The following is a 46922-nucleotide window of genomic DNA, read 5'->3' on the forward strand; positions in this document are numbered from 1 at the left end:
CGACAGCGAAAGTAGCAAGCTACTTTCCTGTTTCCGCTCGACTTGCATGTGTTAGGCCTGCCGCCAGCGTTCAATCTGAGCCATGATCAAACTCTTCAATTAAAGTTTTTTTGTTCTACTCTGTTAGAAGTAAAACGGCTCAACGAATTATACTGTTTTTCATCAATCCGAAGATTAATGAAGTTTACATATTTCTATGGTCACTCAGCTTCTCTTATAAAAGAGATTCGTTGAGATAATTTTTGATTGCCTCAAAGAGGCAATTTCGAATAACTCAACACCTGTGAGTGTCCACACAGATTTCTTGTTTTGAATTGTTAAAGAGCTTCACACTATCGTGTGACCGTTGACGCTAGGTCGCTGGTTTTTTACTAACTTCCCAAGACATATCGTCTTGGCTAGGGAGGCGTATTCTACACTCTCCACTGTCGGCGTCAAGCGCTTATTTTATCAAGTTTTTCGAGTGGTGATTTCTTATACAGAAGTCAAACTCGAAGCTTGTAAAGCGTTTGTCACCTGAATCAAATCTCCGAAGAGTCTTAACCCCCTAACACTGCTGCAAGTCCCGTACTACCTAAGTAGTTGGCCTGCTGTGCCGTGTCAGTGGGAGCGAATTATAGGGAGTTTTAGAATCAGCGCAAGGGCTTTTATCGTTTATATCGGCTTTAGGGAACTGACTGCCTTTTTATCATTCGATATGGCTAATATAGCGACGTAATCTGAGCTCTAGACACAAAAAAAGGGCTTACGCCCCTTTCATTTACTAACACTGTTTATCCATTCTTACTGTTTACCAATAAAACCTTGGATAAGTTCTGTAGCTTGTTTGTCATCCCAATCTACAAAAGTTCGCACAAAAGCTATTAGCTCGCCGTCTCTATTCAAGATAAAGGTCGCAGGAATAGTATCAAGTGGGAACACTTCTCTGAGGTTTTGCGTTTCATCATAATAGGAATTGAAAGTGTCCATTCCTAACTCTTTAAGAAAAGGCTCTACTTTTGCCTTCCCTTCTAGATCAATTGAAATTGGCAGAACAACAAAATCTTGCTTATCAAACTTTTCAGATAGTCTTGAAACAGCTGGGAGTTCACGCACACATGGAGGACACCAAGTCGCCCACATGTTCACCATGATGATTTTACCCTTGTGCTGGCTAAAATCTACAGCTTCACCTTGCTCGTTTTTAAATGGAACGACGGCAATTGGAAAAGGTTGTGGTAATACGCTTATCAGTCCAACATTCGTCTGACTCTCACCTTCAGCTTGCTTCTGCATACCAGGATACGCAGAAACGGTACTGATAGATAAACAGGTCAGCATCAATAATGAAACTTTCAGCAAATTCGCCATTCGTTTCATTTACTGTCTCGTTTAAGTAGTGTGTCTAACTCGTTCTGTTCTTCTGCGCTGATCTCTTGATCATCGACTTCTGTTATGCGTTGTTTACGTATAAAGAAGAATCCAATCAATAAACCACACATTAATAAGAAAACAGGTCCTAACCATAATGCGTATGTCTTGGCTTCCATTCTTGGTTTATAAAGAACAAATTCACCATAGCGACTGGTCATAAACTCAATAACTTCATCATCGGCTTTACCGGCATCTACCATCTGGTATACCTCAAGACGAAGATCTTGAGCTACTGGAGAGTTTGAGTCTATTAAGTTCTGATTTTGACATTGAGGACAACGCAACGAATGCGCTAACTCTAATGCTCGTTTCTGATTATCCACCGACTTAAATTCATAAGTATCCACTGGCGTTGCAAATACACCAGAGATCATGGCAAGCGATAATAGTAGTGCACTCGAAAACTGAACCATAGACTTAATCATGAAGCACCATCCAATTTGGCCACAGCCTGAAGCTCTTTAATCATAGGTAATAAAGTCTCGTTCCAAACCGTTTGATCGATAGGACCTGCATAACGAAATCTGACGATCCCATTATGATCGATTAAGAAACTTTCCGGAGCACCATACACACCAAGATCTAAACCTAAACGACCATCATGATCGAAAATGTTCTTAGTATAAGGATCGCCTTCACGGCTTAACTCACGAATCGCCATCGAACGTTCATCACGGTAGTTAATACCATATATAGGTAGAATTCCTTGACGCGCAAACCGCATTAAGTAGGGATGCTCATATTTACACGACGGACACCATGTGGCCCATACGTTCAATAGAGATACCTTACCTTTTAAACTTTCGTTAGTAATTATTTCACTTCTGTCTTCTAGACGCTCAAGTTGGAAAGCCGGTACAGGCTTTCCTTGTAGAGCAGAGTCTAATTTTTGAGGATTAAGGAAGAGTCCCTTATAAAGGAACACTCCCATCACCAAAAATAGTACCAGTGGAATAAATAGTACTAGCCTCTTCTTCATACTTGCCCCAATTCAAGTTAAGCCGTAGCTAATTTTACTTTCTCGGCATCAGACTTTGATGCTTCTGTTACTTTCTTCGTGCGGTAACGTTTATCTGATGCGGCAAAGAACCCACCCACCATCATGAAGATGCTACCAAACCATAACCAGCGGACAAATGGTTTGTAGTTCAAGCGCACTGCAAACTCAGTTCGGCTAATCGGATCGCCCATGGTGACATAGAGATCTCGGAATAAGCCCCAGTCGATCCCCGCCTCTGTCATGTCCATAGTACGAACGTTATATTGGCGTCTATCTGGTCTAAGTAAGGTGATCAACTCCCCCTCTTTTGACACTTCTATCTGTCCTTGTTGAGCCGTGTAGTTCGGTCCAACAACATTCTTAGTTTCAATGTAATTAAAGGTATAACCAGCAAGTTCTTGTTGGATACCAGGTCCCATACGAACACTCTTTTCGATTGAGTAGTTCGACACCATTGTGCCACCGACGACTGAAACCGCGATGCCTAAGTGAGCGATGATCATACCAAGCTGGCTTCGGTTAATACGAACCAAACTTAATGAACCATCCTTCGCTTTCATCATGTCGTAACCAGCACGGAATGTAGCAAGCACAATCCATACTGCAGCAGTAATACCTAGCATGACCCAGATGTTAAACTTGCCATCGGCCATAAACGGTGCAGCGATACCAACTAAGGTAGCAATAACCGCAGGAACAACCAGCTTGGTTTTTAAAGCACCAGGCTTAGATTTCTTCCAGCGAATATTCGGGCCTACTCCCATAAATGCAAATAGCACTAAAATGATAGGGACAAACACAGCATTGAAGTATGGAGGACCTACAGAGATCTTACCCATGTTCAAGGCATCTATCAGCAAAGGATAAAGCGTACCAAGTAGCACAGTACCACAGGCAACAGTGAGTAGAATATTACACACTAAAAGCATGGTCTCACGAGACTTAAGCTCAAAACGTGCAGGACTCTTCATCTCGCTGGCGCGGAATGCAAATAAGGTGAGCGACCCACCCACTGCAATTCCCAAGAGTAATAGAATAAACATACCTCGACTTGGATCTGCTGCAAACGAGTGAACTGACGTCAGTACACCAGAACGAACAATAAAGGTACCTAATAAACTTAATGAGAATGCAAAGATAGAGAGCAACACGGTCCAGTTACGGAAAGCCGCACGTTTCTCGGTCACGATCACTGAGTGTAAAAGTGCAGTTCCTATCAACCAAGGCATAAACGAAGCGTTTTCTACCGGATCCCAGAACCACCAACCGCCCCAACCAAGTTCGTAATATGCCCACCAAGAACCTAGAGAGATACCACCAGTTAGAAATATCCATGCAGCCAATGTCCAAGGACGACTCCAACGTGCCCAGGCAGAATCAAGACGTCCACCCATCAAAGCTGAAATTGCAAAAGCAAAACTGACAGAGAAACCTACGTAACCCAAGTAAAGCATTGGTGGATGGAAGATTAGCCCAACGTCTTGCAACATAGGATTTAGATCGCGACCTTCCATTGGCATCGGTAATAGACGCTCAAACGGACTCGACGTTAAAATCATGAAGAGTGAGAAGCCGATAACAATAAAGGCTAATACTGACAATACCCTAGCAATAAAGACTTCTTCTATACCTTTACTGAAAAAGGCCACTGCGGCGGTCCAGCCTGATAAGGCAAATACCCAAAACAGTAACGATCCTTCATGTCCACCCCATACTGCGGCGATCTTAAAAAAGATAGGTAACTGTGAATTGGAATGGTGTGCTACATATGCAACCGAGAAGTCATCGACAGCAAAGCTATAACCTAAAACGATAACAGATAAGAAAATAAAGAAGAACATGCCATAGCTTAATGGCCAAGCATAACGTACTAAGTATTGGTCTTTACGTGCAACACCTATTAAGGGAACGCTAGCCAATAGAAAGGCAAATGCCAAACCTATTATCAGCGACAGGTATCCTAATTCAGGGATCATGGGGTTTCCTCGGTCCTATTGATGGATTAAATTAACAAACCGCTAATTCAACACATATGAGTTTGCAACTTACACTACTCAAGGTACAAATATTGAGTCATTTTAGTATTTGCTATTGTATCTGTCTGCTTCTTTCGCACAAATATGGGTGACTAGTCTCATTCTTCGTTAACAACAATCACAGATATCGTTATCAAAAGCAGCCGATTTTAAGCTGAGACCCTTACTTGAAACTTAAGTTTCAAGTGTTTTTCAGAAATAGAAACGAAGTGTGAACCAGTACCCAACTATCACTTTTTACGCAAGTTATGTCCCTATATTACTGTTCAATGAATAATCTTTACGTATAATCGCTTTCATATTCCTGCGGTATACCCGCTTTCTTTAACTAATGTGAAAAAGAAATAATGACCACTCTCTGGATTTTTATTGCGCTTTTCTTATTAGTCAGCCTAATGCTGATTTGGTTTCCTCACTTTCGACAGCAGAAAATGCTACAGACGGAAGAAGCAGGAGTGCGTAAACAAACAAACCTCGAATTATTTAACAATCGTCTTGCCACTTTAGAAAAAGAACTCGACGATGAGCAGATCGACCAAGTTGAATTCGACGCCCTAAAAAAAGAGCTAGAAATCAGCCTACTTCAAGATATGAAGCAAGGAAGTGATGACTCTTTAGTGACGAAGATAAAACCTAAAGGTTTGCTATGGCCAACAGTCATGTCTGTCGCAGTATTAGGGATTTCTGGATACTTTTATTCAAGTTTAGGTGCCTACGCTGACTTAAATAAAACAGAACAGGCAAGTCCTCATGCTGGTATGACTGCAGATCAAATTATGCAGCAACGACTACAGATGATGGAAGAGCAAGCTAAAGCAGAACCTGAAAATAGCCAACTACTGTTTAGTCTAGGTCATAGCTATATTTCAGCTAATCGTTATAACGATGCTATCAATACCTTTGATAAAGCCATGGTGTTAGTCGGTGTTCAAGCTGAGTTGCTTGGACCAAAAGCAACAGCCATGTACTACAAAGCAAATCAACAGATGACACCTGCTGTACAAGCTGTTGTTGATAAGTCTCTCTCACTTGATCCAGAAGACCCATCAACACTGTTATTGGTTGGCATGAATGCATTCTTTACTGCAGAGTATCAGACCGCCATCGACTCTTGGCAGACCATACTCGATAGTGAACGTAATGATGTTGACCGAAGCGCAATCATCAATGCTATCGACAGTGCCAAGATGAGAATGCAATCCGAAACGGGTGACATTCCAAATGATGTAGCACACGCTCAAGTTAATAATGTTGCCAAAACAGTTAATATAGAGGTGTCTGTATCTCCTGAGCTACTCGACCAAGTAGGTAGTTCAGATATGTTGTTCATCTTCGCTCGTAATACTGAGGGGCCTAAAGTGCCATTAGCCGCAGTAAAGCTTTCGGCCAATTCACTACCTACAACCATCACACTCGATGACAGTACCTCTATGGGTGGCGATGTAAAACTCAGTGGCGCAAACAAGGTTGAGATTATTGCAGTGCTATCTAAGCACGGTACAGTAAAACCTCAAGCTGGCGATCTAAAGGGTTATATTGCGACGGTTAATGTCGGTGATACAGCCCAGCTCGTGATTGATGAACAAGTTAACTAGTAGACTTGCTTGTGATTAATCAATTAAAGCCAGCGAAAGCTGGCTTTTTTGTATTCAGTAACTCAAATAGCAGGCATAAAAAAACCGGCTAAATGCCGGTTATTTAGCTCTAAAAGAGAGCGATAACAAAAATTACTTAGACATGTAGTCAATTGCATTCTTGTAATCTTCATCTGTACAATCAGTACACATGCCACCTGGTGGCATAGCGCCCTTACCAGTTTTTACAGTAGATACTAATGCATCTAATCCTAGAGCTAAACGTGGAGCCCAAGCAGCAGCGTCATGTGCTTTTGGAGCGCCAGCGACACCCATGCTGTGGCATACTTGACATGCCTTATCGTAGACAGCCTTACCTTCTTGTGCAGAAACGCTTGCAGACAAAGTCAGTGCAGCTACAGCAGTCATTGCTAACAGTTTTTTCATGTTCGATGTTCCTAATGCAAATTCGTACAAAGCTCAACGCTACCTTTTTCCTCAAAACAACGAGTAAGGCAGACTATTATTTTAGCTATTTAAGGATACAACAAACTTACAGCAATCGCACCTTTTATGACTTTAATCAAAGCACAGGGGCAAAAGTTTAGCAGAAATAAATGATTCGTTACTATATTAGTAAAATTTGAAAAAGTTCCATCTGTTTTGTTAAAAGGTTTCATTTTTTGGAAGCATATCAAATTGCTGACACTAAAAGTCAACCATTACTAAACCCTGAAAAGGGTTTGTGATAATATCATTTATGTTAACTTTCGGCTTGAAATAGAGGATTCAGTGGTAGAAAAAAACAGTTCTAAAACCCTGCTCTCAGCCAATCAATTGACTTGTATTCGTGAAGAACGAATTCTATTTGATGAGCTCAGTTTTGAGATAACCGCGGGGGAAATCGTACAAATTGAAGGCCCTAATGGCTCAGGTAAGACAAGCCTACTGCGTATCTTAGCTGGTTTATCACGCCCATACGCTGGCGATGTTCATTACCAAGGTATGAATATCATACGGGCCAGAGATGAATTTAATGATGATCTACTGTACCTAGGACACTTGGCTGGTGTTAAAAGTGAGTTAACGGCAGAAGAGAACCTTAACTTCAATTTAAGGATCAGCGGTTATGATAAGTTCGATACAAGAGATATTTTAGCCAAAGTTAACTTAGCAGGTTTCGAAGAAGCACTTGCTGGTCATCTTTCAGCTGGTCAACATAGACGTACAGCATTAGCAAGGCTGTGGCATACGAACTGTAAAATATGGCTGCTTGATGAACCTTTCACTGCTATCGACAAGAAAGGTGTTGAAGAGTTAGAACACCTATTTCTCGCCCACGCAAAACGTGGCGGCTGTGTTGTACTCACTACACATCAAGATATGGGAATTATCGGTGACGATATACTCCGCAAAATATGTCTTGAATATCGCTTTGTATAGGGTTGATAAATGAAAAAAGGCATTAGTTTCAGACAAGCATTTTTCACACTGTTAAAGCGTGACTTACAGATTGCGATACGTCATAAAGGCGATATTTTTAACCCGCTACTGTTTTTTATCTTAGTAGTAACCTTGTTCCCATTAGGTATCGGCCCAGAGCCACAAGTATTATCAAGAGTTGCACCCGGTGTTATCTGGGTTGCCGCTTTATTGGCCTCAATGCTGTCATTGGAGCGACTATTTAAAGCTGACTATACCGATGGCAGTCTAGAACAGATGCTATTAAGCCCCCAACCTTTACCGTTAATGGTACTGGCTAAGGTTTTGGCACATTGGATACTAACAGGCGTTCCACTCATTCTAGTGGCCCCTTTATTAGCTGTTCTGCTCCATTTAGAAGACAACAGCTACGGAGCATTAATTGCTACGTTAGCGCTAGGGACACCGGTATTGAGCCTGTTAGGGGCTATAGGTGTCGCATTAACGGTAGGATTACATAAAGGTGGTGTTTTATTAAGCCTACTAATCTTACCTTTGTACATTCCAGTACTGATATTTGCTACAACAGCAATCGATGCAGCTGGAATGAATTTACCTTATAGCGGTCATCTCGCAATTATTGGTGCGATGTTGGTCGGTTCATTAGTCTTAGCGCCCTTTGCAATAGGCGCATCATTAAGAGTGAGTACTAACTAAGATGTGGAAATGGCTACATAGTTACGCGGATCCAGAACGCGCATATAATCTCTCAGGCAAACTACTTCCATGGTTTGCCATGCTTGCCACAGCCCTAGTTGGTATAGGTTCTGTTTGGGGGTTAGCTTTTGCGCCAACAGATTACCAGCAAGGTGACAGTTACCGAATTATCTTTATCCATGTACCCGCGGCTTCTATGTCTATGGCAGCTTATATGGCCATGGCGAGCTCGGCATTTATTGGATTGGTCTGGCAGATAAAGTCTGCAGATTGGGCAGCTGCAGCAATTGCACCTATTGGAGCAGTGATTACCTTTATTGCACTAATTACAGGCGCAACCTGGGGTAAACCAATGTGGGGAACATGGTGGGTATGGGATGCACGACTCACCTCTGAACTGGTTCTTTTATTTCTTTATCTTGGTGTTATTGCCCTCTACGCTTCTTTTGAAGACAAAGTACTGGCAGCAAGAGCTGCTGGCATACTGGCGATTGTGGGTGTGATCAACATTCCAATCATTAAGTATTCTGTCGAGTGGTGGAGCTCACTACACCAACCTTCAACCATTAGAATTACCGAAAAATCAACCATGTCTACTGACATGCTATACCCTTTGCTAATCAACATTGCTGGTTTCGGGCTCATGATAGGCGCTATCACCCTGATACGTTTCCGCAGTGAGATACTGGCACGTAATGGCATGCGACCTTGGGTACGTGAACTTGCTATAGCCGAAGGAGTTAAATAATGCAATTCGATTCGTTAGCAGATTTTTTCAACATGGGTGGCTACGCTTTTTATGTGTGGCTAGCTTATGGTGTGACATTTTTTTCATTAGGTACATTAGTAATATCAAGCTTACGTCAAAAACGAAAAGTGTTGAACGATATCGCTAAGAAGATACAGCGTGAAGACCGTTTAAAAGCAAACCGGAGTAATTAATAGTGAACCCTAGACGTAAAAAAAGACTCGCTCTCGCAACGGCTTTAATTGGCGGAGTTGCCGCTATAGCATCACTTTTGCTATATGCACTAAATTCAAATCTAAACCTTTTTTATACGCCAACAGAAATAGTACAAGGTAAAAAAGATACCGGCGTTAAACCTGAACTCGGTCAACGTATTCGCGTTGGTGGCATGGTTACAGTCGGTTCTATGGTTCGTGACCCAAGCAGTCTGCATGTAGAATTTGCAGTTCATGATTCACTCGGTGGCGAAGTCATTGTGACTTATGATGATCTATTACCAGATCTTTTCCGTGAGGGCCAAGGTATCGTAGCTCAAGGTGTTTTAGTTGAAGGTGGTAAGCTTCAGGCAACTGAAGTTTTAGCAAAGCATGATGAAAACTACATGCCTCCTGAAGTCGCTGAAGCAATGGGACAGACCCATGAAAAGCTTGACTACAACGCTGAACAAAAAACCGGATATTAAATTATACCCTTAATGATAAGGCCTCTTAATGAGGCCTTTTTTATAGCTAACTTTCACAGCAAGTAAAAGCAAAGTATCCTGTCACCTCAACTGAAAATTAGCTACCTTGTCCTCCCCTACCACTCATTGGAGATCTAACTAGAATAATTATCGTATTTATTTTCGTCATCGATATTCCACAACAAATATGAGCCTGATGTGCACTCAATATTCAGAACCCATCTCTATATCGACTAAAGTTTGCCCTATTCATATTTAGAGCGTATTAAATGCCTCGCCCCTTCACTGTGTCCGCCCATCAAGCGCCTTTAGACGCTCTCTAAGCACCTAAAGCTAACGAAACACATCCTAATGGCTCATCTAATTGATCACCGCTTATAAGTAGCTTTGGAAAACTAAACAGTTTTACTCAAAATAGAGGAACTACGCTATAGAAACTTCGATTTAGATAGCGAGTAGGAAGCACGTCGGAGATTCAGTAAGCCGAAATAATCTCTTCTCTACAAATGCTCAGTAAATTTCTTTTGTGATGTAGCCAATTTATGTTCAACTAAACAAAGAGATTACTGTAGATCGAATAGAGCCTTAGATAATCTTTTAGGTGTAACTAACGTAATAAAGAAAATTGTCAGACAAGATATAGATATCGGTGGAGTTAGTATCAAGCAGTAAAACGAGAGTTCAGAAGAGTCATACCAATCAGTATAAGAAGTTGATCTACTCAGAGTGTTTTTTGGCAAACTAATTCAAGGCGAATGGATGACATAATGGTTATTCCCTTGTGAGTTCATTCAACGCAGAAATAGGCAGCCAAAAACACTCCTTACAGGCGAGTTTTAGCGGTTCTGATGCTGTGTTAACGAGCTTAACCGTAGAATAACTATGCTCTTCACTCGTTGCAAACCACATGGATGTGGTGAATGTCATTAATGCAGGAGCAATTAATGACCTTGCCTCAGTACCGCTAAACTCTCGCTGAGCGATCAAGTCTTTATACTGATTGGTATCAAAGGGGGATGCAAGTGATCCAAGAGAAGATAATGAGAACAATGGTTCCAAAATTCAGACATAAAAAAGCCGGGCTATTGCCCGGCTTTTTACAACGAAACCTTAATTACTCAGCAGAGTCATCAGCTTCAACAGCTTCAGCATCTTCTGGGCGACCTACTAGTTCAATATACGCCATAGGCGCTTTATCACCAGTACGTAGACCGCACTTAAGGATACGGGTATATCCACCAGGACGTTCCTGGTAGCGTGGACCCAATTCATTGAATAACTTACCTACGACTTCAGCGTCGCGTGTACGAGCAAATACCAAACGGCGATTTGCTACGCTATCACTTTTAGCAAGTGTTATTAGAGGTTCAACTACGCGACGCAATTCTTTCGCTTTAGCAACAGTAGTCTTGATCACTTCGTGACGAACTATTGAGCATGCCATGTTACGGAACATAGCTTGGCGATGACTGCTGTTACGGTTCAGTTGACGACCACTCTTACGATGGCGCATGACTAATCCTTATTACCTAATTCTGTACAGATCTGGACTTAAAGGTCGTCTGCTAAACTAGCTGGAGGCCAGTTTTCAAGACGCATACCTAACGACAGTCCGCGAGACGCTAAAACATCCTTAATTTCAGTAAGAGATTTCTTACCTAAGTTAGGAGTCTTAAGCAGCTCAACTTCAGTGCGTTGTACCAGATCACCGATATAATGAATCGCTTCAGCCTTCAAACAGTTAGCTGAACGTACAGTTAGCTCTAAATCGTCGACAGGACGTAGCAAAATCGGATCGAACTCCGGCTTCTCTTCTTTCTGCTCTGGCTCAGTAACATCACGAAGTTCAACAAACGCATCTAGCTGTTCAGCTAAAATAGTTGCAGAACGACGAATTGCTTCCTCAGGATCAATAGTACCGTTTGTGGTCATATCAATAACGAGTTTATCTAAGTCAGTACGCTGTTCAACACGTGCAGCTTCTACATTGTAGGCTATACGAGCGACAGGTGAGAAAGAAGCATCGACCAACAAGCGACCGATAGGGCGATCATCGTCTTCAGTTTGTGCACGGGCTGATGCCGGTACATAACCACGACCACGCTCTACGCGAATACGCATGCTGATATCATTATTACCTGTCAAATGACAAATAACATGATCAGGATTCATGATGGTAACATCACCATCATGCGTGATATCTGCTGCAGTAACAGGGCCTGCGCCTGACTTACTTAACGTAAGCATAGCTTCGTCTTTTCCTTCGACCACAACTGCTAAACCTTTAAGGTTTAGTAGGATCTCAAGAACATCCTCTTGCACGCCTTCCTTGCTACTGTATTCATGCAGTACACCATCGATCTCTACTTCGGTTACCGCGCAGCCTGGCATTGACGACAATAGGATACGACGCAACGCGTTGCCTAAAGTGTGACCGAAACCACGTTCAAGCGGCTCTAGTGTAACTCTGGCACGTGTTGGATTAACCTGCTCGATATCAACGAGACGCGGTCTAAGAAATTCTGTAACAGAACCCTGCATTGTGTCCTCTCTTTTGTATTAACTTTACTTAGAGTAAAGTTCGACGATGAGCTGTTCGTTAATTTCCGCAGATAAATCACTACGCTCAGGTAGACGCTTGAAAGCACCTTCCATCTTAGTGTTATCAACTTCAACCCATGTTGGCTTTTCGCGTTGAGAAGCAACTTCTAAAGCAGCAATAATACGCGCTTGCTTCTTAGACTTCTCACGAATGCTCACTACATCATTCGCAGACACTTTGAATGATGGAATGTTAACAACGCTGCCATTTACCATAATCGACTTGTGACTTACAAGCTGACGTGATTCAGCGCGAGTAGCACCAAAACCCATACGGTAAACAACGTTATCAAGACGGGTTTCTAAAAGAGTAAGTAGGTTTTCACCAGTGTTACCTTTAGCACGTGCAGCGTCTTTGTAGTAGTTACGGAATTGCTTTTCAAGCACACCATAAGTACGACGAACTTTTTGCTTCTCGCGTAGCTGAACACCATACTCAGACAAACGGGTCTTACGAGCGCCGTGTTGTCCAGGTGCAGTTTCAAGCTTACACTTCGAATCGATTGCTCTCACGCCGCTTTTTAGGAAAAGGTCTGTACCTTCTCTGCGGCTGAGCTTGAGCTTTGGACCCAAGTATCTTGCCATGTTCTTTCTCCAACTATCCTATTAAAAACGACGAGTTATACGCGACGTTTCTTAGGAGGACGACAACCATTATGAGGGATAGGCGTCACATCGGTAATATTGGTTATTTTATAACCAACCGAGTTTAGTGCACGAATCGCTGATTCGCGCCCTGGACCTGGACCCTTTACAAAAACTTCAAGGTTTTTAACACCGTAGTCCTGAGCAGCAGTACCTGCACGCTCAGCAGCAACCTGTGCAGCAAAAGGGGTAGATTTACGTGAACCACGGAAACCTGAACCACCTGAAGTTGCCCAAGATAGTGCATTACCTTGACGATCAGTAATGGTAATAATTGTGTTGTTGAAAGACGCGTGGATATGCGCCATACCATCAGCAACCTGTTTACGTACACGCTTACGCGGAGAACGTGACGGAACTTTAGCCATTTCGGTTTACCCCGTTACTTTCTGATTGGTTTACGTGGACCTTTACGCGTACGCGCATTGGTCTTAGTACGTTGCCCACGAAGAGGCAGGCTACGACGGTGACGTATTCCACGGTAACAACCAAGGTCCATAAGACGTTTGATGTTCATGGAAACTTCACGACGCAAATCACCTTCTACAGTGTATTCGGCAACTGCTTCGCGTAGTGTATCAATTTGAGCTTCGCTCAATTCCTTGATCTTAGCGTCTTCAGCAACAGAAGTAGCCGCGCAGATTGCTCTTGCGCGAGTACGGCCAATGCCGAAGATTCCAGTCAATGCGATGACTGTATGCTTATGATCAGGAATGTTAATGCCAGCGATACGGGCCACTATGCACTCCTAAATAGTTAATGGTTATCTGTGAAAAGCCCGGTAGGATACTCGACAGATAACAGTTTTGCAAATAAAATTTTGTTCAGCCCGAACAGGGCTGAACAAATGTTTTTAGCCTTGACGCTGTTTGTGTTTAGGTTCAACACAAATCACACGTACAACGCCACTACGTTTGACGATCTTGCAATTACGGCAGATCTTCTTCACGGAAGCTCGAACTTTCATTTCATCACTCCGAGAAAACTGACTTAGCGACCAAAGCGATCTAAGTTCGCTTTGTTAACTAGATTAGCTTTCTTCATTACAGATTCATACTGATGAGACATCATATGAGTCTGAACTTGAGCCATGAAGTCCATGATTACGACTACCATAATAAGTAGTGAAGTACCGCCAAAATAGAACTGTACTTTCCACGTAATTAACATGAACTCCGGAATTAAACAGATAAAGGTAATGTACAGTGCGCCTGCTAATGTCAAGCGAGTCATAACCTTATCAATGTAACGCGAAGTCTGTTCTCCAGGACGGATCCCGGGAATAAACGCACCACTCTTCTTCAAGTTATCTGCTGTTTCGCGTGGGTTAAACACCAACGCAGTATAGAAGAAACAGAAAAAGATGATTGCTGACGCATACAATAATGAGTAGAGCGGCTGTCCTGGTGACACAGCAAGTGAAAAATCACTTAACCATGATAAGGACTCATTCTGACCAAACCACTGTGCAAGTGTGCCTGGGAACAAAATGATGCTCGACGCAAAAATTGGTGGTATTACACCTGCCATGTTTATCTTAAGCGGTAGATGTGTGCTTTGCGCTGCGAAAACCTTGCGGCCCTGCTGACGCTTTGCATAGTTAACGACGATACGACGTTGACCACGTTCCACAAATACAACGAAATAAGTTACAGCAAATACAATGACCGCTATCAACAATAATACGAGTACGTTTATGTCGCCTTGACGCGCCTGCTCAGCCGTTTGGCCGATAGCAGATGGTAGGCCAGCAACAATACCTGCGAAAATTAATATCGAGATACCGTTTCCTATGCCTCGCTCGGTAATCTGTTCACCTAGCCACATTAGGAACATTGTTCCTGTCACTAAGCTCACAACTGCAACAAAGTAAAAACCAAATCCAAGATTTACAACTAAACCTGGAACTAAGTTAGGTAGACCTGTTGCGATACCGATTGCCTGGAATGTACCCAGGACCAATGTGCCGTATCGAGTATATTGACTGATCTTCTTACGTCCAGATTCACCTTCCTTTTTCAGTTCGGCGAGTGCTGGATGCACGACTGTCAACAACTGCATGATAATCGATGCCGAAATATACGGCATGATTCCCAATGCGAAGATAGAAGCACGTTCAAGGGCACCACCAGAGAACATGTTAAACATGCCTAGGATGGTCCCCTTCTGCTGATTGAACAGCTCTGCTAATACAGCAGCGTCAATACCAGGAATTGGTACAAACGAACCGGCTCTAAAGACGATAATCGCACCAATCACGAACAGGAGGCGAGTCTTCAGTTCAGAAAATCCACCTTTCGCGCTTTTTAAATCAAGTCCTGGTTTTGCCATCGACGTATTATTCCTCGATCTTTCCGCCGGCAGCTTCAATAGCTGCACGTGCACCTTTGGTTACCTTTAGACCTTTAACAGTCACAGGGCGCTCAATGGTACCTGAAAGAACGATTTTAGCAAACTGTATGTTGCGAGTAACAAGATTCGCATCTTTCAGTGTACTCAAATCGACAACATCACCGTTAACTTTTGCTAATTCGCTTATACGAATTTCGGCAGATACCAACGCTTTACGCGAGGTAAAACCAAACTTAGGCAAACGAATCTTAAGTGGCATTTGACCACCTTCGAAACCGACGCGAACGCCGCCGCCAGAACGAGACTTCTGACCTTTGTGACCGCGGCCACAAGTTTTACCAGTGCCTGAACCGATACCGCGACCTACACGCTTAGCTGCTGATTTAGCACCTGCAGCAGGTGATAGAGTATTTAGACGCATCTTATACTTCCTCCACCGAAACCATGTAGTAAACCTTATTAATCATACCGCGAACAGAAGGAGTATCTTCAACTTCGACAGTGTGATTAATGCGGCGTAGACCTAGACCTAAAAGAGACGCACGGTGCTTTGGTAAGCGGCCGATTGAACTTTTATTCTGAGTTACTTTAATTGTTTTAGTAGCCATGGTGCATTAACCTCGAATTTCATTAACATTCAGGCCACGCTTAGCTGCAATTTGTGATGGTGACTTCATGTGCACCAACGCATCTACAGTTGCGCGAACGATGTTAATCGGGTTAGTAGAACCGTATGCTTTTGACAGAACGTTATGAACGCCTGCTACTTCCAATACGGCACGCATTGCGCCACCGGCAATAATACCGGTACCGTCTGATGCTGGTTGCATGTAAACACGCGATCCAGTGTGACGGCCCTTTACAGGGTGGTGCAGAGTACCATTGTTCAATTCAACAGAAACGATGTTACGACGAGCTTTTTCCATCGCTTTCTGAATTGCTGCTGGTACTTCACGCGCTTTACCATAGCCAAAACCAACTTTACCATTACCATCACCGACTACAGTTAGTGCAGTGAAGCTAAAGATACGTCCGCCTTTAACTACTTTTGAAACACGATTCACTGCAACTAACTTCTCTTGCAGATCATCTTTTTGTTGTTGAGCTTCGAATTTAGCCATTTTCATCATTCCTTAGAACTTGAGGCCAGCTTCACGAGCGGCGTCTGCTAATGCAGCTACACGTCCATGATACTTGAAACCGGAACGATCGAATGCAACTACAGTAACGCCTTTTTCGATAGCGCGTTCAGCAACGGTTTTACCCACTACTTTAGCGGCATCAACGTTGCCAGTGTATTTTAGTTGCTCAGTTACCGATTTCTCAGCAGTCGAAGCTGACGCCAATACCTGTGAATCAGGACTAATTACCTGAGCATAGGTGTGACGTGGTGTACGATGTACAACCAGACGATTAACGCCCAGCTCTTGGATCTTCTTACGGGCGCGTAGTGCGCGGCGTAAGCGAGATGTTTTCTTATCCATATCGCGTTACCTACTTCTTCTTAGCCTCTTTACGACGTACTTGTTCGTCAGCATAGCGAACACCTTTACCTTTGTAAGGCTCTGGTGGACGGTAACCGCGAATCTCTGCTGCGACTTGTCCAACAAGCTGCTTATCAGTACCAGAAAGTACGATTTCAGTTTGTGATGGACAAACAGCTGTAACGCCGTCTGGGAGTTCATGTACTAGTGGGTGTGAAAAACCTAGAGTTAAATCAACGCCTTTACCAGCGATTTTCGCACGGTAACCGACACCAACTAACTGTAGCTTCTTTTCAAAACCAGCAGTAACACCAACAACCATATTGTTGATTAGAGCTCGAGCTGTACCCGCTTGAGCGGCAGTTTTCACGCCTTCAACTGGGTTACACTTGATTTCATTGTTTTCAACAACAATAGAAACTTCAGTGTTAATCACTCGAGTCAAACTACCTTTAGTACCTTTTACGGTGATAGTTTGTTCGTTTAAAGTCACTTCTACGCCTGCAGGAATAGCGACTGGTGCTTTTGCGACACGAGACATTGCTTGCTCCTTTATGCTACGTAGCAGATAACTTCCCCGCCCATGCCATTTTGGCGGGCAGTACGATCAGTCATCAAACCTTTAGAAGTGGATACAATTGCGACACCCAAACCGCCCATAACCTTTGGAAGTTCGTCTTTACCTTTGTAAATACGAAGACCAGGACGGCTAACGCGCTGGATAGTCTCAACGACTGGCTGACCTTGGAAATACTTTAACGTAATTTCAAGAACAGGCTTGGCTTCATCTGCTACGGCGTAGTCAGCAATATACCCTTCTTCTTTAAGCGTTTTCGCGATAGCGATTTTTAGCTTAGCAGAAGGCATAGATACTGATACGTGTTTAGCAGCTTGGCCATTACGAATACGGGTTAACATATCCGCTATAGGATCTTGCATGCTCATATAAGCTTACTCCGTGACAAGGTGTTTACCAGCTGGCCTTACGTAGGCCAGGAACTTCACCGCGCATAGTTGCTTCACGTAATTTAATACGGCTAAGGCCGAATTTACGTAAATAACCATGTGGGCGACCAGTTTGACTACAACGATTACGCTGACGCGCTGCGCTAGAGTCACGTGGTAGACCTTGCAACTTAAGAACTGCATCCCAACGATCTTCATCAGAAGTTGTTGGATTGCTAATGATAGCCTTAAGAGCTAGACGCTTTTCAGCGAACTTAGCCACGAGCTTGGCACGTTTTACTTCACGTGCTTTCATTGAACTTTTTGCCATTACGCTACCCTTATTTCTTGAATGGGAAGTTAAAGGCTTCAAGCAGAGCTCGGCCTTCTTCGTCATTCTTCGCAGAAGTAGTGATCACAATATCCATACCGCGGATCTTATCGATTTTATCGTATTGGATCTCAGGAAAGATAATCTGCTCACGTACGCCCATTGCGTAGTTACCACGGCCATCGAACGACTTAGCGCTCATACCACGGAAATCACGAATACGCGGGATTGCGATATCAACTAAACGCTCTAAGAATTCCCACATACGCTCACCGCGCAGTGTAACCTTACAGCCTATCGGGTAGCCTTCACGGATTTTAAAACCAGCAACTGACTTACGAGCTACAGTCACTACTGGCTTTTGACCAGCGATAGCAGTCATGTCACGAAGCGCATGCTCCATAACCTTCTTATCTGCTACTGCTTCGCCAACACCCATGTTTAGGGTGATTTTCTCAATCCGAGGGACTTGCATGACACTGGTATATCCAAACTTCTTTAAAAGTTCAGGGCTAACAGTCTCTTGATATTTATCATGCAGTTTCGCCATCGTTTACTCCAATTACTTAACGAGTTCACTGTTCGACTTAAAGAAACGGACTTTTTGGCCGTCTTCAAATCGGAAACCAACGCGATCAGCTTTGCCAGTGGCAGAGTTGAAAAGCGCTACGTTTGATGCTTGTATCGGTGCTTCTTGCTCAATAATACCGCCAGCTACGCCCAATTGTGGGTTTGGCTTCTGGTGTTTCTTGACAAGATTAATGCCTTCAACAATTAACTTACCAGTAGGAAGAACCTGAGAAACTTTTGCACGTTTCCCTTTATCTTTGCCCGCTAGTACGATTACTTCGTCTTCACGACGGATTTTAGCTGCCATTTTAAGCTCCTTTACAGTACTTCAGGGGCCAGAGAAACAATTTTCATAAATTGTTCTGTACGCAATTCACGCGTCACTGGGCCAAAAATACGAGTACCAATCGGTGCATTGTTTGCGTTAAGCAAAACAGCTGCGTTCCGATCGAAGCGAATGACAGAACCGTCTGGACGACGAACGCCTTTCTTAGTGCGAACTACAACCGCGCTATAAACATCACCTTTCTTCGCTTTACCGCGAGGAATAGCTTCTTTAACAGAAACCTTAATGATGTCGCCGATACCGGCATAACGACGGTGAGATCCACCTAAGACCTTAATACACTGAACTCTACGAGCGCCACTGTTACAGGCCACATCTAGAGTAGATTGCATCTGGATCATTGTAAATGCTCCGCTAACGTTACTTCACACCCCTAAATTTGGGGCTACTATTTGACCTAATTTTGACAGTAATTTAGTCAAAATTGGCGCGCAAGTATAACACCCGTTTTTAGGAATAGATAGTGTTTAAATAAAAACGGCTCCGAGGTAGGAGCCGTTTCGGAAAAACTTAATAAAATTAAGCTTTATTGATTACTTCAACCAGAGTCCAAGACTTAGTCTTAGACAGCGGACGGCATTCGCGAATAGTCACGAGATCGCCATCATTACACTGATTTTGTTCGTCATGTGCATGGATCTTAGTAGTGCGCTTAAGGTACTTCCCGTATAAAGGATGCTTAACCTTACGCTCAATAGCTACAGTGATAGACTTGTCCATCTTGTTGCTAAGTACACGACCCTGCAAAGTACGGATATTATCAGACATTATGCACCCGCCTTAGAAGTAATAATGGTCTTAACGCGCGCAATGTTACGACGCACGATTTTAAGCTGATGAGTTTGAGTCAACTGACCAGTGGCGTGTTGCATACGCAGATTAAACTGCTCACGCAGCAGACCAAGCAGTTCAGCGTTCAATTCTTCAACGCTCTTTTCTGTTAGTTCGCTCATTACATCACCGTCTTAGTTACAAAGGTAGTCTTAAGAGGTAGTTTGGCAGAAGCAAGGGCGAAAGCTTCACGAGCTAACTCCTCTGATACACCATCCATCTCATAAAGAACCTTACCTGGTTGAATCTGGGCAACCCAGTACTCAACGTTACCCTTACCTTTACCCATACGCACTTCAAGAGGCTTAGAGGTAATTGGCTTATCAGGGAAAACGCGGATCCAGATTTGACCTTGACGTTTAATGTGACGTGTCATAGCACGACGCGCAGCTTCGATCTGACGCGCAGTCAAACGACCACGACCAACAGCTTTCAGACCGAAATCACCGAAGCTAACTTCAGTGCCGTTCGCAAGTCCGCGGTTGCGGCCCTTGAACATTTTGCGAAACTTAGTTCGTTTTGGTTGCAGCATTGCCAGCTCTCCTATTTACCGCGAGGCTTACGCTTCGGCTGCTGTTTCGGCTCTTCATGCACAGGTAGCACGCCGTCTAGAACTTCACCTTTGAAGACCCAAACTTTGACGCCAATCACACCGTATTGAGTGTGACTTTCTGCAGTAGAATAGTCGATATCAGCACGCAGTGTATGCAAAGGTACGCGACCTTCACGATACCACTCAGAACGCGCAATCTCAGCACCGCCTAGACGGCCGCCAACTTGAACCTTGATACCTTTAGCACCAAGACGCATTGCATTTTGTACCGCGCGCTTCATAGCACGACGGAACATAACACGACGCTCTAGCTGCGAAGCGATGCCTTCGGCAACAAGCTTAGCATCTAGCTCAGGCTTACGAATCTCAGCAATGTTAATTTGAGCTGGTAAACCAGTTAGCTTAGCAACTGCGTTGCGTAGCTTCTCAACGTCTTCGCCTTTCTTACCAATCACAACACCTGGACGGGCAGTGTGAATAGTTACGCGAATACTCTTAGCTGGACGCTCGATAACAATTTTAGAGACAGAAGCTTGCTTAAGGTTCTTTTCAAGAAACTTACGCACTTCACTGTCACTAGTTAAGTTATTGGCATAGTCTGACTTGTCAGCGTACCATGTCGAGATCCAAGGCTTAGTGATACCCAGACGGATACCATTAGGATGTACTTTCTGTCCCATTTCTAACTCCTAGCGATCTGATACAACCACAGTAATGTGGCTGGTACGCTTGATTATGCGATCAGCACGGCCTTTGGCACGTGGCATGATACGCTTCATAGTTGGACCTTCATCGATCATAATGGCTCCAACTCTTAACTCGTCAATGTCAGCACCTTCATTGTGCTCAGCATTAGCGATAGCAGAGTCCAGTACTTTTTTAACAAGTACTGCAGCTTTTTTAGGGCTGAAAGTTAATATTTCGAGAGCCTTAGCAACAGGCAGTCCACGGATTTGATCTGCAACCAAACGACACTTCTGAGGCGACGTACGGGCAAAACGATGTTTAGCTAAAACTTCCATCTTATTCCTCCCGTTCTATCGCTTCTTCGCTTTCTTATCTGCAGCATGGCCGCGATAAGTGCGCGTTGGTGAAAACTCACCAAGCTTGTGGCCGATCATTTCGTCAGTTACGAACACAGGTACGTGCTGACGACCATTATGGACAGCGATGGTCAACCCAATCATATTAGGGATGATCATAGAGCGACGAGACCAAGTCTTAATAGGCTTCTTGTCTCCCGCTTCCATCGCTTTCTCTACCTTCTTCAGCAAGTGTAGGTCAATGAATGGACCTTTCTTGAGAGAACGTGGCATGGCGAATCCTCTTACTTTTTATTGCGACGACGTACAATGTACTGGTCGGTGCGTTTGTTACTACGAGTCTTATAACCCTTAGTTGGGACACCCCATGGAGATACTGGATGACGGCCACCCGAAGTACGGCCTTCACCACCACCATGTGGATGGTCTACTGGGTTCATTGCAACACCACGTACTGTAGGGCGTATGCCTCTCCAGCGATTAGCACCTGCTTTGCCTAACTGGCGTAGCATATGCTCGGCGTTACCAACTTCACCCATTGTCGCGCGGCAATCAACCGGTACTTTACGCATTTCGCCAGAGCGAAGACGTAGAGTAGCGTATTCGCCATCACGAGCAACAACTTGCACATAAGTACCTGCTGAACGAGCGATCTGAGCACCTTTACCAGGCTTCATTTCAACTGCGTGTACAACACTACCTACTGGGATGTTGCGTAATGGCAAAGCGTTACCCACTTTGATTTCAGCATCGATACCAGACTGGATCTTATCACCAGCTTTCATGCCTTTAGCGGCAAGAATATAACGACGCTCACCATCAGCATACAAAACAAGTGCGATGTTAGCTGTGCGGTTTGGATCATATTCCAAACGCTCAACTTTTCCAGGAATACCGTCTTTGGTTCGTTTAAAATCCATAATACGGTAATGCTGCTTGTGTCCACCACCTATGTGACGAACAGTGATACGGCCAGTATTGTTACGGCCACCACTTTTTGACTTCTTAGCCAACAGCCCAGCAAAAGGTTTACCCTTATGCAGGTCAGTATTCACCACTTTAACAACGTGGCGACGACCAGCAGAAGTTGGCTTACACTTAATAATTGCCATGATAATTCTCCTTTGCTTACTCAGCGCCGACGAAATCGATTTCAGCACCGGCAGCTAGAGTAACATAGGCTTTCTTCCAATCTACACGACGACCCATACGGGCACCGGTACGCTTGGTCTTACCTTTGTTAACTAGAGTGCGAACTGAATCAACTTCAACTTCGAACAATTGAGCGACTGCAGCTTTAACTTCAGCTTTAGTTGCGTCTATAGCTACACGGAAAACTACCGTGTTGTTATTTTCTGCACAAACAGTACTCTTTTCAGAGATATGCGGTGCAAGAATAACTTTTAGCAAACGTTCTTGGCTTATCATCCCAGCATCTCCTCGATTTGCTTAACAGCATCGGCAGTTACTAGTACTTTGTTGAACGCGATAAGGCTAACTGGATCAATACCAGCAACATCACGAACGTCAACTTTGTACAAGTTACGAGCAGCTAAGAACAAGTTCTCGTCAATTTCTGGAGTAACAATCAACACGTCTTCCAGGTTCATTTCAGCCAATTTAGCTTTCAGCTCTTTAGTTTTAGGAGCTTCAACTGTAAATGACTCAACCACGATTAGACGGTCTTGACGTACCAATTCAGAGAAAATGCTTTTCAGCGCTCCACGGTACATCTTTTTGTTAACTTTTTGGCTATGGTCTTGTGTTTTAGCAGCGAATGTTACGCCACCGCCACGCCAGATTGGGCCTTTAACAGTACCGGCACGAGCTCGGCCAGTACCTTTTTGGCGCCATGGCTTTTTGCCAGAACCAATAACTTCTGCGCGAGTTTTCTGAGCACGAGTGCCCTGACGCGCGTTTGCAGCATATGCTACAACTACCTGATGAACCAGTGCTTCATTAAAGTCACGGCCGAAGGTAGTTTCGGAAACTTCAAGAGCACTTTGTGCGTCTTTCAATACCAATTCCATTACTATCTCCTCAGACCTAAGCTTTAACGGCAGGTTTGATGATCAGGTTGCCATTTGTGGCTCCCGGAACAGCACCCTTAACCAATAGCAAGTTACGCTCAACATCTACACGGATTACGTCTAGATTTTGAGTGGTAACACGCTCTGCACCCATGTGGCCTGACATTTTCTTACCTTTGAAAACGCGACCAGGTGTTTGGTTTTGACCAATAGAACCGTTGGATCTATGTGAAAGTGAGTTACCGTGAGTTGCATCTTGAGTAGCGAAATTCCAGCGCTTAATACCGCCTTGGAAGCCCTTACCTTTAGATTGACCAGTTACATCAACTTTCGCAACATCTGCGAAGATATCAACATTTAGCTCAGCACCGACTACAATGTCAGCACCTTCATCATCTGCCAAACGCACTTCCCACAAACCACGACCGGCTTCTACGCCAGCCTTAGCAAAGTGACCTGCTTCTGGCTTATTGATGCGATTAGCTTTTTTAGTACCAGTAGTTACTTGAAGAGCGCGGTATCCGTCAGTCTCTAAGGTTCTCACCTGAGTTACGCGGTTAGCTGCGATTTCAATTACTGTTACTGGGATAGAAGCACCATCTTCAGTGAAGATGCGTGTCATACCCACTTTACGACCGATAAGACCGATAGCCATCTCTCAAACCTCTTCTAAGCTCAATTAACCCAAGCTAATTTGAACGTCAACACCAGCAGCAAGATCAAGACGCATAAGCGCATCTACAGTCTTTTCAGTTGGCTCAACGATATCAACAAGACGCTTATGAGTACGAAGTTCGTACTGATCACGCGCATCTTTATTAACGTGTGGAGAAGTCAAAATGGTATAACGTTCTTTACGCGTTGGAAGTGGAATTGGACCACGAACCTGTGCGCCTGTACGCTTAGCAGTTTCAACGATTTCCGCAGTAGATTGATCGATCAGACGATGATCAAATCCTTTTAAGCGGATACGGATTCTTTGGTTCTGCATTGACCAGAGCTCCTAAAATGGACACATAAAAAATCACCCTCTAGCTTCTTCATATTAGAAAAGCAGAGCGAGATGATTTAACCGTTCGACTCACAATCGGAGCCGCTGTATTTTTAACGTCAAACCTTACGGCAAGACAAAGTATTTCGCCTAATGGTTAAGGCGAGGAGGTATTATACTGATATTCAGCATCAGATCAACCCCATTGTTTGAATTAACGACATAGGCCATTAACTCAATATTTTGCTGGCGGGCATTATACGATTTTTTTCTTAATATGCCAGCAACTTGTCGAAAAAAACAAATAAAAAAAAGGAAGCCGAAGCTTCCTTTTTTTGATGTTAGTTAAGAGTAATCGCGATTAAGCGATGATCTTAGCTACAACACCAGCACCTACTGTACGGCCACCTTCACGGATAGCGAAGCGTAAACCTTCATCCATCGCGATTGGGCAGATCAACGTGACAGTCATCTGTACGTTATCACCAGGCATTACCATCTCAACGCCTTCTGGCAATTCGATAGTACCGGTTACGTCTGTTGTACGGAAGTAGAACTGTGGACGGTAACCTTTGAAGAATGGAGTGTGACGTCCGCCTTCTTCTTTAGACAGAACATAGATTTCTGACTGGAAAGTAGTGTGTGGAGTGATTGAACCAGGCTTAGCGAGTACTTGACCACGTTCAACATCTTCACGCTTAGTACCACGTAGAAGAACACCACAGTTCTCGCCTGCACGACCTTCGTCAAGCAGCTTACGGAACATTTCAACACCAGTACAAGTAGTCTTAGTTGTATCTTTGATACCAATGATTTCTACTTCTTCACCAACTCTGATGATACCACGCTCTACACGACCAGTAACAACTGTACCACGGCCTGAGATTGAGAAAACATCTTCGATTGGAAGAATGAATGCACCATCAATAGCACGCTCTGGCTCTGGGATGTAGTTATCTAGAGCGTCAGCTAGTTCAATGATCTTAGCTTCCCATTCTGCTTCGCCTTCAAGGGCTTTAAGAGCAGAACCTTGGATAACTGGTAAGTCATCACCTGGGAAGTCATATTCAGAAAGAAGTTCACGAACTTCCATTTCAACTAGCTCAAGAAGCTCTTCGTCATCAACCATGTCACACTTGTTCATGAATACGATGATGAATGGTACACCAACCTGACGAGAAAGCAGGATGTGCTCACGGGTCTGTGGCATTGGACCATCTGTAGAAGCAACTACTAGAATCGCGCCGTCCATTTGAGCAGCACCAGTGATCATGTTTTTAACATAATCGGCGTGACCAGGACAATCTACGTGTGCGTAGTGACGAGCTGGAGTGTCATATTCGATGTGAGAAGTATTAATTGTAATACCGCGCTCACGCTCTTCTGGAGCGTTATCGATTTGTGCGAAATCACGAACTTCGCCACCGTATGTTTTTGCAAGTACTGCTGAGATAGCAGCAGTTAGCGTTGTTTTACCATGGTCAACGTGTCCGATAGTACCAACGTTAACGTGCGGTTTTACGCGTTCAAATTTAGCTTTAGCCACAATATATTCCTTTCAGAAATGCTCGGTATAGACCGAGCAATAGCAATTTTAGTTTACAGGTATCGACAATACGGGCAATTAGCCTCGTGCGTCAATAACCGCTTTGGCAACATTCTGCGGCGCATCAGAGTACTTCAAAAACTCCATAGAGTAAGAAGCACGACCCTGAGTCGCTGAGCGCAAATCTGTTGCATATCCAAACATTTCAGATAGAGGCACTGTAGCGTGAACAAGTTTAACGCCGGCTATGCCGTCGTCCATACCTTCGATCAAACCACGACGTCGGTTTAAGTCTCCGACAACATCACCCATATGATTTTCAGGTGTTGTCACTTCGACTTTCATGCAAGGTTCTAATAGTACAGGGTCAGCTTCTAGAGCACCCTTTTTGAAACCCATTGAACCTGCAACCTTAAAGGCCATTTCGTTCGAGTCCACATCATGATATGAGCCATCGAACAAAGTAACTTTTACATCCAAGAGAGGAAAGCCAGCGAGTACGCCACTCTTCATCTGTTCTTGAATACCTTTATCGACTGATGGGATGTATTCTTTTGGAACAGAACCACCAACAATCTCGTTGACAAATTCGTAACCAAAGCCTTCTTCTTGAGGCTCTAGCTTCAACCATACGTGACCGAATTGACCTCGACCGCCTGATTGACGTACAAATTTACCTTCGACTTCTACACTGGAGCGAATAGTTTCGCGATAGGCAACTTGAGGTTTACCTACGTTACAATTAACACCGAATTCGCGACGCATACGGTCAACGATAATGTCTAAATGTAACTCACCCATACCGGAGATCAATGTTTGCCCAGATTCAGGATCTGTTTCAACACGGAAAGAAGGATCTTCTGCTGCAAGTTTTTGCAACGCGATTCCCATCTTTTGCTCATCGGCTTGAGATCTTGGTTCAACTGCTATCGTGATAACAGGCTCAGGGAAATCCATACGCTCTAGGATGACTTTTCGACTAATGTCGCAAAGTGTATCACCCGTAGTCACGTCCTTAAGACCAATAGCTGCCGCGATGTCACCAGCGCGTACTTCTTTAATCTCTTGGCGATCGTTTGCATGCATCTGCACCATACGACCTATGCGTTCCCGCTTTTCTTTGACTGAATTATAAACGGCAGCCCCGGTCTCTAATACACCCGAATAAACGCGTATAAAAGTTAACGTTCCGACAAACGGGTCTGTAGCAATTTTAAATGCCAATGCAGCGAAAGGTGCGTCATCGTCCGCAGGACAAAAAACGTCTTCCTCTTTCTCGTTAAGACCCTTTATTGCATGGACCTCAACAGGAGATGGCAAGTAATCGATAACAGCATCGAGTACCGCTTGCACACCTTTGTTCTTAAATGCAGAACCACAAGTAGCAAGTACGATCTCGTTAGCAAGAGTTCGTTTACGCAGTGCAGCTTTAATCTCTTCTTCTGACAGTTCGCCCTCTTCGAGGTACTTATCCATCAGTTCATCAGTCGCTTCTGCTGCTGCTTCAACGAGATATTCACGCATTTCAGCTGCCTTATCGGCAAGCTCTGCAGGAATATCTTCATAGGTAAATGTTGTTCCGTGATCATCTTCAGACCAGTTAATGGCCTTCATCTTAATCAGGTCAATTACACCTTTGAAATTCTCTTCTGCACCTATGTTCATTTGAACCGGTACACAAGTTGCTCCCAGACGGTTACGGATCTGCTCAATCACGCGATCAAAGTCAGCACCGGCACGATCCATCTTATTGACGAATACGATACGTGGTACATGATACTTATCAGCCTGACGCCAAACAGTCTCAGATTGTGGTTCAACACCTGATGAGCCACAGAAGACAACCACTGCACCATCGAGCACACGCAATGAACGCTCAACTTCAATGGTGAAGTCTACGTGTCCGGGCGTATCGATAATGTTGATACGGTGCTCAGAATACTGAGCTTCCATACCACTCCAGAACGCAGTCGTTGCCGCAGAAGTAATGGTAATACCACGCTCCTGCTCCTGCTCCATCCAATCCATAGTGGCTGCGCCATTATGAACTTCACCGATCTTATGAGAAACACCGGTGTAGAACAGAACTCGTTCTGTTGTTGTGGTTTTTCCTGCGTCAACATGAGCGCAAATACCAATATTTCGGTAGCGCTCAATCGGAGTTGTACGAGCCACGTTTAAACCCTCTTAACTAAGGCTAATGCCTTAGAGATGTAGAATATGGAGCTGGCAAATGCCAGCTCCATCAGATTACCAGCGGTAATGAGCAAACGCTTTGTTTGCTTCTGCCATACGATGCACGTCTTCGCGCTTCTTAACAGCAGTACCTTTGTTTTCTGAAGCGTCTAGCAATTCACCGGCTAGACGTAGAGCCATAGATTTTTCACCACGCTTACGTGCAGCTTCAACCAACCAACGCATGCCCAATGCATTACGACGAACTGGGCGTACTTCACATGGTACCTGGTAAGTAGAACCACCAACACGACGAGATTTAACCTCGACTGATGGACGGACGTTGTCCAGGGCTGCTTCAAGGATCACTAGATGCTCTTCGCTTTTCTTTTCAGCAGCAGTATCTAGTGCCTTGTAAATAATCTTTTCTGCAGTCGACTTTTTGCCGTCCTGCATAATGACGTTGATGAACTTAGCCAACAACTCACTATTAAACTTTGGATCTGGTAGGATTTTACGTTGTCCTACAACGCGACGTCTTGGCATAACAATTTCTCCGTATGCTTCAGGGACCCCAAAACTGGAATCTCAATATAAACTAGCTTGGCCTTACTTAACGGAAAACGTTAAGACTTAGGACGCTTAGCACCGTACTTTGAACGTCCTTGACGACGTTCACTTACGCCAGCACAATCTAAAGCGCCACGAACAGTGTGGTAACGCACACCCGGTAAGTCTTTAACACGACCACCACGGATTAGGATTACACTGTGTTCCTGCAGGTTGTGGCCTTCACCGCCGATGTACGAAGTAACTTCGAAACCGTTAGTTAGACGCACACGAGCTACTTTACGTAGTGCAGAGTTAGGTTTTTTTGGTGTGGTTGTATATACGCGAGTACAAACACCACGTTTTTGTGGACACGCATTCAACGCAGGCACATTAGTCTTGTCGACTTTTGGCGCGCGAGGCTTACGTACCAACTGGTTTACAGTTGCCATGTATAGCTCCGAATCAGTTGATAAACTCAACAGTAAGGTGTGAAAAATCTATATCCCACAGGTGTGGGACGCGAAATTTTAGAAAGGTAATGCTCATCTGTCAAGAAATAGACAAGTTTTAACCAATATAAAGTAAAAAAAAGGCGCTTTAGGCGCCTTTTTTACAATCTATTTACTTTTGAAGCACGAAATTAATCCGAACTTCCAGCTAGATTGAGAAGATCAGCAAGGTTTTGCTCAGCTTCACTTGCGCTTATTACTGGAGCGGCTTCGGCTTTAGTGCCTTTAGCAGCTGCTGCAGCATTACGCTTCTGATGGTATGAGTAACCCGTACCAGCAGGGATCAAACGACCCACGATCACGTTCTCTTTAAGACCACGAAGTTTATCACTCTTTCCACCTACTGCAGCTTCTGTCAGTACGCGTGTGGTTTCCTGGAACGATGCTGCTGAGATAAATGACTCAGTAGCCAGAGACGCCTTGGTAATACCAAGAAGCTCACGTGTGAACGTTGCAGGCTGCTTACCTTGTGCTTCAAGTTCGCGGTTAGCGATCTTAACACGAGATACTTCAGCTTGTTCGCCCGCCAAGAAGTCACTGTCACCTGCATTAGTGATTTCACACTTACGCAGCATTTGACGAATGATAACTTCGATGTGCTTATCGTTAATTTTTACGCCCTGAAGACGGTATACGTCTTGAACTTCGTTAACGATATAGTTAGCCACTTTATGAATACCACGTAGACGTAGAATATCATGCGCAGCTTCAGCACCATCAGCAATAACTTCACCACGTTCGACTTTTTCACCTTCGAACACGTTCAAGTTACGCCACTTAGGGATCATCTCTTCGTAGTGCTCACCACCATCAGCTGGTGTGATAACTAGACGACGCTTACCCTTAGTCTCTTTACCAAACGAGATTGTACCTGAGTGCTCAGCAAGAATAGCTGGCTCTTTCGGCTTACGCGCTTCAAACAGATCGGCTACGCGAGGTAGACCACCGGTAATATCACGAGTCTTTGACGATTCTTGTGGAATACGCGCTAGCGCATCACCAACATTAATTGGTGCATTATCGTCTTGGTTTACAATCGCACTACCTGGTAAGAAGTATTGAGCAGGAACTTCAGTTCCCGGAATCATCAAGTCATTGCCATCGGCGCCAAGTAGACAGATCGCAGGACGCATCTCTTTACCAGCACTAGGACGTTGACCTTCTTCCATCACAACAATAGAAGACAGACCCGTTAGTTCATCTGTTTGACGTGTAATAGTTACACCTTCAATCATATCAACGAACTTAATACTACCCGCTACTTCAGAGATGATTGGGTGAGTATGCGGATCCCAGTTAGCGATAATATCGCCAGCTGCAACAGCATCATCTTCCAATTTCTCAAGAATAGTACCGTAAGGTACTCTGTAGCGCTCTTTCTCACGGCCAAGTTCATCAATAATCGCAATCTCAGAAGAACGAGAAACGATAACCAACTTACCTTCGCTGTTAGTAACATGCTTAGCATTATGCAGCTTAAGTGTACCAAGGTTCTTAACTTGAACATTGTTCTCAGCTGACGCTCGAGATGCTGCACCACCAATGTGGAATGTACGCATCGTAAGCTGTGTACCTGGCTCACCAATTGACTGAGCGGCAACAACACCGATTGCTTCACCTTGGTTAATGATGTGGCCACGAGCCAAATCACGACCATAACAAGCAGCACACACACCGAAGTCTGTATCACAGCTAATGACTGAACGAACAATCATTTCATCGATAGAGTTCTCTTCGATGATGTTACACCATGCTTCGTCAAGTAGAGTGTTACGAGGCACAAGCACTTCTTCAGTACCAGGCTTAAACACATCTTGAGCAACAACACGACCAAGAACGCGTTCGCGTAACGGCTCAACAACATCACCACCCTCAATGAGAGGCTTCATTGTTAGACCTTCGAACGTGCCACAATCTTCTTCGATTACAACAAGATCTTGCGCAACATCAACCAAACGACGAGTCAGGTAACCCGAGTTAGCCGTTTTAAGTGCCGTATCCGCTAGACCCTTACGAGCACCGTGAGTAGAGATAAAGTATTGAGATACGTTTAGACCTTCACGGAAGTTAGCTGTAATTGGAGTCTCGATGATTGAACCATCTGGTTTAGCCATCAGACCACGCATACCCGCCAACTGACGGATCTGTGCAGCACTACCACGAGCGCCCGAGTCAGCCATCATATAGATGCTGTTGAATGACTCTTGCTCTTCTTCTTCACCGTGGCGGTTAATCACTGTCTCAACAGACAGGTTAGCCATCATCGCTTTAGAAACTTTCTCGTTCGCACTTGCCCAGATATCGATGACTTTGTTGTAACGCTCACCAGCTGTTACAAGACCTGATTGGAACTGCTCTTGAATTTCAAGAACTTCCGCTTCAGCGTCAGCAACTAGTGTGTACTTCTCATCTGGAATAACCATATCGTTGATACCTACAGAGGCACCCGATACAGTTGCATAATGGAAACCGGCATACATCAATTGGTCAGCGAAGATAACAGTATCTTTAAGACCTAGTTGACGATAACAAGTGTTCAATAGCTTAGAGATCTGCTTTTTGCCCATGTTCTGGTTAACCAGATCAAATGACAAACCTTTTGGCAATATACGAGAAAGTAATGCACGACCAACGGTAGTATCTACGATACGACGTGATTCACTGCGCTCGCCATCTTCAGCGATATTAGTTTCTGTAACACGTACTTTGATTTTTGCATGAATAGCTGCAAAACCAGTACGGTAAGCCTTCTCGACTTCGTCGATAGACTCAAAAGCCATACCTTCACCTTTACCGTTAACGCACATACGGCTGGTGTAGTACAGACCCAATACAACGTCCTGTGACGGTGTGATAACCGGCTCACCGTTTGCTGGTGATAGGATGTTGTTGGTAGACATCATAAGCGAACGTGCTTCTAGCTGAGCTTCCAGCGTTAGCGGCACGTGAACAGCCATTTGGTCACCATCGAAGTCGGCGTTGTATGCCGCACAAACCAATGGGTGAAGCTGAATTGCTTTACCTTCGATTAGTACTGGCTCAAATGCCTGGATACCTAGTCTGTGCAGTGTTGGTGCACGGTTAAGCATCACTGGGTGTTCACGAATAACATCGTCTAGAACATCCCAAACTTCAGGAACTTCACGCTCAACCATCTTCTTAGCAGCTTTGATCGTAGTCGCTAAACCACGGCCTTCTAACTTGCCATAGATGAAAGGCTTAAATAGCTCAAGTGCCATCTTCTTAGGAAGACCACACTGATGTAAGCGAAGTGTTGGACCTACGGTAATTACCGAACGACCAGAGTAATCCACACGCTTACCTAGCAAGTTCTGACGGAAACGACCTTGCTTACCTTTGATCATATCGGCCAAAGATTTAAGTGGACGCTTGTTAGAACCTGTAATAGCACGACCACGACGACCGTTATCTAATAGCGCATCGACAGATTCTTGCAACATACGCTTTTCGTTACGTACGATGATATCTGGAGCTGCTAGATCTAACAGACGCTTTAGACGGTTGTTACGGTTAATCACACGACGGTAAAGGTCGTTAAGATCAGACGTAGCAAAACGTCCGCCATCTAGTGGAACTAGAGGGCGTAAATCAGGTGGCAGTACTGGAAGCACTTTAAGGATCATCCACTCAGGCTTGTTGCCTGAAGTGAAGAAAGCCTCAATAAGCTTAAGACGCTTAGTGATCTTCTTACGACGAGTCTCAGAGTTGATTGATGGCAACTCTTCGCGCATCATTTCAATCTCTTTCTCAAGCTCGATAGCACGTAGCAATTCTAGAACTGCTTCAGCACCCATCTTAGCTTCGAATTCATCACCGTACTCTTCTAATGCATCCAGATAGTTTTCTTCTGTCAACATTTGGCCGCGTTCAAGGCTGGTCATGCCAGGCTCTATTACTACGAAAGATTCGAAGTAAAGTACACGTTCGATATCACGAAGTGTCATATCTAGCATCAAACCGATGCGAGACGGAAGTGACTTCAAGAACCAAATGTGTGCAACTGGGCTAGCAAGATCGATGTGACCCATACGCTCACGACGTACTTTAGTCTGTGTAACTTCAACGCCACACTTTTCACAGATCACACCACGGTGCTTAAGACGCTTATACTTACCGCATAAACATTCGTAATCTTTTACTGGTCCAAAAATACGCGCACAGAATAAGCCTTCACGCTCAGGCTTAAAGGTACGGTAGTTAATGGTTTCTGGCTTCTTAACTTCACCAAATGACCAAGAACGGATTAGATCTGGCGACGCGAGTCCGATCTTAATGCCGTTGAATTCTTCGGTCTTGCTTTGCTGTTTCAGAAACTTTAATAAGTCTTTCACGTTTCTCTCCTGAAGGAGTTAAACCGGGTGCCCTGCAATTGCAGGACACCAATTTATTGCCAAACTAACCTAAGTTAGTTTTAGTCTTGATCCAACTCGATATTAATACCAAGTGAACGGATCTCCTTCAACAATACGTTGAACGACTCTGGCATGCCTGGTTGCATCTGGTGGTTACCGTCGACAATATTCTTATACATATTGGTACGACCGTTAACGTCATCAGATTTAACTGTTAGCATTTCTTGAAGCGTATAAGCGGCACCGTATGCTTCTAGTGCCCAAACTTCCATCTCACCGAAACGCTGACCACCAAACTGAGCTTTACCGCCCAATGGTTGCTGAGTAACGAGACTGTATGAACCCGTAGAACGGGCATGCATCTTGTCATCAACCAAGTGGTTAAGTTTAAGCATATACATGTAACCAACGGTTACTTCACGCTCAAACTGGTCACCAGTACGACCATCAAACAATTTACGCTGTCCAGAAGTAGGAAGACCAGCAAGTGCTAGCATTTCCTTAATTTCTTTCTCTTTTGCGCCATCGAATGCTGGAGTCGCAGTAGGAATACCACCTTTCAGGTTCTTAGCAAGACGAACAACTTCATCATCAGTAAATGAATCGATGTCGACGCGCTGCTGCACTTCATCACCTAGTTCATAAACTTCTTTGATGTAGCCACGAAGTTCTGCTAATTCGCGCTGCTCTTCAAGCATTGCAGTGATCTTGTCACCGATACCTTTAGCTGCAGCACCCATGTGCACTTCAAGAACCTGACCGATGTTCATACGCGATGGTACACCAAGCGGGTTCAATACGATGTCGATTGGGTTACCATTCTCATCGTAAGGCATGTCTTCAACAGGGTTAATCTTAGAGATAACACCCTTGTTACCGTGACGACCAGCCATCTTATCACCAGGCTGGATAGTACGTTTAACTGCAAGGTAAACCTTAACAATCTTCAATACGCCAGGTGCTAAGTCATCACCTTGAGTGATCTTACGACGCTTAATTTCAAATTTCTTATCGAAATCTGCTTTAAGTTCGTCATGCTGTTCGGCAAGTTGCTCAAGTTCAGTCTGCTTACCTTCGTCTTCAATGCTTTGAACAAGCAAATGAGAACGTGGCATAGCATCAAGTTGAGCCTGTTCGAAGCCAGCAGCGAGTAGAAGGTTACGCGCACGTCCATAAACACCCTCTTCGAGGATTTGGAACTCTTCAGTCAAATCTTTCTTAGCTTGACGAACATGCATCTCTTCGATTTCAACAGCACGCTTATCTTTCTCAACGCCGTCACGGGTAAATACCTGAACGTCGATGATAGTACCTTTAACAGAGTTAGGTACGCGTAGTGAACTGTCTTTAACGTCAGAGGCCTTCTCACCGAAGATAGCCCGGAGGAGCTTCTCTTCTGGAGTCAGCTGAGTTTCACCCTTAGGCGTTACTTTACCAACTAGGATGTCGCCACCCTTAACTTCAGCACCGATATAAACGATACCTGATTCATCTAGCTTAGAAAGCGCAGACTCACCAACGTTTGGAATATCAGCAGTGATCTCTTCACTACCCAACTTAGTATCACGAGCGATACAAGAAAGCTCCTGAATGTGGATAGTCGTAAAGCGATCTTCCATCGCTACACGCTCAGAGATAAGGATCGAATCCTCAAAGTTGTAACCGTTCCAAGGCATGAACGCGATACGCATGTTCTGACCAAGAGCCAAATCACCTAAATCGGTAGATGGACCATCAGCTAGAACATCACCAGTAACAACTGGATCACCCATAGAACAACAAGGACGCTGGTTAATACATGTGTTCTGGTTAGAACGCGTGTATTTAGTCAGGTTGTAGATATCGATACCGGCTTCACCTGGGTGTAGCTCAGACTCGTTTACCTTAACAACGATGCGGCTTGCGTCTACGTAGTCGATGTGACCACCACGCTTAGCAACGACAACAACACCAGAATCGACTGCTAGCGTGCGTTCAATACCAGTACCAACAAGCGGCTTATCAGCACGCAATGTAGGAACTGCTTGACGTTGCATGTTCGCACCCATCAATGCACGGTTAGCATCATCGTGTTCTAGGAACGGAATAAGTGATGCTGCAACTGAAATGATCTGCTGTGGCGATACATCCATATATTGGATATCGGCAGCACCCATAAAGGTAGAATCACCTTTATGACGACAAGCAATGAGCTCGTCCAACATACGGCCATTTTCATCTAAGTCGACGATAGCCTGTGCAATAACATAACGGCCTTCTTCGATTGCTGACAGGTAATCGACCTGATCAGTAACCACACCCTCAATTACCTTGCGGTAAGGTGTTTCAAGGAAACCATAAGAGTTAGTACGTGCAAAACTTGCTAACGAGTTAATTAGACCAATGTTTGGACCTTCAGGGGTCTCAATTGGACATAAACGACCGTAGTGAGTTGGGTGTACATCTCGCACTTCGAAACCAGCACGTTCACGAGTCAAACCACCAGGACCAAGAGCCGAAATACGACGCTTGTGAGTCACTTCTGAAAGTGGGTTGTTTTGATCCATAAACTGTGACAGCTGAGAAGAACCGAAGAACTCTTTGACTGCAGCAGAAATTGGCTTAGCATTGATCAGATCTTGTGGCATAAGCTCATTAAGATCACCAAGACTTAAACGCTCACGTACGGCACGTTCTACTCGAACTAGACCTACACGGAACTGGTTTTCAGCCATTTCACCAACACTACGGATACGACGGTTACCCAAGTGATCGATATCATCAACTTCATCATTACCGTTACGGATAGTGATGATGTTCTTCATTACAGCAACGATATCTTCTTTAGATAGAATGCCTGTACCTTCGTCATCATCGATACCGAGACGACGGTTGAACTTCATACGACCAACTTTAGACAGGTCATAACGCTCTTCGCTGAAGAACAAGTTCTGGAATAGGGCTTCTGCCGCATCTTTGGTTGGTGGCTCGCCAGGACGCATCATACGATAGATTTCAACTAATGCTTCAAGGCGGTTAGTTGTAGAATCAATACGTAGCGTATCTGACATGTAAGCACCGTTATCAAGTTCATTGATATACAGTGTGCTTATCTCTTTATTGCCAGCCAAAGAAAGCTTAGCAAGATCTTCAAGCGTCAATTCTGCGTTAGCAGAAACTAATACTTCACCTGTATCAGGATCGATATAGTCTTGACCAGAAATCTTACCTACGATGTAGTCTACTGGTACTTCTAGCTCAGTAGTATTGCTCTTCTCAAGTTGACGAATATGACGTGCAGTAATACGACGTCCTTTCTCAACGATGATTGAACCATCACTATCTTTAATATCGTAGCTTGCAGTTTCACCACGAAGGCGCTCTGCAACAAGTTCCATGACTAATGAATCTTTCTTGATCTTGAAATTAACGCGATCGAAGAACAGATCCAAAATATCCTGAGTAGAATAATCTAGTGCACGTAAGATGATTGAAGCCGCAAGTTTACGACGACGGTCAATACGTACAAATAGCGCATCTTTAGGATCGAATTCAAAATCTAACCAAGAACCACGGTAAGGAATAATACGTGCGTTATAAAGCACCTTACCTGAAGAGTGAGTCTTGCCGCGGTCATGATCAAAGAATACACCAGGAGAACGGTGTAACTGAGATACGATAACACGCTCAGTACCATTAATTACAAAGGTACCGTTGTCAGTCATCATGGGAATATCGCCCATGTAAACTTCTTGTTCTTTAATGTCTTTAACTGTTCCAGGTGCCGCTTCACGGTCATACAGAACCATGCGTAATTTAACGCGTAGTGGAGCTGCGTATGTAACACCGCGGATTTGACACTCTTTCACATCAAAAACAGGTTCGCCTAGCTTATAGCTAACGTACTGTAGTTCTGAATTACCAGAAAAACTTTTGATGGGAAAAACGCTACGGAAAGCGGCTTCAAAACCACGCTCACCTGTAGGATCTTGATCCGTGAACTTTTTAAATGAGTCCAACTGTATAGACAAAAGATATGGAATATCCAAAACTTGTGGACGTTTACCAAAATCTTTGCGAATACGCTTCTTTTCAGAATAGGAGTAAACCATGGGTTTCCTCTGATTGCGAGATGTGACCAAGACTGAACCAATCGTATGATTGAAACAGCACGTTTGCCCATCACCGTTGATGGCAAGAACCTAACCAGTAATCTCTGCTAGGAACTGCAAAATCTGGCGATAAACGGTGAAAAAAAAATCGCCTGCGCATACAGCGCAAAAAAGGCCGACGGTTAAAAAACCGCCAGCCCACACCTGATTACTCAGGTTAGTAAGTTAAAATATAACTTACTTGATCTCTACTGCAGCACCAGCTGCTTCAAGATCAGTTTTAAGTGCTTCTGCTTCTTCTTTGCTGATAGCTTCTTTAACTGCTACTGGAGCAGATTCAGCCATAGCTTTAGCTTCTTTCAGGCCTAGACCTGTAGCAGCACGAAGAGCTTTAATTACAGCAACTTTGTTAGCACCGAATGAAGTCATCATAACGTCAAATTCAGTTTGCTCTTCAGCAACTGCAGCGTCAGCGCCGCCAGCAACAACAGCAGCTGCAGCAGATACGCCGAACTTCTCTTCCATTGCTTCGATTAGTTCAACAACTTCCATTACAGACATAGCTGCAAAGGCTTCTAAGATTTGGTCTTTAGTGATAGACATAACAAAAAATTCCTATTGTTCTGAATTTAGGCAGCAAGTAAAAACTTAAGCTGCTTCTTCTTTTTGATCGCGAAGTGCGGCCAGAGTACGTACGAATTTGCCAGCAGATGCTTCTTTCATAGTCATCATCAACTGAGCTAGTGCTTCGTCGTACGTTGGCAATTTCGCTAAACGATCAATATCGGCTGCAGGGATTAAAGTCCCTTCAAAGGCTGCTGCTTTAATTTCAAACTTCTCTTGTGCTTTTGCGAAATCTTTAAGAAGACGCGCTGCTGCACCTGGGTGCTCTTGAGAAAATGCGATTAAAGTAGGACCAGTAAACGTTTCGCTAAGGCACTCAAAATCAGTACCTTCAACTGCGCGCTTAACAAGAGTGTTACGTACAACACGAATGTAAACTCCTGCTTCACGAGCTGCTCTACGCAGACCGGTCATTTCACCTACAGTTACACCGCGAGAATCGGCGACAACTGCAGATAAAGCACCTTTGGCAGCTTCGTTGACTTCAGCAACAATCGCTTTTTTGTCTTCGAGTCCTAATGCCATTGGCTATACTCCTGGATTCTATCTAGGGAATTCCCTAGCAATTACCATGCTAAATATCTAAATACTTAGCTACTTACGGTGCTTATCCAGTAAAAAAATTTCTGGGGTCCGACACCGTCTACGTAGGAAATTAAGTTAACTCGTGGCTAACACCTACGGTCTTGGACGGAAGCCTATTTTGAATCACTAAGTGATAGAAAATAAGTCCCAACCCACAAGGTGCGCGCATTATAAATTAATACGCACACTTTGTAAAACTTAGATTGCTTTAGCTAAAGTAGCTTGATCAATCGCAACACCTGCACCCATAGTGGTAGAGATGCTGATCTTCTTAAGGAAAATACCTTTAGCTGAAGACGGCTTAGCCTTCACTAGAGCACTAATTAGTGCTTCTAAGTTTTCTTTAAGATTTGCATTGTCAAAATCCACTTTACCAATAGTAGTGTGGATGATGCCATTCTTGTCTGTACGGTAGCGAACCTGACCAGCTTTAGCATTCTTAACTGCTTCAGCAACGTTAGGCGTTACAGTGCCAGTCTTTGGGTTAGGCATTAGACCACGTGGGCCTAAGATTTGACCAAGTTGACCAACAACACGCATTGCATCAGGAGAAGCAATAACTACGTCGAAGTTCATTTCGCCAGCTTTAACCTGTGCAGCTAGCTCATCCATACCAACTAGCTCAGCACCAGCAGCGATAGCAGCTTCAGCGTTAGCGCCTTGTGTGAATACAGCAACACGTACATCACGACCAGTACCGTGTGGCAGTACAGTAGCACCACGCACGTTTTGATCAGATTTACGAGGATCAACACCAAGGTTTACAGCAACATCAACACTTTCTACGAACTTAGCAGTAGCTAGCTCTTTTAAAAGTGTAATAGCTTCATTGATATCGTAGCTTTTTGTTACTTCTACTTTTTCGCGGATCAAACGAGCGCGTTTACTTAGCTTTGCCATAATATTAATCCTCTACTACCAAACCCATTGAACGCGCAGTACCTTCAATTGAGCGAGTCATCGCTTCAATATCAGCACCAGTCATGTCAGACGCTTTAGTTTCAGCAATTTCCTGAACAGCGCTACGCTTGATAGTTCCCACTTTATCTGTGTTAGGACGGCCAGAACCAGACTTCAGACCCGCTGCTTTAAGCAGTAGGAAAGATGCAGGTGGTGTCTTAGTTTCAAAAGTGAAAGAACGGTCACTGTATACAGTGATAACAACAGGAATTGGCATACCTTTCTCGAACTTTTCAGTACGAGCGTTGAATGCTTTACAGAATTCCATGATGTTAACACCTTTCTGACCTAACGCAGGTCCGACTGGTGGCGACGGGTTTGCAGCACCGGCTGCTACTTGTAGCTTGATGTAGCCATCAACTTTCTTAGCCATGAGTATTTCCTCAGTATGGGTTCAAACGCTATCGACAAAATGTCTGCTAGCTCCCCGAAAATAATGGGTGCAGATTCTACTACAAATCTGCACCCAGTCAAATATTTTTTGTGCTTATTTTAATCAGCTTTTTTCGATCTGACCGAAGTCTAGCTCTACAGGTGTAGAACGACCGAAGATCATGACAGAAACCTTAACGCGATTCTTCTCATAATCAACCTCTTCAACGGTACCGTTGAAGTCAGCAAATGGCCCGTCAGTAACACGTACAACTTCACCTGGTTCAAAAATAACGCGATGAGTTGGAGTCTCTGTAGTCTCTTGTAAGCGCTGAAGAATTGCATCAGCTTCTTTATCAGAGATTGGAGCTGGACGATCTGATGTGCCACCAATAAAGCCCATTACACGTGGGATGCTCTTTACTAGGTGCCAGCTTTCATCGTTCATTTCCATCTGGACTAATACGTAACCAGGGAAAAACTTACGTTCACTCTTACGGCGTTGACCGGCGCGCATCTCTACGATTTCTTCTGTAGGGACCAATATTTCACCGAAATAGTGTTCCATGCTGTGCATCTGAATATATTCATGCAGAGTTTTAGTGACACGGCCTTCATAACCAGAAAATGCCTGGACTACGTACCATCTTTTTTTAGCTTCAGTTGCTTCAGTCATTCGAAATGCCTATACGCCAGTAATAAAATTAACAATTCTCAGTAATACCGCGTCCATTCCCCAAAGGATTAACGCTAGTACACCGGTCGCCGCCAATACAATAAATGTTGTATTGAGAGCTTCTTGACGCGTAGGCCAAACTACCTTACGTACTTCAATCTGTGCTTCACGAGCAAAGCTTAAAGCTTGCTTGCCTTTCTCAGTTTGCAAAGCAATGAATCCAGCAATAACAAAAGCTACTACTACACTGATTGCGCGAACTAAAACACTTTCTTCGCTATACATTTGGTTGCCCACAACAGCGGCAGCCAACAAAATAACGACTAGGGCCCACTTAACGATATCCAGAGAATTACTCTGGCTTTCAGTATTTGTTGTCATCGGTTAGTTCCGTTACTCACTACGACCTGAGCTTGCGTTTAGCTGATGGTTACAAGTGAACGCATCAAGCCACTAAGTATTCCGAACCCACACTTAATTTTACTTTTAGGGTGAGTGCAGAGGGTCAAAAATCGGCCATAGATTGTATTCTTATTCTGACGACTAAGCAAGAATGCAAGCAAGGCCTAGGTCAGAATATGTGTAAAAAAACAAAAAAGGAAGCCGAAGCTTCCTTTTAGGATGTTTAGTAAGAGTAATCGCGATTAAGCGATGATCTTAGCTACAACACCAGCACCTACTGTACGGCCACCTTCACGGATAGCGAAGCGTAAACCTTCATCCATCGCGATTGGGCAGATCAACGTGACAGTCATCTGTACGTTATCACCAGGCATTACCATCTCAACGCCTTCTGGCAATTCGATAGTACCGGTTACGTCTGTTGTACGGAAGTAGAACTGTGGACGGTAACCTTTGAAGAATGGAGTGTGACGTCCGCCTTCTTCTTTAGACAGAACATAGATTTCTGACTGGAAAGTAGTGTGTGGAGTGATTGAACCAGGCTTAGCGAGTACTTGACCACGTTCAACATCTTCACGCTTAGTACCACGTAGAAGAACACCACAGTTCTCGCCTGCACGACCTTCGTCAAGCAGCTTACGGAACATTTCAACACCAGTACAAGTAGTCTTAGTTGTATCTTTGATACCAATGATTTCTACTTCTTCACCAACTCTGATGATACCACGCTCTACACGACCAGTAACAACTGTACCACGGCCTGAGATTGAGAAAACATCTTCGATTGGAAGAATGAATGCACCATCAATAGCACGCTCTGGCTCTGGGATGTAGTTATCTAGAGCGTCAGCTAGTTCAATGATCTTAGCTTCCCATTCTGCTTCGCCTTCAAGGGCTTTAAGAGCAGAACCTTGGATAACTGGTAAGTCATCACCTGGGAAGTCATATTCAGAAAGAAGTTCACGAACTTCCATTTCTACTAGCTCAAGAAGCTCTTCGTCATCAACCATGTCACACTTGTTCATGAATACGATGATGAATGGAACGCCAACCTGACGAGAAAGCAGGATGTGCTCACGAGTCTGTGGCATTGGACCATCTGTAGAAGCAACTACTAGAATCGCGCCATCCATTTGAGCAGCACCAGTGATCATGTTTTTAACATAATCGGCGTGACCAGGACAATCTACGTGTGCGTAGTGACGTGCAGGTGTGTCATATTCGATGTGAGAAGTATTAATTGTAATACCGCGCTCACGCTCTTCTGGAGCGTTATCGATTTGTGCGAAGTTTCTTACTTCACCACCGTACGTTTTTGCAAGAACTGCAGAAATAGCAGCAGTAAGCGTAGTTTTACCATGGTCAACGTGACCGATAGTACCAACGTTTACATGTGGTTTATTACGTTCAAATTTTTCTTTAGCCATGGTATTGCCCCAATTAGATAACTTGGTGATGAAACCGCGTACAACAAAAAATCCGATGCAGTTAAAGGCATCGAATCGATTAATTTTTTGTATTTAGGATTTTAACAGGTTAACGCTGAAAGGGCAGTATTTAATAACCTAACCCCTTTTCAGGGGGCACTCTTTAGTGAGTGCTATCAGCGAATATTGGAGCGGATGGCGGGAATCGAACCCGCGTTATCAGCTTGGAAGGCTGGAGTAATACCATTATACGACATCCGCGCAACCTACTAAGGCTACCTAACTACTTAGAATATGGTGGAGGGAGAAGGATTCGAACCTTCGAAGGCTGAGCCGTCAGATTTACAGTCTGATCCCTTTGGCCACTCGGGAACCCCTCCAGGGAAATGGTGCCGGCACCAAGAGTCGAACTCGGGACCTACTGATTACAAGTCAGTTGCTCTACCAACTGAGCTATGCCGGCGTGTCATTTCGGTAGCGGATATTATGGAAATGTCGGCACAAGTGCAATAGCAAAATACAAAAAAAATGAAAAAAAAATGAAAAAAACGATATTATTTGTTTTTTCGCTTACAAAAACAGCTTTACGTTTATTATTCCACCGCGCAAACAGACAAACTAAATACATCCAGTTCAAAATTATCTTTCTGATTGTTCAAAATTATTCGTTAGTGTAATGTGCCTCCTCACAGGAGAGAAAATCAATGACATCCGGAAATCAAATTCACTCTGCACTTTATTTAGCATTTCAAAGATCGCAGTGGGCCGAATTAAGAGAATCGGTACCTTTAACATTAAGTGAACCAGAGCTTGCTGATCTTAAAGGTATAAACGAAAAGCTATCTTTAACTGAAGTAACGGATATCTACCTCCCCCTTAGCCGCTTACTCAACCTGATCGTGGGTTCTAGACAGAAAAGTGGTGTAGTACTCAACGAGTTTTTGAGCAGAACGCCACCTAAGCGTCCTTATATTATCAGTATTGCTGGCAGTGTCGCTGTGGGTAAAAGTACCACAGCGCGTATATTGCAGGCTCTTTTAAGCCAATGGCCAGAACACCCTAGGGTCGATCTTGTCACCACAGATGGCTTCCTATACCCATTAGCAGAATTAAAGCGTCGGGGACTATTACAACGTAAAGGTTTTCCTGAAAGCTATGATATGAAAATGCTAGTTGAATTCATTTCGAATATTAAAGCTGGCAACCCTTATGTAGAAGCTCCGCTTTATTCACATGTTAGCTATGACCGAATCACTGATCAGCATCAAGCAATCGAGCAACCAGATATTTTGATCATAGAAGGCTTAAATGTACTTCAAACGGGTCAAGATGCTGCTGTTGGTATTCAGCAACCCTTCGTATCAGACTTTGTCGACTTCTCTGTTTATGTTGACGCTCAAGAGCAGTTATTAAAGAAGTGGTATATAGATAGGTTTTTGCAATTCCGAGGTGGCGCTTTTAGTGATGAAAAATCTTATTTTCACCACTATTCAAAACTTAATGATGCAGAAGCGCGACATACAGCAGCAAACATTTGGGATAGTATCAACGGCCCTAACCTAAAACTGAATATAGAGCCGACCCGTGATCGTGCCCATTTGATTTTACAAAAAGGCGATGATCACTTAATGAGCCAAGTATTGCTGCGTAAGTAATATAATCGAAGCGTTGCTTAAATACCTTTAAGTTGCGCTTCTTAGGCTTATCTCACCTCCGACAAAGGCTTCTATTCCCTTGTCAGTTTTCAATAAAATTGACCCTGTTTCATCTATCCCCTGACAGACTCCATCAATACACTTATCGCCTAGTAATAACTTCACTTTTTCACCATCAAAAATATCAACTTGCTTCCAGCGAGCTAGGAATGCAGATAAGCCCTCTTTTTCAAACAAAGTAAGGTCTTCATAAAGTTGATGTTGTAATGCCGTTGCCAGTTCGGTTTTGCTCGGTAATGAACGACTTTGAGAGAGATCGCTCCAGGGTTGATCTATCTTATCTCCCTGAGACTTAGACATAGACATATTTATACCGATACCAATCACTAGATGGCATTCAATACCCGCCTGACCATTCATCTCAACCAACACACCGGCAAGCTTTTTATTATCCAGATAAATATCATTAGGCCACTTAACACCAAGCCCCTCTATATTAAAACTGTTCAATACTTTCACTAAAGAGCAAGCAACGACCAAACTCAAGCCTGTTGCCTGTGCCATCCCTTGCGGTAAGTTCCAATACATAGAACAGTATAAGTGACATCCGTAAGGAGAAACCCATGTACGGCCTCTTCGGCCTCGTCCTGCAGATTGGTATTCTGCGATACAGATATCACCTGAAGATAACTCCTCAGAGTGCTTAAGCAAAAAGGCATTAGTGCTCGGGATCTCATTATAATAGAAACATCGTTGTGTAATCGCGCTCTTCAATTGCGCTTCATCAATCAAAGAAAGTGAATTAGCAAGCTTATAGCCCTTGCCTTTAACACTGAAGATATCAACACCATACTCTTCTAACGTACTAATGTGATTGCTTATCGCCGTTCTCGATACTCCCAGCTGAGAAGCTAAACTTTCGCCCGACACAAACTGCTCAGAATCGAGTGCCAATAAAATTTCTCTTTTACGTTGCCACTGCTCAACCATCTATCAGTTCCTTTTCGCCATATGCGCCAATAACCCTCGGCTCAGCTTCTAACTTGACAGCAAACTGAGTGGAGATCTTCTCAATAATATACCTTGCTAGGCGTGCAACATCATCTCCTGTCGCCTCCCCAGTGTTGACCAATACTAAAGCTTGTTGCTCATGTACCGCCGCCTTACCTATCGAAAAACCTTTAAGTCCAGCATGATCAATTAACCAGCCAGCCGCTAACTTAACGCCACTATCGACAGGATAACCAACAATGCTTGGGTACTGTTCTTGTAGTATCAGAAACTGTTCATCGGTAATAATCGGGTTTTTAAAAAAACTGCCAGCGTTACCTAGTACCTTAGGATCGGGAAGTTTTGACATTCTCGTCTCACAAATACAATCAAAGACTTGTGAAGGCGTCACGGTTTTACTATCAAGTTTTTGTAATGGGCCATAGCCTAATTTAGGTTGCCATACTTTACTGAACTTAAAGCCTACCGAAGTGATCACAGCAAGACCTTTAAGCTCAGCTTTGAAAATCGAGTCACGGTAACTAAAACGGCACTCTGCAGCACTTAATCGCTTTAATTTACCGTCAGAAAGATCGAGATATTCGACCCAATCACATACATTTTCAAACTCGACACCATACGCACCAATATTTTGAATAGGTGCGGCACCAACCGTTCCAGGAATGAGGGCCAGATTCTCTAAGCCACCAATACCAAGCCTTAAGCAGTGTTTGACCAATTCGTGCCAATTTTCACCCGCTTCAACTGCCACTAGATAGCTTTCGCCATCATCTTTGACTTCTATTCCTTTAGTCAAGATGTGTACAACTGAACCCAGATAATCTTCAGTCAGTAAGATATTACTGCCGCCGCCAAGCAGAAGAAATGGTTTTTGTTCCTGATATAGCCAAAGGCAAGACTGAATTAACGCCTGCTTCGAGTCTACTTCAATGATCGAAATACACCCTTGGTCAATCGCAAAAGTATTGTAAGCCTTCAAAGAATGGAATTGTTCAGCGAGCATAAGAGAGATTAGCTTCAAATCTAAAAGCACTATTGTAACGCATTTCCCGAAGAGAAAATATTAGCAGGCTAAATTCTGACACATAAGCCAACAGAGATTAAACCAGAATCTCTATCCTGCTACAAAGGCCTCCTAATAAAGTGGCTTCTCTACTGTTAAATCAGGAGTGCGCCTGGAAATAACAAATTGCAGGCGTAAAAAAGCCCGCTGCTTAAATACTAAATAGACGCCTGTCATGGCCAGCTACGCTAAAGCTTCGCGCTCATAAGCACATCGCTATCGCAATATTCGCCCTACTCTTTATTATCCCCGAAGGGGACACATGGGGGCGAAGATACTGCGCTTAATGTACGTAGTGCATTGCAGTAGTGTAGCGCCGAGAAGCTTGTCTTCGAAGCTGGGGAGCCCGCTTAGCGGCGGATTGACATCGAGGTAGGCATTGCACGTACGTGCTTAAGTGGATAAGCCACCTGTCTGCAATAAATTCGATACGGAAAATGAAGTTTCAAACTTTTAAAATCCCAAGCGCAAAAAAGCCACCTTAATAAGGTGGCTTTGTCACTTAAATAGGCGCCTGGAAATGACCTACTCTCACATGGGGAGACCCCACACTACCATCGGCGCGATTGCGTTTCACTTCTGAGTTC

At 43.9% G+C, this 46922-nt stretch carries 56 protein-coding genes, 3 tRNA genes and 2 rRNA genes; 7 read left to right on the forward strand and 54 right to left on the reverse strand.

Translation table 11 applies throughout. The annotated features are described in order from the left end of the window. The 5 genes from FN961_RS22225 to FN961_RS22245 form a co-directional block, all read right to left on the reverse strand. Window positions 1–102: ribosomal RNA gene (locus FN961_RS22225) — 16S ribosomal RNA — on the reverse strand; the annotation flags it as partial. Window positions 103–783: 681 nt separating this feature from the next. Next, window positions 784–1359, reverse strand: coding sequence for a TlpA disulfide reductase family protein (locus FN961_RS22230; protein WP_144042357.1), 576 nt, complete (start codon window positions 1357–1359; stop codon window positions 784–786). Further along, window positions 1356–1838: a heme lyase NrfEFG subunit NrfF gene (nrfF, locus tag FN961_RS22235; RefSeq protein ID WP_144042358.1), complete on the reverse strand. Its 483-nt coding sequence runs from the start codon at window positions 1836–1838 to the stop codon at window positions 1356–1358. Before nrfF ends, FN961_RS22230 begins: the two co-directional genes overlap by 4 nt. Next, on the reverse strand, window positions 1835–2392 hold the full coding sequence (locus tag FN961_RS22240) for a DsbE family thiol:disulfide interchange protein (RefSeq protein ID WP_144042359.1): 558 nt from the start codon (window positions 2390–2392) through the stop codon (window positions 1835–1837). The genes nrfF and FN961_RS22240 overlap by 4 nt, the downstream gene beginning before the upstream one ends. 17 nt (window positions 2393–2409) lie before the next feature. Continuing rightward, a complete protein-coding gene (locus FN961_RS22245; protein ID WP_144042360.1) occupies window positions 2410–4389 on the reverse strand; it encodes a heme lyase CcmF/NrfE family subunit in 1980 nt (659 codons plus the stop codon). A gap of 407 nt (window positions 4390–4796) precedes the next feature. Here FN961_RS22245 and ccmI point away from each other — a divergent pair, with 407 nt between their 5' ends. Then, window positions 4797–6044 (forward strand): c-type cytochrome biogenesis protein CcmI, encoded by a 1248-nt coding sequence (gene ccmI, locus FN961_RS22250; RefSeq protein WP_144042361.1) that lies wholly within the window; start codon window positions 4797–4799, stop codon window positions 6042–6044. Between the two features lie 132 nt (window positions 6045–6176). Here ccmI and FN961_RS22255 read toward each other — a convergent pair whose 3' ends face one another. Beyond that, entirely contained in the window at window positions 6177–6470 is a 294-nt protein-coding gene (locus tag FN961_RS22255) for a c-type cytochrome (protein ID WP_144042362.1), read from the reverse strand. A 345-nt stretch (window positions 6471–6815) separates the two neighbouring features. On the opposite strand from FN961_RS22255, the gene ccmA reads away from it, so the two are divergent. Genes ccmA through ccmE form a run of 5 tightly spaced genes read left to right on the forward strand, consistent with a single transcriptional unit; the run spans window position 6816 to window position 9592 of the window. Further along, window positions 6816–7466 carry a cytochrome c biogenesis heme-transporting ATPase CcmA gene (gene ccmA, locus FN961_RS22260; RefSeq protein ID WP_144042363.1) on the forward strand — a complete coding sequence of 217 codons (651 nt, stop codon included), beginning with the start codon at window positions 6816–6818 and terminating at the stop codon, window positions 7464–7466. A 9-nt stretch (window positions 7467–7475) separates the two neighbouring features. Continuing rightward, window positions 7476–8162, forward strand: a complete 687-nt coding sequence (gene ccmB, locus FN961_RS22265) for a heme exporter protein CcmB (RefSeq protein ID WP_144042364.1) — start codon at window positions 7476–7478, stop codon at window positions 8160–8162. Window position 8163: 1 nt separating this feature from the next. After that, the gene (gene ccmC / locus FN961_RS22270) at window positions 8164–8910 is read left to right on the forward strand and encodes a heme ABC transporter permease CcmC (RefSeq protein WP_144042365.1); all 747 of its coding nucleotides are present in this window, start codon (window positions 8164–8166) and stop codon (window positions 8908–8910) included. Further along, entirely contained in the window at window positions 8910–9104 is a 195-nt protein-coding gene (ccmD, locus tag FN961_RS22275) for a heme exporter protein CcmD (protein ID WP_144042366.1), read from the forward strand. The genes ccmC and ccmD overlap by 1 nt, the downstream gene beginning before the upstream one ends. Window positions 9105–9106: 2 nt before the next feature. Beyond that, window positions 9107–9592, forward strand: a complete 486-nt coding sequence (gene ccmE, locus FN961_RS22280; protein ID WP_144042367.1) for a cytochrome c maturation protein CcmE — start codon at window positions 9107–9109, stop codon at window positions 9590–9592. Window positions 9593–10363: 771 nt separating this feature from the next. On the opposite strand, the gene FN961_RS22285 is transcribed toward ccmE, so the two are convergent. From FN961_RS22285 to FN961_RS22505, 45 genes are all read right to left on the reverse strand, one after another. Continuing rightward, a complete protein-coding gene (locus FN961_RS22285; protein WP_144042368.1) occupies window positions 10364–10642 on the reverse strand; it encodes a hypothetical protein in 279 nt (92 codons plus the stop codon). Between the two features lie 64 nt (window positions 10643–10706). Next, window positions 10707–11105, reverse strand: coding sequence for a 50S ribosomal protein L17 (gene rplQ, locus FN961_RS22290; RefSeq protein ID WP_144042369.1), 399 nt, complete (start codon window positions 11103–11105; stop codon window positions 10707–10709). A 38-nt stretch (window positions 11106–11143) separates the two neighbouring features. Continuing rightward, window positions 11144–12133, reverse strand: a complete 990-nt coding sequence (locus FN961_RS22295) for a DNA-directed RNA polymerase subunit alpha (RefSeq protein WP_144042370.1) — start codon at window positions 12131–12133, stop codon at window positions 11144–11146. Window positions 12134–12157: 24 nt separating this feature from the next. Then, on the reverse strand, window positions 12158–12778 hold the full coding sequence (rpsD, locus tag FN961_RS22300) for a 30S ribosomal protein S4 (protein WP_144042371.1): 621 nt from the start codon (window positions 12776–12778) through the stop codon (window positions 12158–12160). A gap of 35 nt (window positions 12779–12813) precedes the next feature. Beyond that, window positions 12814–13206: a 30S ribosomal protein S11 gene (gene rpsK / locus FN961_RS22305; RefSeq protein ID WP_012153476.1), complete on the reverse strand. Its 393-nt coding sequence runs from the start codon at window positions 13204–13206 to the stop codon at window positions 12814–12816. Between the two features lie 14 nt (window positions 13207–13220). Next, window positions 13221–13577 (reverse strand): 30S ribosomal protein S13, encoded by a 357-nt coding sequence (gene rpsM, locus FN961_RS22310; protein WP_012327242.1) that lies wholly within the window; start codon window positions 13575–13577, stop codon window positions 13221–13223. 114 nt (window positions 13578–13691) lie between these two features. Further along, the gene (rpmJ, locus tag FN961_RS22315; protein ID WP_006083579.1) at window positions 13692–13805 is read right to left on the reverse strand and encodes a 50S ribosomal protein L36; all 114 of its coding nucleotides are present in this window, start codon (window positions 13803–13805) and stop codon (window positions 13692–13694) included. Window positions 13806–13828: 23 nt separating this feature from the next. Then, the gene (secY, locus tag FN961_RS22320) at window positions 13829–15169 is read right to left on the reverse strand and encodes a preprotein translocase subunit SecY (RefSeq protein ID WP_144042372.1); all 1341 of its coding nucleotides are present in this window, start codon (window positions 15167–15169) and stop codon (window positions 13829–13831) included. A gap of 7 nt (window positions 15170–15176) precedes the next feature. Beyond that, entirely contained in the window at window positions 15177–15611 is a 435-nt protein-coding gene (rplO, locus tag FN961_RS22325; RefSeq protein WP_144042373.1) for a 50S ribosomal protein L15, read from the reverse strand. A gap of 1 nt (window position 15612) precedes the next feature. Further along, complete coding sequence (gene rpmD, locus FN961_RS22330; RefSeq protein ID WP_144042374.1) at window positions 15613–15798, reverse strand: 50S ribosomal protein L30; 186 nt, start codon at window positions 15796–15798, stop codon at window positions 15613–15615. A 6-nt stretch (window positions 15799–15804) separates the two neighbouring features. Continuing rightward, window positions 15805–16311: a 30S ribosomal protein S5 gene (rpsE, locus tag FN961_RS22335; RefSeq protein ID WP_144042375.1), complete on the reverse strand. Its 507-nt coding sequence runs from the start codon at window positions 16309–16311 to the stop codon at window positions 15805–15807. Window positions 16312–16323: 12 nt separating this feature from the next. Continuing rightward, complete coding sequence (gene rplR / locus FN961_RS22340; protein WP_144042376.1) at window positions 16324–16674, reverse strand: 50S ribosomal protein L18; 351 nt, start codon at window positions 16672–16674, stop codon at window positions 16324–16326. A gap of 10 nt (window positions 16675–16684) precedes the next feature. Then, window positions 16685–17215, reverse strand: coding sequence for a 50S ribosomal protein L6 (gene rplF, locus FN961_RS22345; protein ID WP_144042377.1), 531 nt, complete (start codon window positions 17213–17215; stop codon window positions 16685–16687). Between the two features lie 11 nt (window positions 17216–17226). Then, window positions 17227–17619: a 30S ribosomal protein S8 gene (rpsH, locus tag FN961_RS22350; RefSeq protein WP_144042378.1), complete on the reverse strand. Its 393-nt coding sequence runs from the start codon at window positions 17617–17619 to the stop codon at window positions 17227–17229. A gap of 25 nt (window positions 17620–17644) precedes the next feature. Next, on the reverse strand, window positions 17645–17950 hold the full coding sequence (rpsN, locus tag FN961_RS22355) for a 30S ribosomal protein S14 (protein ID WP_144042379.1): 306 nt from the start codon (window positions 17948–17950) through the stop codon (window positions 17645–17647). 10 nt (window positions 17951–17960) lie between these two features. Then, on the reverse strand, window positions 17961–18500 hold the full coding sequence (rplE, locus tag FN961_RS22360) for a 50S ribosomal protein L5 (protein ID WP_144042380.1): 540 nt from the start codon (window positions 18498–18500) through the stop codon (window positions 17961–17963). 12 nt (window positions 18501–18512) lie between these two features. After that, window positions 18513–18827 (reverse strand): 50S ribosomal protein L24, encoded by a 315-nt coding sequence (gene rplX / locus FN961_RS22365; RefSeq protein ID WP_144042381.1) that lies wholly within the window; start codon window positions 18825–18827, stop codon window positions 18513–18515. A gap of 11 nt (window positions 18828–18838) precedes the next feature. After that, window positions 18839–19207: a 50S ribosomal protein L14 gene (gene rplN, locus FN961_RS22370; RefSeq protein WP_012327253.1), complete on the reverse strand. Its 369-nt coding sequence runs from the start codon at window positions 19205–19207 to the stop codon at window positions 18839–18841. Between the two features lie 178 nt (window positions 19208–19385). Continuing rightward, entirely contained in the window at window positions 19386–19634 is a 249-nt protein-coding gene (gene rpsQ / locus FN961_RS22375) for a 30S ribosomal protein S17 (RefSeq protein WP_144042382.1), read from the reverse strand. Then, entirely contained in the window at window positions 19634–19819 is a 186-nt protein-coding gene (gene rpmC / locus FN961_RS22380) for a 50S ribosomal protein L29 (RefSeq protein ID WP_144042383.1), read from the reverse strand. The genes rpsQ and rpmC overlap by 1 nt, the downstream gene beginning before the upstream one ends. Next, window positions 19819–20229, reverse strand: coding sequence for a 50S ribosomal protein L16 (rplP, locus tag FN961_RS22385; RefSeq protein ID WP_144042384.1), 411 nt, complete (start codon window positions 20227–20229; stop codon window positions 19819–19821). The genes rpmC and rplP overlap by 1 nt, the downstream gene beginning before the upstream one ends. Before the next feature lie 11 nt (window positions 20230–20240). After that, window positions 20241–20930 (reverse strand): 30S ribosomal protein S3, encoded by a 690-nt coding sequence (gene rpsC, locus FN961_RS22390; RefSeq protein ID WP_144042385.1) that lies wholly within the window; start codon window positions 20928–20930, stop codon window positions 20241–20243. Window positions 20931–20939: 9 nt separating this feature from the next. Further along, window positions 20940–21272: a 50S ribosomal protein L22 gene (rplV, locus tag FN961_RS22395; RefSeq protein ID WP_012144645.1), complete on the reverse strand. Its 333-nt coding sequence runs from the start codon at window positions 21270–21272 to the stop codon at window positions 20940–20942. A gap of 15 nt (window positions 21273–21287) precedes the next feature. Then, window positions 21288–21566, reverse strand: coding sequence for a 30S ribosomal protein S19 (gene rpsS, locus FN961_RS22400; RefSeq protein WP_006083596.1), 279 nt, complete (start codon window positions 21564–21566; stop codon window positions 21288–21290). 11 nt (window positions 21567–21577) lie between these two features. Beyond that, window positions 21578–22405: a 50S ribosomal protein L2 gene (rplB, locus tag FN961_RS22405; RefSeq protein ID WP_144042386.1), complete on the reverse strand. Its 828-nt coding sequence runs from the start codon at window positions 22403–22405 to the stop codon at window positions 21578–21580. A gap of 16 nt (window positions 22406–22421) precedes the next feature. Further along, window positions 22422–22721 carry a 50S ribosomal protein L23 gene (rplW, locus tag FN961_RS22410; protein WP_144042387.1) on the reverse strand — a complete coding sequence of 100 codons (300 nt, stop codon included), beginning with the start codon at window positions 22719–22721 and terminating at the stop codon, window positions 22422–22424. After that, complete coding sequence (gene rplD, locus FN961_RS22415) at window positions 22718–23323, reverse strand: 50S ribosomal protein L4 (RefSeq protein WP_013053418.1); 606 nt, start codon at window positions 23321–23323, stop codon at window positions 22718–22720. The genes rplW and rplD overlap by 4 nt, the downstream gene beginning before the upstream one ends. A 16-nt stretch (window positions 23324–23339) precedes the next feature. Then, complete coding sequence (gene rplC / locus FN961_RS22420) at window positions 23340–23978, reverse strand: 50S ribosomal protein L3 (protein ID WP_144042388.1); 639 nt, start codon at window positions 23976–23978, stop codon at window positions 23340–23342. Window positions 23979–24002: 24 nt separating this feature from the next. After that, the gene (gene rpsJ / locus FN961_RS22425) at window positions 24003–24314 is read right to left on the reverse strand and encodes a 30S ribosomal protein S10 (RefSeq protein WP_005503530.1); all 312 of its coding nucleotides are present in this window, start codon (window positions 24312–24314) and stop codon (window positions 24003–24005) included. Window positions 24315–24675: 361 nt separating this feature from the next. Then, on the reverse strand, window positions 24676–25860 hold the full coding sequence (tuf, locus tag FN961_RS22430) for an elongation factor Tu (protein WP_144042389.1): 1185 nt from the start codon (window positions 25858–25860) through the stop codon (window positions 24676–24678). Window positions 25861–25938: 78 nt separating this feature from the next. After that, window positions 25939–28035 (reverse strand): elongation factor G, encoded by a 2097-nt coding sequence (gene fusA, locus FN961_RS22435; RefSeq protein ID WP_144042390.1) that lies wholly within the window; start codon window positions 28033–28035, stop codon window positions 25939–25941. A 75-nt stretch (window positions 28036–28110) separates the two neighbouring features. Continuing rightward, window positions 28111–28581, reverse strand: a complete 471-nt coding sequence (rpsG, locus tag FN961_RS22440; RefSeq protein WP_144042391.1) for a 30S ribosomal protein S7 — start codon at window positions 28579–28581, stop codon at window positions 28111–28113. 80 nt (window positions 28582–28661) lie between these two features. Further along, window positions 28662–29036: a 30S ribosomal protein S12 gene (gene rpsL / locus FN961_RS22445; RefSeq protein ID WP_012327264.1), complete on the reverse strand. Its 375-nt coding sequence runs from the start codon at window positions 29034–29036 to the stop codon at window positions 28662–28664. Between the two features lie 191 nt (window positions 29037–29227). Next, window positions 29228–33448 carry a DNA-directed RNA polymerase subunit beta' gene (gene rpoC, locus FN961_RS22450; protein WP_144042392.1) on the reverse strand — a complete coding sequence of 1407 codons (4221 nt, stop codon included), beginning with the start codon at window positions 33446–33448 and terminating at the stop codon, window positions 29228–29230. 80 nt (window positions 33449–33528) lie between these two features. Next, window positions 33529–37560, reverse strand: a complete 4032-nt coding sequence (gene rpoB / locus FN961_RS22455; RefSeq protein WP_144042393.1) for a DNA-directed RNA polymerase subunit beta — start codon at window positions 37558–37560, stop codon at window positions 33529–33531. Window positions 37561–37797: 237 nt separating this feature from the next. After that, window positions 37798–38163 carry a 50S ribosomal protein L7/L12 gene (gene rplL, locus FN961_RS22460; protein WP_144042394.1) on the reverse strand — a complete coding sequence of 122 codons (366 nt, stop codon included), beginning with the start codon at window positions 38161–38163 and terminating at the stop codon, window positions 37798–37800. 45 nt (window positions 38164–38208) lie between these two features. Next, the gene (gene rplJ, locus FN961_RS22465) at window positions 38209–38709 is read right to left on the reverse strand and encodes a 50S ribosomal protein L10 (protein ID WP_144042395.1); all 501 of its coding nucleotides are present in this window, start codon (window positions 38707–38709) and stop codon (window positions 38209–38211) included. A 258-nt stretch (window positions 38710–38967) separates the two neighbouring features. Next, a complete protein-coding gene (rplA, locus tag FN961_RS22470) occupies window positions 38968–39669 on the reverse strand; it encodes a 50S ribosomal protein L1 (protein WP_144042396.1) in 702 nt (233 codons plus the stop codon). A gap of 4 nt (window positions 39670–39673) precedes the next feature. Next, window positions 39674–40102 carry a 50S ribosomal protein L11 gene (rplK, locus tag FN961_RS22475; protein ID WP_144042397.1) on the reverse strand — a complete coding sequence of 143 codons (429 nt, stop codon included), beginning with the start codon at window positions 40100–40102 and terminating at the stop codon, window positions 39674–39676. Between the two features lie 123 nt (window positions 40103–40225). Continuing rightward, window positions 40226–40777, reverse strand: a complete 552-nt coding sequence (nusG, locus tag FN961_RS22480; protein WP_144042398.1) for a transcription termination/antitermination protein NusG — start codon at window positions 40775–40777, stop codon at window positions 40226–40228. Between the two features lie 9 nt (window positions 40778–40786). Next, window positions 40787–41158: a preprotein translocase subunit SecE gene (gene secE / locus FN961_RS22485; protein WP_144042399.1), complete on the reverse strand. Its 372-nt coding sequence runs from the start codon at window positions 41156–41158 to the stop codon at window positions 40787–40789. A 263-nt stretch (window positions 41159–41421) separates the two neighbouring features. Beyond that, on the reverse strand, window positions 41422–42606 hold the full coding sequence (tuf, locus tag FN961_RS22490) for an elongation factor Tu (protein ID WP_144042400.1): 1185 nt from the start codon (window positions 42604–42606) through the stop codon (window positions 41422–41424). A gap of 187 nt (window positions 42607–42793) precedes the next feature. After that, a tRNA-Gly gene (locus tag FN961_RS22495) sits at window positions 42794–42867 on the reverse strand. Between the two features lie 34 nt (window positions 42868–42901). Next, window positions 42902–42986: transfer RNA gene (locus FN961_RS22500), tRNA-Tyr, on the reverse strand. Window positions 42987–42993: 7 nt separating this feature from the next. Continuing rightward, window positions 42994–43069 (reverse strand) — tRNA-Thr (locus tag FN961_RS22505). Between the two features lie 241 nt (window positions 43070–43310). Between FN961_RS22505 and coaA the strand changes: the two genes are divergently transcribed. After that, window positions 43311–44261 carry a type I pantothenate kinase gene (gene coaA, locus FN961_RS22510; RefSeq protein WP_144042401.1) on the forward strand — a complete coding sequence of 317 codons (951 nt, stop codon included), beginning with the start codon at window positions 43311–43313 and terminating at the stop codon, window positions 44259–44261. A 27-nt stretch (window positions 44262–44288) separates the two neighbouring features. Here coaA and birA read toward each other — a convergent pair whose 3' ends face one another. The 3 genes from birA to rrf form a co-directional block, all read right to left on the reverse strand. Next, window positions 44289–45251, reverse strand: coding sequence for a bifunctional biotin--[acetyl-CoA-carboxylase] ligase/biotin operon repressor BirA (birA, locus tag FN961_RS22515; protein ID WP_144042402.1), 963 nt, complete (start codon window positions 45249–45251; stop codon window positions 44289–44291). Continuing rightward, a complete protein-coding gene (murB, locus tag FN961_RS22520) occupies window positions 45244–46275 on the reverse strand; it encodes a UDP-N-acetylmuramate dehydrogenase (protein WP_144042403.1) in 1032 nt (343 codons plus the stop codon). The genes birA and murB overlap by 8 nt, the downstream gene beginning before the upstream one ends. A gap of 572 nt (window positions 46276–46847) precedes the next feature. Beyond that, window positions 46848–46922: ribosomal RNA gene (gene rrf, locus FN961_RS26250) — 5S ribosomal RNA — on the reverse strand; the annotation flags it as partial.

Source organism: Shewanella hanedai, assembly GCF_007197645.1.
Classification (GTDB): domain Bacteria; phylum Pseudomonadota; class Gammaproteobacteria; order Enterobacterales; family Shewanellaceae; genus Shewanella; species Shewanella hanedai.

What these genes read in the sequence shown, in the direction of transcription:
- FN961_RS22230 (WP_144042357.1), bottom strand. Translation starts at nt 1,359, where the DNA reads ATGAAACGAATGGCGAATTTGCTGAAAGTTTCATTATTGATGCTGACC.
- nrfF (WP_144042358.1), bottom strand. Translation starts at nt 1,838, where the DNA reads ATGATTAAGTCTATGGTTCAGTTTTCGAGTGCACTACTATTATCGCTT.
- FN961_RS22240 (WP_144042359.1), bottom strand. Translation starts at nt 2,392, where the DNA reads ATGAAGAAGAGGCTAGTACTATTTATTCCACTGGTACTATTTTTGGTG.
- FN961_RS22245 (WP_144042360.1), bottom strand. Translation starts at nt 4,389, where the DNA reads ATGATCCCTGAATTAGGATACCTGTCGCTGATAATAGGTTTGGCATTT.
- ccmI (WP_144042361.1), top strand. Translation starts at nt 4,797, where the DNA reads ATGACCACTCTCTGGATTTTTATTGCGCTTTTCTTATTAGTCAGCCTA.
- FN961_RS22255 (WP_144042362.1), bottom strand. Translation starts at nt 6,470, where the DNA reads ATGAAAAAACTGTTAGCAATGACTGCTGTAGCTGCACTGACTTTGTCT.
- ccmB (WP_144042364.1), top strand. Translation starts at nt 7,476, where the DNA reads ATGAAAAAAGGCATTAGTTTCAGACAAGCATTTTTCACACTGTTAAAG.
- ccmC (WP_144042365.1), top strand. Translation starts at nt 8,164, where the DNA reads ATGTGGAAATGGCTACATAGTTACGCGGATCCAGAACGCGCATATAAT.
- ccmD (WP_144042366.1), top strand. Translation starts at nt 8,910, where the DNA reads ATGCAATTCGATTCGTTAGCAGATTTTTTCAACATGGGTGGCTACGCT.
- rplQ (WP_144042369.1), bottom strand. Translation starts at nt 11,105, where the DNA reads ATGCGCCATCGTAAGAGTGGTCGTCAACTGAACCGTAACAGCAGTCAT.
- FN961_RS22295 (WP_144042370.1), bottom strand. Translation starts at nt 12,133, where the DNA reads ATGCAGGGTTCTGTTACAGAATTTCTTAGACCGCGTCTCGTTGATATC.
- rpsD (WP_144042371.1), bottom strand. Translation starts at nt 12,778, where the DNA reads ATGGCAAGATACTTGGGTCCAAAGCTCAAGCTCAGCCGCAGAGAAGGT.
- rpsK (WP_012153476.1), bottom strand. Translation starts at nt 13,206, where the DNA reads ATGGCTAAAGTTCCGTCACGTTCTCCGCGTAAGCGTGTACGTAAACAG.
- rpmJ (WP_006083579.1), bottom strand. Translation starts at nt 13,805, where the DNA reads ATGAAAGTTCGAGCTTCCGTGAAGAAGATCTGCCGTAATTGCAAGATC.
- secY (WP_144042372.1), bottom strand. Translation starts at nt 15,169, where the DNA reads ATGGCAAAACCAGGACTTGATTTAAAAAGCGCGAAAGGTGGATTTTCT.
- rplO (WP_144042373.1), bottom strand. Translation starts at nt 15,611, where the DNA reads ATGCGTCTAAATACTCTATCACCTGCTGCAGGTGCTAAATCAGCAGCT.
- rpmD (WP_144042374.1), bottom strand. Translation starts at nt 15,798, where the DNA reads ATGGCTACTAAAACAATTAAAGTAACTCAGAATAAAAGTTCAATCGGC.
- rpsE (WP_144042375.1), bottom strand. Translation starts at nt 16,311, where the DNA reads ATGGCTAAATTCGAAGCTCAACAACAAAAAGATGATCTGCAAGAGAAG.
- rplR (WP_144042376.1), bottom strand. Translation starts at nt 16,674, where the DNA reads ATGGATAAGAAAACATCTCGCTTACGCCGCGCACTACGCGCCCGTAAG.
- rplF (WP_144042377.1), bottom strand. Translation starts at nt 17,215, where the DNA reads ATGTCTCGTGTCGCAAAAGCACCAGTCGCTATTCCTGCAGGCGTAGAA.
- rpsH (WP_144042378.1), bottom strand. Translation starts at nt 17,619, where the DNA reads ATGAGCATGCAAGATCCTATAGCGGATATGTTAACCCGTATTCGTAAT.
- rpsN (WP_144042379.1), bottom strand. Translation starts at nt 17,950, where the DNA reads ATGGCAAAAAGTTCAATGAAAGCACGTGAAGTAAAACGTGCCAAGCTC.
- rplE (WP_144042380.1), bottom strand. Translation starts at nt 18,500, where the DNA reads ATGGCGAAACTGCATGATAAATATCAAGAGACTGTTAGCCCTGAACTT.
- rplX (WP_144042381.1), bottom strand. Translation starts at nt 18,827, where the DNA reads ATGGCAGCTAAAATCCGTCGTGAAGACGAAGTAATCGTACTAGCGGGC.
- rplN (WP_012327253.1), bottom strand. Translation starts at nt 19,207, where the DNA reads ATGATCCAGATGCAATCTACTCTAGATGTGGCCTGTAACAGTGGCGCT.
- rpsQ (WP_144042382.1), bottom strand. Translation starts at nt 19,634, where the DNA reads ATGTCTGATAATATCCGTACTTTGCAGGGTCGTGTACTTAGCAACAAG.
- rpmC (WP_144042383.1), bottom strand. Translation starts at nt 19,819, where the DNA reads ATGAGCGAACTAACAGAAAAGAGCGTTGAAGAATTGAACGCTGAACTG.
- rplP (WP_144042384.1), bottom strand. Translation starts at nt 20,229, where the DNA reads ATGCTGCAACCAAAACGAACTAAGTTTCGCAAAATGTTCAAGGGCCGC.
- rpsC (WP_144042385.1), bottom strand. Translation starts at nt 20,930, where the DNA reads ATGGGACAGAAAGTACATCCTAATGGTATCCGTCTGGGTATCACTAAG.
- rplV (WP_012144645.1), bottom strand. Translation starts at nt 21,272, where the DNA reads ATGGAAGTTTTAGCTAAACATCGTTTTGCCCGTACGTCGCCTCAGAAG.
- rpsS (WP_006083596.1), bottom strand. Translation starts at nt 21,566, where the DNA reads ATGCCACGTTCTCTCAAGAAAGGTCCATTCATTGACCTACACTTGCTG.
- rplB (WP_144042386.1), bottom strand. Translation starts at nt 22,405, where the DNA reads ATGGCAATTATTAAGTGTAAGCCAACTTCTGCTGGTCGTCGCCACGTT.
- rplW (WP_144042387.1), bottom strand. Translation starts at nt 22,721, where the DNA reads ATGATAAGCCAAGAACGTTTGCTAAAAGTTATTCTTGCACCGCATATC.
- rplD (WP_013053418.1), bottom strand. Translation starts at nt 23,323, where the DNA reads ATGGAATTGGTATTGAAAGACGCACAAAGTGCTCTTGAAGTTTCCGAA.
- rplC (WP_144042388.1), bottom strand. Translation starts at nt 23,978, where the DNA reads ATGGCTATCGGTCTTATCGGTCGTAAAGTGGGTATGACACGCATCTTC.
- rpsJ (WP_005503530.1), bottom strand. Translation starts at nt 24,314, where the DNA reads ATGCAGAACCAAAGAATCCGTATCCGCTTAAAAGGATTTGATCATCGT.
- rpsG (WP_144042391.1), bottom strand. Translation starts at nt 28,581, where the DNA reads ATGCCAAGACGTCGCGTTGTAGGACAACGTAAAATCCTACCAGATCCA.
- rpsL (WP_012327264.1), bottom strand. Translation starts at nt 29,036, where the DNA reads ATGGCAACTGTAAACCAGTTGGTACGTAAGCCTCGCGCGCCAAAAGTC.
- rpoB (WP_144042393.1), bottom strand. Translation starts at nt 37,560, where the DNA reads ATGGTTTACTCCTATTCTGAAAAGAAGCGTATTCGCAAAGATTTTGGT.
- rplL (WP_144042394.1), bottom strand. Translation starts at nt 38,163, where the DNA reads ATGTCTATCACTAAAGACCAAATCTTAGAAGCCTTTGCAGCTATGTCT.
- rplJ (WP_144042395.1), bottom strand. Translation starts at nt 38,709, where the DNA reads ATGGCATTAGGACTCGAAGACAAAAAAGCGATTGTTGCTGAAGTCAAC.
- rplA (WP_144042396.1), bottom strand. Translation starts at nt 39,669, where the DNA reads ATGGCAAAGCTAAGTAAACGCGCTCGTTTGATCCGCGAAAAAGTAGAA.
- rplK (WP_144042397.1), bottom strand. Translation starts at nt 40,102, where the DNA reads ATGGCTAAGAAAGTTGATGGCTACATCAAGCTACAAGTAGCAGCCGGT.
- nusG (WP_144042398.1), bottom strand. Translation starts at nt 40,777, where the DNA reads ATGACTGAAGCAACTGAAGCTAAAAAAAGATGGTACGTAGTCCAGGCA.
- secE (WP_144042399.1), bottom strand. Translation starts at nt 41,158, where the DNA reads ATGACAACAAATACTGAAAGCCAGAGTAATTCTCTGGATATCGTTAAG.
- tuf (WP_144042400.1), bottom strand. Translation starts at nt 42,606, where the DNA reads ATGGCTAAAGAAAAATTTGAACGTAATAAACCACATGTAAACGTTGGT.
- coaA (WP_144042401.1), top strand. Translation starts at nt 43,311, where the DNA reads ATGACATCCGGAAATCAAATTCACTCTGCACTTTATTTAGCATTTCAA.
- birA (WP_144042402.1), bottom strand. Translation starts at nt 45,251, where the DNA reads ATGGTTGAGCAGTGGCAACGTAAAAGAGAAATTTTATTGGCACTCGAT.
- murB (WP_144042403.1), bottom strand. Translation starts at nt 46,275, where the DNA reads ATGCTCGCTGAACAATTCCATTCTTTGAAGGCTTACAATACTTTTGCG.